The sequence below is a fragment of the Mesorhizobium sp. CA5 genome, assembly GCF_020165105.1.
In the GTDB taxonomy this organism is placed as follows: Bacteria; Pseudomonadota; Alphaproteobacteria; order Rhizobiales; family Rhizobiaceae; genus Mesorhizobium.
The window spans coordinates 383,698-439,967 of the sequence record NZ_JAIUHJ010000001.1 but is presented as its reverse complement, the minus strand read 5'-3'; the positions used below and the strand labels follow the sequence as shown (position 1 = coordinate 439,967).

Below are 56,270 nucleotides of genomic sequence, written 5' to 3'. Positions count from 1 at the left end.
GATGCCCAGCACCACCAGCGCCCGTTCGAGCCTCAAGGAGGCGGCGGCGCGTTCTGCGTGAAGGGTCGCTTGGCTCATCTCAGGCGTCCCTTCCGAACAGGCCGGCGGGCCTGAGCAAAAGCACGATCGCCATGATGACGAAGACGACGAGGTTCGAGGCCTCGGGATAGAAGACCTTGGTCAGGCCCTCGGCGAGGCCGAGCAAGTAGCCGGTGACGATGGCGCCGAGAATCGAGCCCATGCCGCCGACCACGACGACGGCGAAGACGACGATGATCAGGTCCGAGCCCATCAGCGGGCTGACCTGGTAGACCGGAGCGGCGAGAATGCCGGCGAGCCCAGCAAGCGCCGCGCCCAGCCCGTAGGTGAGCGTGAGCAGAAGCGGCACGTTGACGCCGAAGGCCTGGACCAGTTCCGGGTTCTCGGTGGCGGCGCGCAGGTAGGAGCCTAGCCTGGTCTTCTCGATCAGCAGCCAGGTGCCGATGCAGACGATGAGCGAAGCCGCCACCACCCAGCCGCGATAATTGGGCAGGAACATGAAGCCGAGATTGGTGCCGCCGGCGAGCAGCGTCGGCACGGCATAGGGATTGCCGGAGACGCCGTAATAATAACGGAACACGCCTTCGATGACCAAGGCGAGGCCGAAGGTGAAGAGCAGGCCATAGAGCGGGTCGAGGCGGTAGAGCCGCGACAGGGCCATGCGCTCGATCGCCATGCCGAACAGGCCGACGGCAAGCGGCACCAGGACCAGCGCCGGCCAGTAGCCGATGCCCAAATGCACCAGCAGCAGATAGCCGATGAAGGCGCCCAGCATATAGAGCGCGCCATGGGCGAAATTGATGATGCGCAGCAGGCCGAAGATGACGGCGAGCCCGAGGCTGAGCATGGCGTAGAAAGAGCCGTTGATCAGGCCAACGAGGAGTTGGCCGAGGAGTGCCTGGATTGGGATGCCGAAGATCATGGTCATGGCACCATCATACCCCCAGCACCTCGTGCAGCTTGTCGGTATGCGCCGTCAGCTGGCCGACGGCAAAACCCTCCACCACCTTGCCGTGGTCCATCAGGTAGAAGCGGTCGGCGATGCGGGCGGCGAAGCGAAAGTTCTGCTCGACCAGCAAGATGGTCATGCCGCGCTTCTTCAACGTCGCCAGCAACTCGCCGATTCGCTGGACGATGACGGGCGCCAGGCCCTCCGTCGGCTCGTCGAGCAAAAGCATCTCGACGCCGGTCCGCAGGATGCGGGCGATGGCCAGCATCTGCTGCTCGCCGCCGGACAGCTTCGTGCCCTGGCTGTTGCGGCGTTCCTTGAGGTTCGGGAAAAGTTCGAATATCTCCTCGACGCTCATGCCGCCCTTGGCCACGACCGGCGGCAGGATCAGGTTCTCGTCGACGGTAAGAGTGGCGAAGATGCCGCGCTCCTCCGGCACGAAGCCGATGCCCTGATGCGCGACGCGGTGCAACGGCAGGCGGATCAGGTCCTTGCCGTTGAAGGTGACGGAGCCGGTGCGCTTGCGGATCAGGCCCATGATGGCGCGCAGCGTCGTCGTCTTGCCGACGCCGTTGCGGCCAAGCAGCGTCACGGTCTCGCCGCGCATGACGTCGAGGTTGACGCCATGCAGCGCATGGCCCTCGCCATACCAGGCGTGGAGGTCGCGCACGGCAAGCAGCGGCTCACTCATGCTCGGTTCCCATGTAGGCGACGCGGACGCGCTCGTCCTGGCTGACGGCGGCGTAGTCGCCAGCCGCCAGCACCTGGCCGCGCTGCATGACGGTGATCCAGTCGCAGAGATCGGCAACGACGGTCAGATTATGCTCGACCATCAGCACGGCGCGGTCTTTTGCCAGCGCGCGGATGATGCCGGAGATGGTGCCGACATCCTCATGCCCCATGCCGGCCATCGGCTCGTCAAGCAGTAGCACCTTCGGTTCGAGAGCCAGCGTGGTGGCGATCTCCAGCACGCGCTTGCGGCCATAGGAGAGATCGCCGGCGAGACGATGCGCGGCGTCATCGAGGCCGACGATGGCGAGCAGCTCGCGCGCCCTCGGCGTAAGCCGATCCAACGCCGAGACCGGGCGCCAGAACTGGTAGCCCAGCCCGCTTGGGCGCTGCAGCGCGACGCGCACATTGTCGAGCACGGAGAGATGCGGAAAGATCGCCGAGATCTGAAAGGAGCGCACGAGGCCCATGCGCGCCACTTTCGCCGGCGGCGTGCGGGTGATGTCGGTGCCGAGCAATTCGATCCTGCCGCTGGTCGGCTGCAGGAATTTGGTCAAGAGGTTGAAGATGGTGGTCTTGCCGGCGCCGTTCGGGCCGATCAGCGCATGGATCTTGGCGTGATGGACGTCGAGGTCGACATCCTTCACCGCGACGAAGCCGGCGAAGTCGCGCCGCAGGCCGCGGGCGGAAAGCACCACCCGCGGCATCTGGTCCGTGCTGTTCGGGCGGACAGCGGTGGCGGTGTCGAGCGTCACTTGGCGACGAGCGGACAGCCGCTGTCCTCGGCCTTCATGAAGGCCTTGTCGCCCGGAATGGTCGCCAGATAGGTGTAATAGTCCCAGTCCTTCTTCGACTCTTCCGGCTTCTTGACCTGGTAGAGATACATGTCGTGCACCATCGAGCCGTCGGCCTGCACCTTGCCGTTGGCGGTGAAGACGTCGTTGACCGGCATCTCATGCAGCTCCTTGGCAACCGCCTCTGTCCCGTCGGTGCCTGCCTTGTCGATGGCCTTCAGATACTGCGTCACCGCCGAATAGGTGCCGGCCTGGATCATGTTCGGCATGCGGTTGGTGCGCTTGAAGAAGCGCTGGGCGAATTCACGGCTCTTGTCGTCGCGATCCCAGTAGAACCCTTCGGTTAGCACTACGCCTTGCGCCGCCTGCAGGCCCAGCCCGTGCACTTCGGCGAGTGTGAAAAGGAGCGCGGCCAGCCGCTGGCCGCCAGCGACGATGCCGAATTCGGCTGCCTGCTTGATCGAGTTCGAGGTGTCGAGGCCGGCATTGGCGAGCCCGACGATCTTGGCGCCGGAGGACTGCGCCTGCAGCAGGAAGGAGGAATAGTCGGTGGAGCCGAGCGGATAGCGCACCTCGCCCAGCACTTTGCCGCCGCTCGCCTCGACGAGCTTGGCGGTCTGGTCCTTCAGCGAATAGCCGAAGGCATAGTCGACGGTGATGAAATACCAGCTGTCGCCGCCCTGCTTCACCAGCTGGCCGCCGGTGCCGACCGCTTGGGAGTGCGTGTCGTAGGCCCAATGGAAACCATAGGGCGAGCACTGCTTGCCGGTGAGGTCGGTGGAAGCCGCCCCGGTGACGATGTCGATCTTCTTCTTTTCCTTAGAAAGCCCCTGCACGGCCAGCGCCACGGACGAGGTGGTGAGCTCCATGATCGCGTCGACCTGCTCGGTGTCGTACCACTGGCGCGCGATGTTGGAGGCAATGTCAGGCTTGTTCTGATGGTCGGCGCTGACGATCTCGATCGGCGCGCCCTGCACCTTGCCGCCGAAATCATCGACCGCCATCTTGGCGGCCTCGACCGACCACTTGCCGCCGAAATCGGCATAGACGCCCGACTGGTCGTTGAGGATGCCGATCTTGACCTTGCCGTCGGAGATTTCGCCAGCCGCGGCCGGCATTGCGGATGCCGCAAGGAGCGCGGCCGAGACGAGATAGGATGCTTTCACTGGTGGTTCCTCCCATGTGGCAACCACGGGAAACGCGGCTGCCTCGCGATGGTTCAACAGTTCCTTCGGATTTTGGATTGGAGCCTCGATCCCGCTCTGCCGCTCCTCCTGTGGCGGGCCCTCCTGTTGCGAGCTGGGCCGCAGCGTGCCTTGGGTGCACGGGCGCGAGCCTAGCACCACATGTCGCGGGCCGAGAATGCTATTTTCGTAGCATGGCTATCGGCAGACCAGCGCTTACCAAACAGACAGGCGACATGCAGGCTAAGTGCTTGCATTGTCTGGCTTTTCCACTCTCACGCTCACTTTTCGACGCCCGAGTGGAAAATTTATACTTTTCAATGGCTTGTCTTAAGTTTCTATTTTCTGCTCACCACGCCAGCCGCTTGCCGTCGCGAAAAAAGCCGCCGGTCGGACCGTCGTCCGGCAGAGTAGCGGCCCAGACGATGCCGGCCGCCCCTTGCGCGACCGGACGGCCGCCTGGGCCGCCCATGTCGGTCGCGACCCAGCCAGGGCAGATCGCATTGACCAGGACGCCTGCACCGCGCAGCTCAGCCGCCAGGATGCGGGTCAGCGCGTTGAGCGTCGCCTTGCTGGTCGAATAGGCCGGCGCGCCGGCGCCCATCGAAGCGAGCGAGCCGCCTTCCGACGAGACGTTGACCAAACGGCCGTGGCCGGAAGCGCCAAGCAGCGGCGCCAAGGCGGCAGCGACGCGCCAGGCGCCGAAGACATTGGTCTCGAATGCCTCGCGGATCACCGTCCAGTCGGGCCTGAGTGCCTGCGCCGAAGGGTCGTAATGGATGGCGGCGTTGTTGACCAAAACGTCCAGCCGGCCGAACCGGCTCTCGACCTCGGCCGCGGCGCGGTCTGCGGCCTCGGACGCGGCGACATCCAGCTCGATGGCTTCGACGGCGCTGCCAAGTGTCCTTGCCACCGTCTCGCCTTTGGCGAGGTCGCGCACACCGATGAGCACGGTGAAGCCGAGTTCCGCAAGCTGGCGCGCCGTCTCCAGACCGATGCCGCGATTGCCGCCGGTGACGAGCGCCACCTTGCCGGAATGATTTGCCTTACTGGTCATCGCTGCTGATCCTCGGTTATTCGTGCCGTCAGCAAGATCGCATCGATCACGGCGATTGATTAGCGGGAAGAATTTGCAATCATTATGCAATACAGCTCATGAGCCGGGACCCAACCGGATTCGCGCTCGGCAGAGATGTAACCGCGGAAGCGCCGCCCCTTGCCGTCGGCATGTGGGCACTTGCGCATTCCAAGAGCGAAGGCCTCCCCAGACACAATCTAGAAACAAGATTCAACAGTCCGGAAAAACTCGCGAAAAAAGCGGGTGTCATAAGCGGTACCGCAGCAGCCGAACTTACGGCGCGCGACAAAAGTCCAACCCAAGGAACGCCGATTATGAAAAAGACCCTTCTTTCCGCACTCGGCCTGGCCATCGCCCTCGCTTTCGCGGTGCCGGCGCTCGGCACCACCGAAGCCAACGCCGCAGCAACCGCACCCGCTGCGACCACGACGACCGCCACGACCACTGCTCCGGCCTCGGCCACCGAGACGGCGAAGCCTGCCGCCAATGGCCCGCACAAGAAGCTCAGGAAGCACCACCGTCATCATGCTCGCAAGCATCATCACGTGAAGAAGCACCACGCGCGCAAGCACCATGTGATGAAGAAGCATGTTGCGAAGAAGGCCGCATAAGGCCTGACGCGTTGCGGCCTTCATGACCGGATGATCCGAGACCGCTTGCTAAGGGTTCAGGATCATCGCTTCCCGAAAACGCCGCCCTCCCTCCCGGGCGGCGTTTTTGTTTGCGGACTTAGTGGGCAACCCTGGAACCATTTCGGGATCATGCCTTACTTCTTCTGCGGGTGGATCGTCTCGCCGCGCTTCAACATCGCCACCAGATCAGCAATCTTCTTCTTGCGGCCGGCCTCGGTCTTCATGTTGTGGACGCGGAAGGCGAGCGCGAAGCGGTTCTGTGCCGAAAGCTTCTCCAGCACCGCTTTCGCCCTCGGTTCGGCATCGATCGCGGCCTGCAGGTCGGGCGGGATGGTCATCTCCTTCGATCCGCCATAGGCGCGGTCCCAGCGACCGTCGGCCTTGGCGGCCTCGACCTGCTTGAGGCCTTGCTCGGTCATGCGGCCCGCCTCGATGAGGCGCGCGACATTGTCGATGTTGATCTTGCTCCAGATGCTCTTCCTGCCGCGCGGCGTGTAGCGCTGCAGGAAACTCCTCTCGTCGAGCGACTTGCGCACCGCGTCGATCCAGCCGAAGCAAAGCACGACGTCGATCGCCTCCTTTGGCGTGATCGAGGCGAGACCAGAACCGACCTTGTGGATCTTGATCCAGACCTCGCTTTCGCTGGCGTGGTTGTCGGCAAGCCAGGCATAGAAGCTTTCGGCATCCGCGAATTCGCGCACCTTGTTCGGATCCACCTTGATGGGCGCCATCGTCACCTCGTCTTTCGTCGCAACAGTGTGGATGATTCCGATGCTTTTGTAGCGCTGCCCTGGTGCCAGTTTCTGTCAGCAGGCGGTACATGATGCCATCGGAGGCTCCGATACCACCATCGATTTCTTCCGTTTCCGCTTCGCGCGGCGACCTGCCAAGCCATGTCCATGCAAAGGAAAGGCATGGACATGGAGAAGCAAAAAATCCTGATCGCCGGCGGCAGCTCGGGCATGGGGCTGTCGCTCGCCAGGCGATGCCTTGAGGAAGGCGCGCGCGTCATCATCGCCGGGCGCGGCGAAGCGAAGCTGGACGCGGCGCGGGAAGGACTGGGCCAGCCGGACACGCTCGAAACAGCCGTGGTCGATATCAGCCGCGAGGATGAGGTCGCCGCACTGTTTCAGCGCATCGGCAGGCTTGACCACATCGTCAGCACGGCGGCCGATATCGAGGGCGCCTACCGGCTGTTGCCCGAGATCGAGCTTTCAGCCGCGCAAAAGGTGGTGGAGAGCAAGTTCTACGGGCCGCTTTTGCTCGCCAAGCACGGCGCGCCGAAGCTGCCGTCAGCCGGCTCGCTCACCTTCGTCTCGGGCATTGCCGCCCACCGGCCGGCGGCGCGCGGCGCGGTCGTCGCCGCCGTCAACGCCGCATTGGACGGGCTGGTGCGGGCTTTGGCCGTCGAACTGGCGCCGATCCGGGTCAACGCCGTCTCGCCCGGCTGGGTCGACACGCCGATCTGGGAGTTCGTCGCCGGCGACAGAAAGGACGACACGCTTGCGGCGATGGCGAAACGACTGCCGGTGGGTCGGATCGGAAAGCCGGAGGACATCGCCGACGCAATCCGCTTCCTGATCGGCAATGGCTTTACGACGGGAGAGACGCTGCATATCGAGGGCGGGCATCGCCTGGTGTGACCAAGGCGAACCCCTCCCCTATGGCGGTGAGCAGTGCCTTCAGCGCCGGCGGCTGGACGCGCCGGCGCCGCCAGATCATCACCACGTCCGCCGAGCGGACCGGCCCAGGCCAGGCAAGCTCGGACACCTCGCCGCGATCGATCGCGGCGGCGACCGCGATCCGCGGAACGAGACCGAAGCCGGCGCCGGCCGCCACCAGCCCGGCAATGGCGTCGATGCTGCCGGCTTCGGCGGCGAGGTTGGGATTGCCGAGGCCTGCCTCGGCGAATGCCTTGTCGACCAAGGCGCGGTAGACGCAGCCTGCCTCGGTGGCGACGAAATGCTTCTCGGCCAGCGTCGCCAGATCGACATCCGCCCGGTTGTCGCCGGGCGGCGCTATCAGCGCCAGCGGCTCGATCGCCATGACGCGCCTGGCAAGGCGGCGGTCCGTCTCACCAACATCGATCTCTGGGGGCCGCTCGAAGCAGAAAGCGACGTCGATCTCGCCGTCGCCCAGCCTGCGCAGCAACTCGCCGCTTCCGGCTATCTTCAGCTTGATGTCGATGTCCGGATGACCGGCGCGGAAGCCGGCAAGCCAGCCGGCAAGCCTTGCCGAGGCGATGGTCTCCAGCGCGCCGATCGACACTGTGCCGGCCGTCCCGGCCCTCGTGGCATCGATGGCGGCCCGCGCGTCGCCGGCGAGCGCCAGCAGTTCCTCGGCATAAGGTTTCAGCGCCTCGCCGGCCGGCGTCAGGGAGAGCCCCTGTCGCGAGCGGGTGAAGAGGCTGGCGCCAAGCTCGGTCTCCAGCGCCTGGATCTGGTCGCTGACGCTCGACTGGGCGAGATTGACCTCCCGCGCCGCGCGCGTGACGTTGCGGGTACGCGCGACCGCGAGAAAGGTCTTCAGCAACCTGGGATGCACCGGCGCTCCGAGCCTACTGCAGCTGCGGCTTCTTCAGGAAGGAATTGCGATCGGCGGATTTGACGCGCAGCCAGGTCTCGCGGCCGTCGCGCACGACGCGTAGCGGAATTTCCGCACCCGCCGGGTTCTGCCAGAGTTTTCTGTAGAAATCGGCCAGACCGTCGACTTCGCCGTCGCGCACATCGGAGATGATGTCGCCCTGGCGCAGGCCCGCCTGCGCGGCCGGGCCGCCTTCGGCGACGCTCATCACCACCACCATGCCGTTCGACTCGGCCGAGAAGGCGCCGAGCCACGGACGCGGCGCCTTCGCCGCCTGGCCGCGCTTGATCAGATCGTCGAGGATCGGCGTCAGAAGATCGATAGGCACGACCATGTTGATGTCGGCCACCTCGCCGGCGCGGCTCATCTGCAGGCGCAGCGAGCCGACGCCGAGCAGCTTGCCGGCGCGGTCGAACAGCGCGGCGCCGCCCCAGGACGGATGCGCGGGCGCCGTGAAGATCGCCTCGTCGATCAGATACTCCCAATAGCCGGCGAATTCCTGCTTGGTCACGATGTGGGCATCGACCTGCTGGCCGATTCCGTCGGCGAGCGTCACGGCATCGCCGATCTTGGCTTTCCTGGCATTGCCGAGCTGGACAGCCGGCAGGCCGAGCGGCGACAGCGCCTGCACGAGGCCGAAGCCGGTCTCCTGGTCGTAAGCCAGCGCATGCGCGGCCACCACACGGCCATCCTGGTCGGTCAGCCACACTTCCTCGGCCTCGGTGATGAGATAGCCGATGGTGAGCACCAGCCCATTGTCGCGGATCACCACGCCGCTGCCCTCGCGGCGCGTGCCCAGCGCATTGGCGGTGAAGGCGTCGTCCGGAACCGTGGCGCGCACGGCGATTACGGAGCGCGAAATTTTCTCGATGGTCATCGATCCATCCTGCATTGCGGGTCTCTGCCTATAAGTATGGCCGAAGGAGCGCCGTGCAAGGGCGGATTTCCCCTCGCCCAAGCTGGCATAAGCGCTAGTTCAATGAAGATTGAACTTTTTTCTTTGACGCGCGCGGAACCGCACCTAAGTCTATCGGCATCCGTGGCAGATGCCGCCCTTCACGAAACACAAGGCCTTCAACATGAACCAATACGTCCCGCCGAAAGTCTGGACCTGGAACAAGCCAAATGGCGGTGAGTTCGCCTCGATAAACCGGCCGATCGCGGGCCCCACGCATGACAAGAAACTGCCGGTCGGCAAGCACCCGCTGCAGCTCTACTCGCTGGCCACGCCCAATGGCCAGAAAGTGACGATCATGCTGGAGGAGCTTCTGGCGCTCGGCCACAAGGGTGCGGAATACGATGCCTGGCTGATCAAGATCAGTGACGGCGACCAGTTCGGCTCGGGCTTTGTCGAGGTCAATCCTAATTCGAAGATCCCGGCGCTGATGGACCATAGCGAGCCGAAGCCGGTGCGCGTGTTCGAATCCGGCTCGATCCTCACCTACCTCGCCGAGAAGTTCGGCGCATTCCTGCCGACCGAACGCGCGGCGCGCGCGGAAACCTTCTCATGGCTGTTCTGGCAGATGGGCTCGGCGCCTTATCTCGGCGGCGGCTTCGGCCATTTCTATGCCTATGCGCCCGAAAAGATCGAATACGCCATCGACCGCTTCGCCATGGAGACCAAGCGGCAGATGGATGTGCTCGACCGCCGGCTGGCGGAGAGCGAATATCTCGCGGGCCCCGACTACACGATCGCCGACATTGCGGTCTGGCCCTGGTATGGCGGGCTCGCCAAGGGCCGCAGCTACACCAACTCCGCCGAGTTCCTCTCGGTGCACGAATACAAGAATGTGCAGCGCTGGGCCGACGCGATCGACGCGCGGCCTGCGGTGAAGCGCGGCCGCATGGTCAACCGCATGTCCGGCGATCCGGCCTTCCAGCTGCGCGAGCGCCATGACGCGAGCGACTTCGAGACGAAGACGCAGGATAAGCTGCAAGCGGCGGAGTAATGTAATCTCGCTCCTCGTGCGGGAGCTTGGCCGCCCCGTTACCTCCCATATGTGTATGTCACGGTCGCCTGGCCGAGCGCAGAGCTTTTAGCGGCGACCGAGATCATCTCCGGCAAGGGGTTGGCCGGTATGCGCAATGTCTTTTCACCCAGCGCATAGAGCGTGAAGACATAGTGATGGTCGCCGCTGCCGGGCGGCGGGCACGGGCCGAAATAGCCGGCGCGGCCGACTCCGCCTTTGCCCTGCACGGAGCCCTTGGGCATGCGCTTGCCGCCCTGCGCGCCGGCGCCCTCGCGCAGACCCTTGGCGCTCGCCGGGATGTTCCAGGCCAACCAGTGCCAGAAGCCCTTGCCGCCATTGGCATCGGTGTCGAACATGGTCAGCGCGTAGCTTTTCGTTCCGGCAGGCGGATCCTTCCAGGCAAGCGCGATCGAGACGCTCTGCCCGCCGCAGCCGGCTTTGTCGCCGAGATATTTCGCGTCCCATTTGCCGTTCGACACCGACGGGCTAGATATCTCGAAGGCGGCCGCCTGACTGGCGAAGGCGACAAGGGCAAGCAAAGTGAAGCCGAGGCGCAAGGTCATCTGATCCTCCCTGAATGACGCAGCGTAGCCGAAAAGCGGCCCGAAAAAGGGCAAGCTAGCGCGGCCGCCTGCCGGGACAATGAAAAAGCCCCGCCGGTGGAGGCCGTCGGGGCTCTTTCGTTCGGACCGTGGAGGTGGGACCCTACGGCCGGGTCGATCCAGGGGGTTGGATCGGTCGCGACACTAGCCGAGGAATCGGGCGCGCGGACAATCACGCCTGCACACGACCAATCACGCCTGCGCGAGTGGACGGCCGGCTGCTGATCTCTCCTTGAGGATCAGCCCCGCAGCAGCTTTGCCAGTCTCGGCACGCCTTCGTTCACCGCGTGGTCGTCGGCAAGCGTGAATGACATGCGCAGCGTGTTGCGGCCGGTGCCGTCGGCGTAGAAGGCGTTGCCCGGCACGAAGGCGACGCGCGCCTCCTTGATCGAGCGCGCCAGCAGCTCGGTGGCATCCGTACCTTCCGGCAGCGTCAGCCAGACGAACATGCCGCCGTCCGGACGGTTCCAGGAAATGCCGGCGGGCATGTCGGCTTCCAGCGCGGAAAGCAGCGCATCGCGGCGCTTTCGGTAGGCGCCGATCAGCTTTTCCACCTGGGCGTCGAAAATGGCTTCGGCGACGCGGTGCATGACCATCTGGTTGATCGAGGGGCTGTGCAGGTCGGACGCCTGCTTCATCAGCACCAGTTTCTCCACCACATGGCGCGGCGCGCAGACCCAGCCGACGCGCATACCGGGCGACAGGATCTTCGAGAACGACCCGCAATAGAGCGTGCGTGCACGATCGATGCCGCCGGAGCGGGCGCAATCGAGCGCAAGGATCGGCGGTTCGCCCTGGCCGTCATAGCGCAGCGCGCGGTAGGCGGCATCCTCGATGACAGCGATGTCGAGCTCGCCGGCGAGGTCGAGCACCGTCTCGCGCTGCTTGGTATCCAGCGTATTGCCGGTCGGATTCGCGAAATCCGGCACCAGATAGGCGAACTTCACCTTGCCGCCATTCGCCGCCGCTGCAGCGCGATAAGCCTCGGGCGTCATGTTGCCGCCGGCGGGGTCCAGCCGGTCGTAGCGCGGCTCATAGGCGTTGAAGGCCTGCAGCGCGCCGAGATAGGTCGGCCATGTCACCAGCGCAGTGTCGCCGGGGGACAAAAAGAGCTTGCCGAGATAGTCGAGCGCCTGCTGCGAGCCGGAGGTGATGAAGATGTTGCCTTCGTCGCACTGAACGCCAAGCTTGCCCATATAGGCGGCCAGCCATTTGCGCAGCGGCAGGAAACCCTCGCTGACCTGGTACTGCAGCGCGGCGCCCGCCTCCTTGCCGCCCAGCACGGCCTGGTAGGCATCGCCGATGGCTTCGGCCGGAAATAGCGACGGGTCGGGAATGCCGCCGGCGAAGGAGATGATGTCGGGCTGGTCGAGCAGCTTCAACAGCTCGCGGATTTCCGAAGCCTTCATGCGCGAGGAACGCGAGGCCAGAAGGTTCAACAGGGTCAAGACGCACCTCCCGCAGCGTGCTTCTATTTAGGTCAGCTTAGTTGACCTATTATCAGGTCTGGCCTTTCGCGTGAATACACAAACGGCCATGGCTCATCGTCCAGGCAACATTTGGCCCACAGATTTTCGCAAATGCTAATGAAAAGCCATTGCACGCTCGGCAAGGCCAGCGCACGATTATGACCAGAAACTGGAAGTTGATAGAAAATCAATCCGGAACAAATGGGGGAACGCGTATGACGCTCGAGGTCATCGGGGCCGGCTTTGGCCGCACCGGCACGTGGTCGACTTTCGCCGCGCTGAACAGGCTCGGCTTTCCGAGCTACCACATGCAGGAAGTCATCATCAACAAGGCCAACAAGGGCCATCTCGACTTCTGGCGCAAGGTGGCGAACAGCCCGCCCGGCGCGCAGCATGACTGGAACCGGGTCTTCGCCAATTATCGGGCGACCGTCGACAATCCGGGCTGCTGCGTGTGGCGCGAGCTGATGGCCGCCTATCCGGAAGCCAAGGTGCTTCTGACCCTGCATCCGCGCGGAGCCGAGGCCTGGTACGACAGCACCATCGACACGATCTACTTCACCGAGAATGTCTGGCAGTTCAGGGTGCTGGAATGGCTGACGCCGTTCGGCCGCAAGTTCGGCGACATGTCGCGCAAGCTGGTCTGGGGCCGGACGCTGAAGGGCGTGATGAACGACCGCGACAAAGCGGTGGCGCGTTATAACGCCTATGTCGACGAGGTGAAGGCGGCGGTGCCGCCTGAGAAGCTGCTTGTCTTCAAGGTCAGCGACGGCTGGGCGCCGCTCTGCGATTTCCTTGGCGTCGCGATGCCCAACGAACCCTTCCCTAATCTCAATGACCGCGCCAGCATCAAGAAGATCATCAACGAGATGATCGTGGGATCTTATCTGATGCTTGCCGGCGTGGCGGTCCTGATCGCGCTGGCCATCGGCGCCCTGTGGTGGTGGCTGGCGTAGCGGCCACCCGGATCGGCCTGCCAGGGCCGCGGCGCTCCGGCTCCGGCGGCCGCGTGATTAGAACGGCAAACGGATCTCGTCAGGCTCGGTCCTGTCAGGCCAGCCGATGTCCTTCTGAATCTCCGTCGGCAACTCGTTAAGCTCGCGCGCCGTGCGGCGGCGCTTGCTGGCCTGCGCGAAGGCGGCGCGGATTCGGTTAAGACTTTTGAACATGAAAAACCTCCTAAATCAGCGGCGGAAAACTGGTGCCGCCTCTTCCCGGCGTCGCTTTTGCGATGCGTCTGTAACCGGTGGATTGCGCGCGAACGGTGAAATGCTTCACGAAGCCGGAACGGCTTGAAACATATGCATGCAAATTAGTTTGCAGGATCAGCCACGCGGTCTGCATGAAAACCAGGAGCTTGCATGACCTGCATGTCAGACGCTTGGGCTGGTCGCCTTGATGGGTTGATTCACGTCTCCGAGAGGGAGGCGATAGCGCGAGTTGTAGCTCGGCAACAAATTAACGGCTTCTAATTCACCTGGTTTTCGGCCCCACTTTCCCGCCTCGCGCCACTTCCCTGCCCGCGCGATAGACGGTGCGATCCTTTGGCACCGCCACCACCGCTTCCGGGACATGCTCGGCCTTCAGCGCAACGAAATCCGCCTTGGCGCCGACAGCGATGCCGTAGCCTTCGAGTCCCAGCGCCTTGGCGCCGGCGTGGCTGACCACGTCGTAGGCGGCCTCCAGCTCCCAATCTTCGTAGAAGCCGGAGCGGTAGCCGATCATGTTGGCGCGGTTCAGCATGTCGCCATCGCCATAGGGCCACCATGAATCGCGGATGTTGTCGCAACCGGCGAAGACGGTGACGCCCGCCTTGCGCAGCGCCGCCACCGGCGGGAATGGATGATCGCCGGGCGCGTTGGTCATGATGGCGACGCCGGCGCCGGCGATCCGCTCGCCAGCCTTGGCCAACGCATCGGCGGAGATGTCGCCCAGCCCGTAGGCGTGGCTGACGACAACCTTTCCCTGCATGCCCATTGTCGCGGTCCGGGCGGCGATCTCCTCGATCTCGAACAGGCCGAGTGTGCCGCGGTCATGCAGGTGGATGTCGATACCGGCGCCGCGTTTTTCGGCAAGGCCGAACACCACATCGAGATGGCCCTTCACGTCGCGATCGAAGCTTGCCGGGTCTAGCCCGCCGATCAGGTCACAGCCGAGCTTGAGCGCCTCGTCGAGCAACTCCGCGGTGCCTGGCGAGGACAGAATGCCGCTCTGCGGGAAGGCGACGAGCTGGATGTCGATGAGGTCGCGGTATTTCTCCCGCACCGCTAGGATCGTCTCCACATGCTTCAACCCAACCGCGGCGTCGACCATGACATGGCTGCGCATGGCGAGGCTGCCATTGCCGACGCAGAGCTCGAGCTGGTTTCTCGCCCGCTCCGCCATGGGTGCTGCCTGCTCGAGGTTGCGCATCTGGACGGCAACCCGCTCGCGCACGTCGAAGCCGTTGGTGCAGGGAATGTACGGGCGCCAGACATCGCCGTAGAAGGAGGTGTCGAGATGGATGTGGCCCTCGACGAAAGCCGGCAGGACGAGCTGGCCGGCGAGGTCGACGGCACCGGACCTGGCTGCATTGCCGGCCGGAGCGATGGCGCTGAAGCGGCCGTCGGCGACGATGAGGTCACGGAGCGAGCCATCGGCAAGCCTGGCGTTGAGAAAACGAGTCTGATCCACGATGCAATCCGTTGAGAAGGAAGGCGTCAGTCGTCGCCGGTCGAACGGACGAGGTCAATGCGGCAAGGGATAGAAAGTGTTTCGCCTTGCCTTCTCGTTGTGGGGGGCGGCGAGCTCAACCCTCGGCATATACCGTTTTCGCGGAAGTTTCAGCGGGCGGCAGATATGCGATGGTGAAGCCTGCGGTATGAGGCCGCCGTGGTCGACGCGGACGCCCAAGCACATCCCCAACAATGCGCCCCCAACGGCCGCGTCGACCATGACCGGAAACGCCAACGGCGACCGCGCCTTGGGTCGCCTTTTCGACCGGCCGCTTTTACTCAGCCTTGGGTGCCGGCGTATTCGGCGACCAGCGGCTCATATTCCTCGAAGGCAGGCAACGTCGCGTAGCTGTGCACGGCCGCCGTCGCCACCCAGGGCAATTTCTCAGACGTCCAGGTCTCGATGAAGGGCGCAAACCAGGTATGGTCGTCGAGCATGGTCGGGCGCAGATTGACGAACCAGTCGATCCCTTCCGGCCGCGTGAACATCCAGGTCATGCAGTAGCCGCAGAAATAATGTTTCGAGGCGCCATGCAGGCCGCCGACCACCGGTTCGCCCTTCGTCACCTCGAAACCTTCCGAGGGGATCGCCGCGCTCAGCGAATAGGCGCTGGACGACATCGACTGGCAACCCGTGCAATGGCAGGCCATGGTGAGCAGCGGCTTTGCCGAGATTTTCAGGCGCACGCGGCCGCAGCGGCAGCCTCCTTCGGCGGGAAGAGAAAGACTTGGCAAGATGAGCTCCTGGGGTTGGGGTCTCCCTTATCCCCCTGTGGGAGAAGGTGGATCGGCGCGTAGCGACAAGACGGATGAGGGGTGTTCCAGCGGAGTGAGATGCTGGCATTCCCTGGAACACCCCTCATCCGGCCGCTTCGCGGCCACCTTCTCCCACAAGGGGAGAAGGGGAAGGCGCGCTCAGCCTTCGATCAACTCCGCCGTCGTCGCCATCCGCACGCCCTGCCCCGCGAAAGCCTCGTTGTGGCGGGCAATGATGTCGGGCGCGTTTTCCTCCAAAGAATCCAGCGTCGAATGCGCGTCCGAAACCACGGTGACGCCAAATCCCTCGGCAAAGGCGCCCTTCACGGTGGCGGCGACGCAGAAATCAGTCTGGGCGCCGAGGAGCACGACGTCCTTCGCGCCGTGTCCCGCCACCCATTCAACGAGTTCGGGATTCGAGAATGCGTTGCCGACGGTCTTGCCGAAGGTCGGTTCGTCGGCGGCCTGACCGAGCAGCGGCCATACGGGCCAACCGGAAGCGCCCGGCGCCAGCGGATCGCCTTCCGGTCCGTCATGGCGGATGAACGCCACTTTGCGGCCGGAACGCCGTGCCCAGTCGATCAGCCGACGGGCACGCTCGGCGATCGTGTCGGCGTCATGGATCGGCGGATCGAACCGACCGTCGAACATGCCGGTCTGCAGGTCGATGACGATCAGCGGCGCGGCGGCGGAGGGGGCTGTGTCTGGCATGGCGCGAAGATAGCGTGGGTGGGGGGTGGGTCAAGGACGAGGCAGGAGCCAACAAGCAGCAACTCGCGCAAACCATTTACAATTTTGAGTTGCATTCAGGATTAATCACAACTAAGATGATCGAGAGATCGGGGGATGACAATGGATGAACAATACACCGTATTCCTGATCGGAGGAGGCACGGGAGGTGACGAGCAGGCGGTGTTCACGCCGCACGATGCGGGGACCCGATGCAGGCTCACCTGCACCTATCGCAATAAAGTCATCGCTGCTGAAGAAGACGACTATTTCGAAGCCCTATGCCAAATCCGCAATCAGCTCGAAGTGGAAGGACTACTACCCTTTTGTTATGGCGCGAGCGCCAATGTTTTCCCTGAAGGCACCGTGACAGAGATGAGTCGAGGATTGGTGGTCTGCAAAGTGAAAACGGGCGAGCGTCCCAAGAAGAGCGACTTAGTCAATATATTTGACGATGGCTATGACGTGATGCCCGTGTTCGTCTCGATGCAGCAGAAGTTTTGGGATTCGTGGCTCGCCTCCCTGCCCCGATCACAAGACCCGGAGATAGCGAACTCGACGGACGGTGCAACCCACTCCCTCTGGCAGTCTCTAACACTTCGCTTTGCCAAGATGTTGAAATCGCTTTTTCCACTGTCAGGGGGAAGATAAGGCACCTGGCTTCTACGACATCAGCGGCATCGGCCCCTTCAGCGCCTCCGCCAGCGCGTCGCGGAACACCGCGATCGGGCGCGCCAGCCTGCCGGCCGGCGGGCGGTGGAGCAACCAACAGCGGACTTGCGGCTTGAAGCCGGGGCAGTCGACCACCTCGACCGCGTCGCGCCATTGGCTGCCCGACAGCGCGCCGGGCGTGACGACGCCGATGCCGTGGCCGCGCGCCACCAACGACATTCTCAGATCCGCGCCCTGCGCCTCCACGCCGACATGGAAGGGCAGCCGCGCCGCCTCGAAGCGATGGCGGATGAACGCGCGGAAGCCGCAGCCGGTTTCGTTGAGCACCCATGGGTAGCGCGCGAGATCGTTGAGCTCGGCCGGCTTCGGCACGCCGAGGCCTGGCGAAGCCACCAGCAGCACCGCCTGCACGCCGAGATCGTCGCCGACGAGCTCCGGCGGCGGCGCGACGCCCTCGGCCAGACAGACGGCGACCGCGTCGATCTCGCTGTGCAGCACCTGCTCCACCAGGCGCGGCGACAGGCTGGAGGTGATATTCAGCGTCAATTGCGGGAAGGCCGCGCGAAGACTGTCGAGCGGCTCGGACAGCGCGCTGGTCGACAGATAAGGCATGATGCCGAGGCGGAACTCGCCCCTCACCTCGCCGGCCGGCGAGACGCCCGCCTTCAGATCCTCCAGCGAGCGCAGCAGCCGACGGCCATGCTCATAGGCCTCGCGACCCGATGCGGTGGGTTTGAGCGGCTTCGACTGGCGGTCGAGCAAAGGCGTCGCCAGCCGCTCCTCGAGATTCTGCACCCGGCGCGTCACGCCGGGCTGGGTGAGATTGAGCCTGGCAGAGGCGCCGACGATGGAGCCGGTTTCGACGACGGCGACGAAGGCTTCAAGGTCATGGATGTTCATGCGTATCTCACATAATCATTATCAAATAATTTCAATTGTAGCATTATGATCAGCGCGAATAAAGTCCTCGCGAGATATGCAAACAGCGAGGCTACCCATGAACGGAACAGACAACGCCCGGATCGCGACGGCCGAGTTCGCCGATCCGTTGCCGCATGCCGGCGGCGGCACGATCACGCGATCCAGACGCTGCTGTTCGCCGCTTCGGTCGGCATCATCGTCACCAATCTGTTCGCGCCGCAGACGCTGGTCGGGCTGATCGGACCGTCGCTGGGCGCGGCGGCATCGGAAAGCGGCCTGGTGTCGATGGCCACCCTGCTCGGCTATGCGGCCGGACTGTTCTTCCTGGTGCCGCTGTCTGACCTGGTCGAGAACCGTGTGCTGGTGCTGCGCATGCTGTGCGCGGCCGCGCTGGCGGCGGCGGTCGCTTCATTCGCGCCGTCGGCCGCCTCGCTGCTTGCCGTGCTGTTCGTGCTTGGGGCGGCCTGTTCCTGCATTCAGGTGCTGGTGCCGGTCGCGGCCTCGATGGCGCCGCCGGGACAGGACGGGCGCGTTATCGGTGACGTGATGAGCGGGCTGATGATAGGCATCCTGCTCTCGCGTCCGATCGCCAGCCTCGTCGCCGACGCCTTCGGCTGGCGCGCCTTCTACGGCATCAGCGCCGCGGCACTGGCGCTGCTCGCCATCCTGCTCGGCCTCGCTTTGCCAAGGCGCAAGCCACTGGCGCATACGAGCTATGCGGGGCTCATAGCCTCGCTGGTCGGGCTTCTAGCCCAAGAGCCGGTGCTGCGGCGTCGTGCCTTCACCGCGAGCCTGGTGATGGCGGCTTTCAGCGTGTTCTGGACGGCGGTGGCGCTACGCCTGTCCGCCCCCCCTTTCGACCTTGGCCAGAAAGGCATTGCGCTGTTCGCACTTGTCGGCGCCGGCGGCGCGGCTGTGACGCCGATCTTCGGCCGCGCCGGCGACCGCGGCTTTACGCGCACCGCGACGATCCTCTGCCATCTCGTGCTGATTGCGGCGCTCGGCCTCGCCGCATGGGCCGGGGCGACCAAAGCCGGGGCATGGCTGCCGCTGATCCTCATGGGCGTCAGCGCCGTGCTGCTCGATATCGGCGTCACCGGCGACCAGACGCTGGGCCGCCGTGCGGTTAATCTCCTGCAGCCCAAGGCGCGGGGACGCATCAACGGGCTGTTCGTCGGCATCTTCTTTATCGGCGGCGCGATCGGCTCGCTGCTTGCCGGCATCGCCTGGACCTGGGGCGGCTGGAACGCGGTGTGCGCGGTTGGAGCGCTGTTCGGGGTGGTGGCGCTGGTGGTGGATTGGACCGAGTAGCTCGATCTTCTGCTCTCCGCTTGTGGGGGAGGAAGCTATCCAATCCCACCCGTCAGCCTATACGCCCCGCTGACGCGCCCATCCTGCGACCTCACAATGGCCGTGACGATGGAGCCATAGGCGCCGCGCCAGACGCTGTGGAAGCCTTGATGGGTCGTGGCCGGTACGATCACGCGACCGGTGAATCGGTTAGCGCTGCCTTGCATGGAAACCGGCTCGCCGTTGACGTGGACTTTCACCACCGCCGCGTCGCCGGTCTCCAGCGCGATCGCGATCTCATCGGTGTCGCCGGCGCGGGTCGTCTCAGCCGTGAGCACCAGCGTGAGCAGGGGATCGCCAACACGACTTGCCGCGCCCCTGGCCTCGAACACATCATCGGCCAGCGGCGGCGTGCGCGGCGGTGCGGTGCGGCGCTTCGTGGCGCGCTCGTAGTCGCCGGCGATCCTCAACAACGCCACGTCGTCATAAGCCTTGCCGGCGAAGGTGAGGCCGACCGGCATGCCGATATCGGCCATAGTGCCCATCGGCACTGTCACGGTCGGGATGCCGAGATGCCGCCAGACCAGATTGCCGTTGGCGACCCAGGTGCCGTTTCGCCAGGCAAGCCGTGCGGAAGCCTCGTCGACGTCGGCATCGGCCGGGCCGACATCGGCGACCGCCGGCAGCACCACGGCGTCGAGCCGGTTGGCATCGAGCCAGTCTTCGAAGTCGGTGCGGCGCGTTGTTTCCAGGCCTTTCAGGCCCGCCTCGATGGTGGGAATGTCCACGAGCGGCGCCACGCCCCGCTTCGCCCGCTCGACATACTGCGCCAGATCGAAATCGGCATCGCCATAGCGATCGCGCAACGTGCCCGGCGGCTGCGGGAAGATCTTTGCGCCGTCGACCGAAGCGAGATCGGGGATGGCCGGATCGGCATTGGCGCGCAGGAAATCGTCCCAGGACCAGATGGACAGGTCCCAGATCTCGCGTTCGGCGAATTCCGGCGGCACAAGGCCGCGGTCGACCATCGACAGCGCGCCCGGCCGGTCGCGTTCGTAGTTGGAGACGACAGGGAAATCGACCTCGACCACCTCGGCGCCGAGTGATTCAAGGTCGCGCGCCGCCTGCCGCCAGAGCTCAAGTACCGAGGCGCGCGTCTCGATCGGGCGCTCCGCGCCGTCATCCTTGCCGATATACATTTTCGGCACGCCGAGCCGCTTGCCCTTGAGCGCACCCTGCACGGCAAGCGTGGTGTAGCTCGCCGGCCGCAGCGCCGAGGCTTTCGGGATTTGCACCCAGGGCTGCACGCGCCAGAAATCGCCGCGCGTCTCGGCATCGTCGGCGACGATGACGTCGAGCAGCTCCAGCATGTCGGGGATGCTGCGCGTATGCGGCACCACCACATCCATGGTCGGCACCAGCGGCCAGTTGCCGCGCACCGAGATCACGCCGCGCGAAGGCGTGTAAGCGACCAGCGCGTTGTTGGAGGCGGGCGCGCGCCCGGACGACCACGTTTCTTCGCCGAGCCCGAAGGCGGCGAAACTGGCTGCGGTCGCGGTGCCCGAGCCGTTAGAGGAGCCTGAGGCGAAGGCGGCGGTGAGGAAATCCTTGTTATACGGGCTTTCGGCGCGGCCATAGACGCCGCGCTGCATGCCGCCATTGGCCATCGGCGGCATGTTGGTGAGGCCGATCAGCACCGCGCCGGCCGCGCGTAGCCGGGCGATGGTGAAGGCGTCTTCCGTAGCGACGAGATGCTCGAAGGCCGGCGAGCCGGCGGCAACCGTCAGGCCCGTCGCCTTGTAGCTATCCTTGGCGGTGTAGGGGATGCCGTCGAGCGATCCGAGCGTCTTGCCCTCGCGCCGGCGCCGGTCGGACGCTTCGGCCTCCTCGAACATCTTCGGGTTGAGGATGGGCACGGCGTTGAGCGCGATGCCGTGGCGGTCGTAATGGGCGATGCGCCGCAGATACGCAGCGACAAGTTCGACGCTGGTGACGGTGCCGTCTTCCAGCGCGCGGCGCAGATCGGCGATCGAGGCTTCGACGAGGTGGAGCATGATGGCGAGCGAATTCCCTTACAGAAGCTGCGTTCCGTCACACCCCCTCTGCCCTGCCGGGCATCTACCCCGCAAGGGGGAGATTGGATGTCGCGACGGCTTCGCCAATCGGCGACGCTGCAGAGAGGGTGCCGTCGCAGGAACTGCCAATCTTCCTCCTTGCGGGGAGATGCCCGGCAGGCCAGGGGGGCTGTCCAGCCGGCCTGTCAGGTAATCCAAGGGCGCTATTCATTTTTCCGGACGAATGCCCGCCTCTCGCCCTCGTGCTCTACGCTCAACCCACCAATCATTCTGCCAATCCTCATAGCCGAGAAGCGAGCCCTCCATCCGTTCGAGGGCTTCGTTCCAGCCGGTCTTGGCGGAGACTTTCGATGCCAGCAGATATGCGTCTATTCGCCATTCTTCGCCGGGGAGTACGAAGAAGGCGCGCCGCCATCTTTCGAACTTTGGGAAGCGGGCGCGCTCGGCCTCGGTGAAGGGCGTGTCGATTATGCGGCGCACCAACCGACCCGAACGGACGAACGGGTCGAAGCGGGCCAGCATTTCCGTCAACCACTCCACCGGATAGGCGTCTTGGAACACCGCCAGAGGCTTGCGACCTTCAAGCATCAGCGGCAGCTCGAAATTCGTGTGAACGAGATACGGTGTCTCGCGGATTGGATGCCAGGGCTCGATGCGATTGAGCATCGGATCAAGCTCGCGAGGTGGGATGCATATCGCGCCCAGCCTTTGAATATCTCCCGGGTCCAATTCCCATGAGCCTGAGAGTTGTGTGTTGCCGCAACCCAGAACCGCGCCAAGCTTTTTCAGGTCCAAGACCCGGATTCGAGCCTCAGCGATAGCCGAACCGGTCGCAGGATCGATCTGCTGCAGGACAAAATAGTGGATTCGGCAGTGTTGCTCATGCGGCGACGATGGCTGCTCGGAGAGTCCTTGTACAGGTCTCCTTCTGACAGGCGCCGTTCGTGGCGCCCCATCTGCTCTGCCGGGCATTTTTCCCCACTTGGGCGAGATTGGCTGTCGAGGCCGCTTTTCGCCCACCTCTAACGTCACACTCACTCCGGCGCCCCGGCAAACAGCACCGTGCCCTCCCCGCCCGCCGCCGGCCAGTCGCGGATGGCGCGGTCGATGCCGCCGGTCAATAGCGTGCCGTCGGCGGCGAACGCGACCGCGTACATGGGACCTCGAATTCGGCGATCTCGCCGCCGGTGTCCATGTTCCATATCCTGGCGGTGCCATCCAGCGAGACGGAGCCGAGGCGCTTGCCGTCGGCCGACAAGGCCAGCGCATAGACCGTGCCGGAATGCCCCTCGAAGCGGCGGACCTCCTTGAAGGTGTCGAGGTCCCAAAGCTTTATCGTGTAATCGCCGCTGCCAGTCACCGCGTGGTGGCCATCGGCCAGGAAGACCGCGCCATAGGCGCCTCGCTCGTGGCCAAGCCAGCTGCGCAACTGCTTGCCCGAAACGATATCCCACAGCTTCAGCTCACCGTCGATGCTGCCGGTGAGCGCCCTGGTGCCATCGGGCGAGATGGCGACGGAACTCACCGACCAGTCGTGGCCCGGCAGCACATGCAAGACCGCTCCCTTCCCCAGGTCCCAAACGACGACGGAACCGGTGTCGTGACCGCTAACGGCGAGCTTGCCGTCCAGGCTTATCTTCAGTTGCCTGATGCCGCCGTTCGCCCCTGAGGAGAAGACGTGCAGCACCGTGCCGTCGGATAGCTGGCGCAGCACGATTTCGCCGTCGTCGCCGGCGGTGAGCACGGTCTTGCCATCGGGCATGAAAAGCGCGCTGCGCGCCATGCCCTTGTGCTCACCAAGGTCGCGGATCAGCCGCTTGCCCTCGATATCCCAGAGCTTGATCATGCGGTCGGTGCTGGCGCTCATGATCTGGTGGCCGTCGGCCGACACCGCCAGCCAGACGACGGCGTCGCGGTGGCCTTCCAGCGCGGTCGGCTGGGCCGGAGGCGCCGGTGGAGGCGGCGCCACCGTCTGCGGCGGCGTTGCGGGAGCGAGCGCCGTCTGCTGGGTTGGCTGGACCGGCTCTGCCGGCTGGGCAGGCCGCGGCGGCGCGGACTCGGCCGGTGGAGCGGCTGTCGGCGCCGGCTGAACGGGAGCCGCAACCGGCTCGGGCAACGGGGGCTTTGCAGCCTCTTGCTGTGCGGGTGCGGGCGCGGCTTGCTCGACGCTCGCCTCAGGCGTGTTTGGCTTTGCGCTCGCCTCCGGCTCGGGCCTCGGTTTGGGCGATCGAGGCGCCGGATCTGCCGGCGCGGTGGCGACTTCCTTCGCCGGTTCGGCGCCCGGCGCCCGCCAACCGAACTGGTCGGCGACGATGACGATCAGGGCCAACAGCGGCAAAGCGAGCGCTGCGCGGCGCAGCCGCGGATGGCCGGCCGGCGCGATCCCGGCGTCGCGGCCGAACAAAGGAGCGGGCGGATGCTCGGCGGCCGGCAGCAGCCCGGCGAGGAAAAGCAGCCCGGCAAGGACCGACAGCACGCCGGCCGCGCCGAAGACTTCCAGGCGCGCCGTCGCCGGCGGCCTGCCGCCCAGCGCCGCATAGAGCTTGGCGAAACAGGCAATGCCGACGATCAGCATCGCCAGCGCCAGCAGCCTTTCGGTCGATCTCTTCATCGGTCTCCCCCCATCGCCACTCCGCCGCCTTGCAACCGGCAGCAGGCCGGCCCCGGCATCCTAGCCGAGCTTGCGGCCAAGGCTAAGTGCAAGACGTCACACAGCTTCGCCGGGCGATATCCTTCGCATCCGGTTCCGGCCGGCGCGGTCGCCCCACTATTGGGCGGCGGCTCCATCAGTAGAACGCTATCCCCAGGAACAGAACAGCCCGCTGGAGCCGGTGATTGACAGAAATTGCCTATGTGAGATTATCCGCCGGGGATTTCCAGGAGAGCAATCTTATGAAGAAGACTTACGAGAAGCCGGTTTTGATCCGCAAGGGTAAGCTTTCAGCGGTTGTGGCGGGTTCGCTGCCTTCGCCGGTTTGATGAAATCATCGGTGCTTTTGCCGGCACTGATTAACGGGGGAAATTTGGGATGAAAAAGATTTACGAGAAGCCGATTCTCGTCCGCAAGGGCAAGCTTTCGACGGTGGTGGCAAGTCCGTCGCTCGCCATCACCAATGGCGCTACCTGACGATATAATTTCAGTGCAGTAGCAGGAATACGCAAAGGGGAAGCGCTTGCTCGGGCGTTTGCTTGACGGCAGACGTGCGTATGAGATCATGCGGCGGAATTTTCGGGAGAGCGTGGATGAAGAAGACCTATGTGAGGCCGACGCTGGTCAAGAAGGATAGGCTTTCGGCAATCACCGCTAACGGTGCAGCTTCCGTCGTATTCTGAGCCAAAGACGCGTTGCAGACCTTCACGCGGCGCGGGTTAGTCTTGCTTGAGAACTCGCAAGAATTGCAGTGCTTTGGCCGGCATATGTCAAAGCGCCACGATCAGATCGTCGAGCACGGCCTGCCAGTGGTGTCTGGTGGAGATGCGGACACGCGTCACCGCCGGCAGCATGGGCGCGTATTGAACCGGTGCTAGTGCCGACAGCGCGATCTCATCGCTGGCGATCAGCTCCTCCCCCAACCAGCTTTCGACAAGCACGGTCTCGCCTTCCGAGGCCAGCCAGGCCGCGGTCAGCATCACCGAGTGGAAGCCGAAGGGCGCATCGCGGCCGAACTCGGCCGGATGGCCGCTGCTGGTATAGGCGATGTAAGCACCCGAGACATTGCCGTTTACATAGCCCTCACTGTTGGCGGTGTGGTCGCGCGCCATCGCGTTGAGATTGCGCCAGTCGAGCCCGGCATGGCCCGACGGCACTTTGCACAGGCCGCGCGGGGTTATGTCGTCGAAGCCGATGGCCTTGAGCGCAGCGTCGGGCGCGAGCGCGCCGCGCGCCAACAGGCCGAGATCGACTGGGTAAGCCGACAGCTTGAGCCTTCGGTCGAGCCCCGAACCGGCAATAACGATTTCATCGGCATCGGCGCCGAGCGGGAAGCGGAAGGCCGCGTCGGCGGGCAGCGCCCGGCTCTCAAGCAACTGACCCTTGGCCATGACCGACAGCGTGACGACCGTCGCGGCCGGCGTCCTGCCGTTCAATGTCCGCCCCGGCGCGAGCCCGACCGGCTTCGGCAAGGCCTCGCCGGCGAGGCCGACCATGGATCCTGGGGCGTTCGCGATACGCACCGCCTGGTCCTGGTTGGCGCTGCTGGCGCGCCAGCCGGACGGCACCGAGACGGAAAAGCGGTAGCTGCCGGGCCGTTGGATCGCCGCGCTGCGGCGCTTCGACGACATCGGGAAATTGGCGAAACCGGCGGCGTTGCTGCGCGCCGAAGCCAGGAAAATGCCGCGCTCGTCATAGAGCCGCACCACGATGCCCGCCATCGGCCGGTCGGCTTGACCATAGGCGCCGTCACCGTCGACATCCATGTAGACGAAGGACGAGAAGTTGAGCTTGCCGGATGTCGGCGCCCAGTGGGCACGCGGCGCGTAGTCGCCCGCCGGATCGGGATTGCCGCGCGCCCTGCGGCGCTTGCGGCGCCGGCGCAGCGCGATCGCAATGAGAGCGATGGCGCCGGCAAGGACAAGGGCTGAGATAAGCGCGACGAGGGCGGTGTCAGCCATGGCGGAGAGGCGATGGCTGGAGATCGCCGTTCAAGACCGCGTGCATGAAATTGTCCCCCATCCAAGTTTGCAGCAGATTAGCGTTGGGCATCGATGCCGCAAGTCATTGCGATGGACGAGTCAGGATTGAGATGCTGGCGGGACAGCGCCAGCTTTCCCTTCTCACCTTGTGGGAGAAGGTCAGGTTGCCAACTCCACCCAGACCGGCGCGTGGTCGCTTGGATTGTCCCCTCCCCGCACTTCGCGGTCGATGCCCGCCCCTTTCAGTTTTCGAGCGAGCTTCTTCGACAACAGAATGTGGTCGAGCCTCAGGCCGGCGTCGCGCGGCCAGCGGTTCCGGCGATAGTCCCAGAAAGTATAGAGCCTCTCCTCCTTGGGAAAAACCTTTCGCAACGCGTCTGTCCAGCCCTGCGCGATCAGCGCGGCGAAGGCGGCGCGGCTTTCGGGTTGCACCAGCGCGTTGTCGTCATAGGAGCGGGTCTCATAGATGTCGCGCGGCTCGGGCACGATGTTGAAGTCGCCGGCGAGCGCCACCGGCAGGCCGGTGTCGAGGAGCTCACCCACATGCGCGGCAAAGCGGTCGTGCCAGGCGAGCTTGTAGTCGAATTTCGGCCCCGGTCGAGGATTGCCGTTCGGCGCGTAGAGGCAGGCGATGACAACGCCGTCGACCGCCGCCTCGATGTAGCGCGCCTGGCGGTCGGCATCGTCGCCGGGCAGCGCATCGCGTGTCAGCACCGGCTCGGCGCCGCGCGCGAGGATCGCGACGCCATTCCAGGTCGGCTCGCCCTTCCACACAGCGCCATAGCCGGCATTGGCGAGCCGGGTCAGCGGAAACTGCGTGTCGCGCGCCTTCAACTCCTGCAGGCAGACGACGTCGGGCTTTGCCTTGGCGAGCCAAGCCAGCAGGTTGTCCAGCCGGGTGTTGACGTTGTTGATGTTGAAGGTGGCGAGTTTCATTTGCGGGTGCCGCCGCTTCGCGCTTCGTCATCCTCGGGCTTGACCCGAGGATCCATGCCGTGACCGTCGCCGCTGAACGCGGCGGGGCAGAATTCTAAACCGTTGCAACGCCTTAGCGTTACGGCATGGATCCTAGGGTCTGCGCGCGTCGCTTCGCTCCTTGCTTCGCCCTAGGATGACGACCGAGATGGACGTTCTGTCCACGCCCTCACCGTCTCCGCCACGGTCTTCAGATGGTCGCCCGTCGAAAACCCCGAGATCGCCTTGCGCGGCTTCAAATCGTGGTCGCCGTCCTCCAGCCAGATCACCTCTATTGCCGAAGAAAGGCCGTAGGTCGCAACTTCTTCCTTGGTGCCGAACTCGTCGCGGGTGCCTTGAAAAATCAGCGTCGGCGTCTTCAGGTCAAGGAGATGCTTTGTCCGCAACTGCTCCGGCTTGCCCGGTGGATGAAACGGGTAGCCGAGGCAGACAAGCCCGGCAATCTCGCCCTTGGCGAACATCTCGTCGGCGACCATCGAGGCGACGCGACCGCCCATCGACTTGCCACCTATGATCAGCTTTCCGGTCATGCCCTTGGCGCGCAGATCGGCGATCGCCTTCACATATTCCGGGTTGACCGTCTCGGCGCGCGGCGGCGGCTTGCGGTGGCCATACCGGCGCGCGGCCATGTAGTGAAACTCGAAGCGCGCGACCTGGAAGCCGGCCGCGCTGAGCGCCTTGGCGGTGGCGGTCATCGAGGGCGAGTCCATCGACGCGCCGGCGCCATGGGCAAGCAGGATGGTGACGGGAGCGGTGTCGAAGCCGTCGAAGAGGAAGTGGGTCATGGGAGCGCCAATCTCTCCTTCTCCCCTTGTGGGAGAAGGTGGCCGAGCGAAGCTCGGACGGATGAGGGGTGCTCCAGCTTGGCGGATACGCCCTTCAATACTCCTACTTGCGACAAGGTCACCAACGTCTCATTCCTTCCAGCACCCCTCATCCGTCTCGGCGCTGGCGCGCCGATCCACCTTCTCCCACAAGGGGAGAAGGAAAAGGCGCTCACCCCGCCGTCCGCGCCATATGCAGATCCACGAACTGTATGCCCTTCTGCGCAGTGCGCGCCCAATCGGACACCGCATCCAGCTCCAGATATCGCACCCACAGCCGGCGAGCCTCGGCCAGATTGCCCGCATCGAATTCCAGGCGCGCGAGGTTGAACACCGGATCGGCATAGCTCTTGTCGAGCGCAACAGCCTTCTGGAGGTGCCTTCGCGCCGATGCCACCCTGCCCTCGTCGCTCATCAGGCCGGCGAGGTTGAACCAGGCCTCGACGAAACCGGGGTCGAGCTTTATCGCGCGGGCATAATCATGCGCGGCTTCGGTAACCCGGCCGGCGCCGCGCAGGCAATTGGCGCGGTTGAAGGCGGCAATCGCATCCTTGGGATCGATCGCCAGGCAACGCTGGTAGAGCGCGGCCGCATCGTCGTGGCGCCCCTCCTCTTCTGCCATCTCGGCCTCGGCGAATAATTCCTCCAGCGTGTCATCCTCGGGTGAACCGAGGTCGAACAAAAGCTGGCCGTCGAGCTCGCTCCTGCCTTCGTCGAGATAGATCGCATCCGGGCGGCCATGCTGCGAGCCGAGATTGAGCGACTTGGCGGTGAGCGAGGCGACCGGGCCGGAGCGATGCACTGAGCGCGCGATCGCGCCCCAGGTGGCGCCGCTGGCGATCAGCCCGGCATATTTGCGCGCGAGGATCAGGTCTCGGAAGGAATAGGGTTCGCCGTCATGCTCGAAGGCATCGAACAGCGACAGCATGTCAAGATCATCACCCGCCAGCCGCGATTGGTCGATCAGCGACTGCCTGGAGAGCGACGAAGCGTCGGGCGCCTTCATCAGCCCAAGCAGGCGCAGGAAACCGCTCTCGCTGATCAGCGCACGGCCTGCTTCGCGCTCGACCTTCACACGGCGCTCGATCTCGGCATCGCCGGATTTCGCCGCCTTGGCGAGAAGCGTGCGGCCGAACAGGACATGAGTGGTCCGGCGGGTGATGCCGCGCCGCAACTCCGCATGGCGGCGCTCGACCTCGCGGGCGGCGAGGCGCAGCGGAAAGGCGGCCAGCGCGCCGACGACGCCGAAGACAGCGCCGGGAACGATCACTGGCCCTGCATTTCCCGTCACTTCTTGCTCTTGCCGACGGCCTTCAACAGGTTCGCCTTCAGCGGGTTCTCAGGCGCACCCCCCGCGGCCGCTTTCTTGGACGGCTTCGCCGGCGCTTCCTCGGCCTTGCTCTTCGACTTGGCTGGGGGTTTCGCCTGCTGCGACAGGCTCGCCTTCAGCGCATCCATCAGGTTGATAACATTGCCGCGCTCGGGCGCAGCCGCGATGATCGGCTTGTGGCCCTTCAGCTTCTCGCGGATCATCGCCATCAGCGCCACCTCGTAGCGATCCTCGTAGTTCTTCGGATCGAAGTGGGTTTCCTTCTGCTTTATCAACGCCTGGGCCAGCTCGAGCATTTCCGGATCCGGCTTGCCGGCCGGAATGTTGCCGAAATATTCAGCTGTGCCGCGCACTTCGTTGGGATTTCTCAAGGTGCAGACGAACATGCCGTTCTCGCGCGGGCCGATCGTCACCACGCGCTCGCGGCTGGAGAGCACCAGGCGGGCGATCGCCAGCTTGCCGGACTTGCGCATCGCTTCCCTCAGCACCGCGAAGGTTTCCTCCGCCATGGCGCCGTCGGGCGCGAGATAATAGGGCGCGTCCTGGTAGATGACGTCGACCTCGTCCTCGTCGACGAAGGCCTCGATGTTCATCGTGTGGTTGGATTCGATCCGGACCGCATCGAGGTCGGCATCATCGATGATGATGTACTGCTTGTCCTCGTACTCGTAACCGCGCACGAGGTCCGAACGCTCGACAAGGCCAAGCTCGGGATCGACCGGTTTCATGTTGATGCGGTTGTGCGTCTTCTTGTGCAGCTGATTGAACGAAATGCGCTCGCTCGCGCTGGTGGCCGGGTAAAGCCGGACCGGACAGCTGACGAGGCTGAGCTTGAGGTAACCTTTCCAACTTGCCCTGGGCGCCATGATGAACTCCTACGCGGCCATGCACTGACACTATGTTGGAGCATGGTCTTGTCCAACACCGGTTCCGGCCTTTTTAGGACCATGCTCTTTGCAGCGCTTCGTCCGTAGGACGATCAGCGCCGTGGAAATCCTACACCGACCCCTGATGATAGTGCCGAATTCCTAGCGAAACGTTCTGGGGACGGTTGGCGCGGAGAATAATTCAAATTGTAGAAAGCGTCGATGCCCTGACGCCGTTCCTCGCCGCCGCGGAGGCGGGGGAGAGGTGGCTCGGCGAAGCCGAGACGGAGAGGGGGAATGGCGCGGAGCTGAATATCTTTTGGCGCCTCGATCACATACGTTGGCGCTGCCCCCTCTCCGGCCGCTACGCGGCCACCTCTCCCCCACTTTGTGGGGGCGAGGAACTAGCGCTCAAACACAGGCAAATCCCGCGCCGCCTCGTCGATCTCCGCCCAGGGATCACCAGATGTCTCCAACAGCCCCGGCAGCGAGGCGTAATTCAGGTCCTCCGGCGCGTCGATGGTCTCCAGGTCGGTCCAGCTCACCGGCGTCGAGGCCGGCAGATTGGTGCGGGCGCGCAGCGAATAGGGCGCGGCTGAAGTGTGGCCGCGCGCGTTGCGGTGGAAGTCGATGAAGATGCGCTTCTTGCGGTTTTCCTTGCCCATCGTCGTGGTGAAGGTATCGGGCGCGCTTGCCGCCAGCAAAGTCGAAATCGCGCTCGAGGCCTGATGCAGTTTCTTCCAGTTCTGCTTTCGGGTCACCGGCACGGTGATGTGGATGCCCTTGCCACCCGAGGTTTTGGCGAATGGCACCAGTCCCAGGCTCTCCAGCCCGCCCTTTATGTGGACGGCGGCTTCAACCACCTCGCGCCAGGAAATCCCCTCGCCCGGGTCGAGGTCGAAGACGATCTGGTCGGGCTTGTCGAGTTTTGACCGGTGCGTGCCCCAGGTGTGGAATTCCACCACGCCGAATTGCGCCAGCGCCAGATAGCCCTTGGCGTCCTCGACCGAGAGATAGGTTTTTGTCTCGCCTTCCGAATTGATCGACTCGAACACGGCAACCGAAGGCGGCATGCCGGTGAAGGCGTGGCGCTGGAAGAAGCAGTCCTGCGGCTTGCCGGTCGGGCAGCGCACCAGCGACACCGGTCGGCCGATGATATGCGGCAGCATGAAATCGCCGACCAGCGCGTAATACACCGCGATGTCGAGTTTTGTAGGCCCGGTCCTACCGAATAGCCGCCGCTCCGGATTGGTGACCCAGATGGTGGCGAGGTCGGATTCGGCGATCAGCCGTTTGCGCTTGACCGGCACCGGCGTGGTCAGCCCGCCGATATCGCGCAACCCGCGGAAGACGCCGTGCCGGATCGCATTATCGGCGGTGCGGTTCGAATAGCGGACGCGTGCCGACAGCAGCGGCTTCACCCAATGCATCTCGCGCATGATCTCACGCGGCACGCCTTCGGGCGGGGTCGCGCCGGCGGTCAGCCGCTCCAGACGGGCGAGCAGGTCCGTCGCCATGTCTGCGTCGAAACCGGTGCCGACCTTGCCGCGATAGTGCAGTTCACCATTTTCGAACTCAGCCATGCCGAGCGCCGCCAGCCCTTCCGCTTGGTCGGAGACGGTATAGCCGGCGATGACGAAATCATCCGTCTTCTGCGCCTTGGCCTTGGTCCAGTTCTTGGTGCGGCCGCTCTGGTAGATGGCGTCGGCGCGCTTGGAGACGACACCTTCCAGCCCAAGGTCCGAAGCCTGATCGTACAGGCCTTGGCCGTCGCCCTCGACATGATCGCTGTACTGGATGGCGGAATTGGCGGGCTGACCGGCGAGCAGCTCGGCGAGCAGGGCTTTGCGCTTCTGCAGCGGCACCTTGCGCAGATCCCAGCCGTCGAGATGGAGCAGGTCGAAGGCGTAGAAATGCAACTTGGAGCCGGCGCCCTCGGCCAGCGCGTCCTGCAGCAGCGCAAAGCGCGAGATGCCCTTGTCGTCGAGCACCATGATCTCGCCGTCGATGATTGCTTGGCCGATCGGCAGCCGCGAAAAGGCCTGCGGCAGATCGCCATAGCGTTTCGTCCAGTCGATGCCGCCGCGGGTGATCAACCGCACCTCGCCGCCCACGACATGTGCCATGGTACGGTAGCCGTCGAACTTTATCTCATGCAACCAGAGCTCGCCCGTGTCCTCGGCAACGCTCGTGCCGCCCGGCGGCTTAGGCACCTGGCTGGCGAGTTGCGGCTCGATGCGGGCGGGTGGCTCAGCCCTAATTGCGCCGGGCAGCACGCCCGGTTTGAGCGAGCCGGCTTTCGGCGGCAGGCGCTCGCGCTTCCTCGGCGGCGCCGCCAGTTCCTCGATGCGGCGGCCGGTCTTCACGCTTTCTGGGCGCGCCTCGAGAATGTCGAGCTTTGTATCGGAGGCGAGGTCGCGCTCTTTGAAGAGCAGCCAGTTCTTCTTGTTCTCATCCTCGCCCGGCCTCGGCTTCAGCCGGGTCAGCATCCAGCCGCCATTGAGTTTTTGCCCGGCCAGCCGGAACTTGAACGCGCCGGTCCTGAGGCTTTTCTCGACATCCTCCATCGGCGCCCAGGTACCGGTGTCCCAAACGATCATCGGCCCGCCGCCATATTCGCCCTCGGGGATGACGCCCTCGAAATCGATATATTCGATCGGATGGTCCTCGGTCTCGACGGCGAGGCGCTTGTCGGCCGGATTGAGCGAGGGCCCGCGCGGCACCGCCCAGCTTTTGAGCACGCCGCCGACTTCCAGGCGCAGATCGTAATGGTCGGCGGTGGCGTGGTGCTTGTGAACGACAAAGCGGTTGCCGGCACCGGCGGACAGGGTGCCTGCCGGTTCGGGGGTGCGGGAGAATTCGCGCTTCGCGCGGTAGGGTTTGAGATTGGCGGGCATGAACTAAGTTCCGAGGCGCAGACGGGACAATGGCAAACGCCTCGTTCCTTCGCGCCCCCCTCTGTCCTGCCGGACATCTCCCCCTCTAGGGGGGAGATTAGCAGACCGCGCGTTCGCGCTTCCCTTACACCGTCGGCGATTGGCGAAAGCCGGCGTGACAGCCAATCTCCCCCCTTGCGGGGGAGATGTCCGGCAGGACAGAGGGGGGTGCTGTCCCGCCAGCATCTCAGATTTCCCAGCGCGCTGCGAGAGGCGCCACCCTCAATCGTCTACAGCCGGCGTCAGTTCCAGCTCGGCGGGCGAAAGCCCTTGTTGCAACTGGCTCAGCCGGAACTCGTCGACCCAGTAGGCCTCGCCGTCGACCAGCACGCGGGCGCTGTAGGAGCCGCCGGAGAAGCGCTGCGCGGTGACATAGACCTTGTGGCGCTCAAGTGCGGTCTTCACCGCGGCGCGGCGGGACTTTTCTCTGGCAACGGGACTGGCCATGGCCTCACTCGAGCACGCTGCCGCTCCGATAGCGGCTGCCCATAAGGATGGCGGAGAGCGGGATGTGAGTCAATTTGCCGGTGAAGGCGGCCCATTCACCGTCCCGCACGCAGCCGCCGCCAGCGCTGCATCGCCTCCTGCGCGACCTTGAACAGGCGCGGGTTGGCGCGCACGAAAGCCACGCCCCGGCCACGGTATTTGATGGCCTCGCTCGCCGCCATGCCCTTCGGCGTGATGCCGTAGCAAAGTTCGGACAGAACCGACTTCACTGCGCCCATATGTTCCTTGTAGCTCTGGTTGCCGACCGACAGGTCGAAATAGTCGAACCCCTGCCCGCGCCCCCATCTGATCAGCTCGCCCATGATGCAAAGTCCCGGCGAGACATTGGGAACCGCACCCTGGTCGATCGCGACCAGCAGCGCGTGCAGGGTGCCCAGATGGACCGCCAGATATTGGACCGCGACCATCACGTCGCCGGCGCGCAGGCCGAAGATCCGCACCGAACCGTCGGTCAGGCCGCGATGCGCGGCCTTGCGGTAGAAATCGACGACCGGCGGCTGCGCCAGCAGATCGAAGCGGCCGAGCTCGCGAAAACGGCTAAGCCGCATCTCGACCAGCTTGTCGAAGGTGGAATCCACCAGGGCTGGCGTGTCGGCCTCGACCAGGGCCAGGCCGCCATTGCGATCGAGCCGGCGCAGGTCCTTGTTGAGCGCCTTGACGAAGGACGGGCGACAGATGCGCTTGACGACGGTTTCGGCGTCGCCATCCATGGCGATGCCGTAGTGGGAATGTATGGAATCGCGCGCCGGAGAAAGCAGCGCCAGGGGATTGGCGATGCCGCCGATCTGCTTCGGGATACCGACGATATGGATGCGGTCGGCCGGCGGCAGTACGGAAAGCACCGCCGCCCATGCGGCCTCGGCGGATTGCCTGGTCCAGGGCGTCGCGTCGGCAAGCAACGGCGCGGAATAATCGCACACCCCGCAGCTCAGCCACTCGATCACCCAATGCTGGAATGCACGGCGCCGCATCAACGGCACCAGCATTCTCAGCTCGCCCGTGGCGGCCTCCCTCACCTCGACGATGGCGAGATCGGCTTTTGGTGGCACAAGCCCTTCGACGATCCCTTCGGCCCAGGCGAAATGCTGGTGGCCGGTGCACACGCCCTCTGTCTCGAGACGCAGCCAGAGCGGTTTGACCGCTTCGAGGCTGGTGTGCAGCTGCGCCACATAAGCGCCGCCGGCGGCGTGCACTGCAGCCTCATCGCCGGCCAAGCCGGTCGTCATCGCGGCCATCGGCATTGCCTGGCTTGCCACATCATTCTCCTATCGTCTCTGCACTGCCAGCGTGGCCGCGCGGCGCCAGGCGCCGAACACGCTGGGGCGCTGCTCGTTCGGGTGCTTGGAATTCCACATACGGTGAGCAGCGAAATACCATGAGGCCACAAGCACGAAGATCTCGGAGACCGCGGCTCCGGCCAGCGACCATGTCGACGGGGCGACGGCCAACAGAATCCCGATCGCCGCCAGCCCGATAATCGCGCCGGCCATGGTGATGAAGGCGACGATGCGGAAATCGCCAAGGATCTCGAGGACCACGCGCGGCATGATATAGGCCATGATCGGTACGAAGTTGGCGATGGCGAAAAGCCCGATCAACCCGACCGAGGCATGCTGCAGCGCCTGGGATTTAATCATCGGCAGGATGAACAGGATGCCGCAACCATAGGCCAGGCTGCCGAGCCCCATGACGAGCGCCCATATCTTGGCCTGCGTCCACACGCGGTCGAACTCCTTGTTGCGCACCAGCTTTGCGAGTTCCGGCTGGGTCATGTTGGAGAAGGCAAGGCTGGAGATGCGCAGCGGCGCAAACAGCACCAGCACCGCCGCCAGCGGCGCATAGGCCGCGGGTCCGGCGATGCCCGCGACCAGCAGGGCCAGGCATTGCCCCTGGATGTTGGTGGTTGTGGCGCTGAACCCCGACCAGCGAAGCTGCGGCCAGAGCTTTGCATAGCGCCGCAAGGTCGGCGCGCGAAAGGAGATACGCAGCCTGCGGCGCGCCAGTCTCACCAGCACGGCGATGCCGACCACATTGGCCACGGCAAGCGCGTAGAAGGTGACCTGAAGCGCGTCCGCAAAGAACCAGATCGCCGCTCCTGCGAGCACAATGCCCGCGATCGTGAACGCGGCGTCGCTGATGGAGACGACGAGCTGCATGCGGCGCGCGAAGAAGGCGGTGCGCATATGGCTGCGCAGCGACCAGGCCCCGACGAAGCAGGCGGCGCCGATGCCGCTCGGGTCGCCCAGGAGGCGCATCAGCAGCCCGGTGCACAATCCCATCAGCAGCGCCACCACCAGCGCCGCCGATCCGAAGGTCACGTCGTAGGCGTCGACGCCGGCGCTGTTGGCGCTTTTGCTCATCCATACCGTGGCGGGAACGGCGGTGAGCGAACGGATATAGGACAAGCCGACGCCGCCCATCACCATGGCCAACGCGAAGAGCCCGTAACCTTCGGCCGACAAAAGATGCAGCAGCGCGATGTTCAGGGCGAAATGGAAACCGCTCTGCATCGCCTCGCCGCCGATCATCAACATGAGGCGCCGCACCAGATGGGCCGGGAAGGTGAACTTCACGGGCTCGTCTCCGCCTCGCGGGCGACACGCGCCCGCCCCTGCCGCGGCGGCGTCGCCTTCAGCTTGTCGGCCACGATCGCCACGATCGCGGCGGCGGCGATCGGCTCGCTGAAGAGCGCCTCGTAGCGCGCGCGACCGGCGGCGGCGAAGCCGCGCCACAGATCCGGCCGCAGGATGATCTCGCCGAGCTTGCCGGCGAGGGCGGCCGCGTCGCCCGGCGGCACATGCCAGCCGGTCTCGCCGTCGGCCACCACTTCCACCAGCCCGCCGATCGCCGAGACCAGCGGCGGGCGTCCCCAGCCCATCGCCTCGATGGCCACGCGGCCGAGCGATTCCGGGCGACGCGACGGCACCGCGACGATGTCGGCCCAGCGATAATGGTTAGTTGGGTCGGAGACGAAAGGCAGCACCTCGACATGCCCGGTCAGGCCCATGCGCCCAACCAGCTCGGCCAACGCCTGCTCGCGCTCGACGCTTTCGAAGGCGCCACCGACGAGGCGGACCTCGACACGGTCGCGCAACTCGGCGGAGAGCGAGGCGACGGCTTCGAGCAGCACCTCCTGCCCCTTTATGCGGTTGACGCGGCCAAGCAGCAGCACCTTGAGCGGCCGGTTGCCGTCATAAGTCATCGGCAGCGCCGCGACGGGACCGGCAACGCCGTTATAGACGACATGAGTGCGCCGCCCCTTGGCATCGAGGGCCGGCGGATCGCCGAAGGTGGCGCGCGTTGCGCGCGAGTTGAAGATGAGATCCGCCTTGCTCCAGCGCATCAAGGCGACAAGCACCTTGCGCAGGACGCCCTCGGGAATCTCGTGGATGTGCAGCAGCGCCTTGCGTGGCAGGAGACGCGCGGCCAGCGCATAATCGGCGATGATCGAGGTGTTGATATAGGTCAGGTCGCTGCCCCGCATGCGCTGCCAGGCCCGCCAGAGCGCCGCCGGCAACCGCGCCATCTCGACGGTGGCGAGCTTGAGCATCGCCTGGCGCCTGAGCACCCAGAGCGGCTCGAACACGATGCGGCTGGCATGCGGCTTGAGGATATCGACAATCGGTCCCTCGCGCGGCAGCACGACCTCGATCTCGGCGGCCGGAAACGCGGCGCGCAGCGCAGCCACGCTCTCCGCGAAGCTGCGGTCCGAACCATAGAGCTCGTAGCCCTGATGAACGCAGGCTATGCGCATTGCTATCTTTCCACCTTGCACCCCGAGTCCGCTCAGCACCGGACCTTTCAAGCGCGGAAGGAACTTCATGCCAAATCCGCACGCCGCTCTACCCGGCGATGGCCACTGCAGGCCGGGAGCAAGGATCATGCCGGGTCTCGAATGTCCGGCCGCGACCCAGGAACGCCAGCCGTGCCCCATATCGATACAGATACGTCGCGAAAGTTGACCGATGATGAAGCAAGCCATGTAGCTTGAAGAGAAATTTTACACCTTCATGTGAATATTCGCCCTGGGGGTACCCTGGCACGGAAGTTGCTGGGCGTGTCATTGCCGTAACAACAACTATGACCGGACCCTGGGGATTCCTTTATTTTGAAACCGGAACGACCTTCCACCCTGATCGAAAAGCCTTCGATCCTGATCCTGGGGACGCGCGGCATTCCGGCTTCTCACGGCGGCTTCGAGACTTTCGCTGAGCGCCTGGCGCTTTTCCTGGCCGGACGCGGCTGGAAGGTCGGCGTCTACTGCCAGAAGGAGGTCGAACGCGTCGGGCAAAGGGTGACGAGCGAGACCTGGCGCGGCATCGAGCTCATCACCATCGAGGTCGCCTCCAAGGGTCCCCGCGCGACATTGGAATTCGATTGGCAATGCGTGCTCGACGCCGCCAGGCGGCCGGGCGTGTGCCTGGTGCTCGGCTACAATGGCGCGGTGTTCCTGACCTGGCTCAGGCTCATGCGGCGCAAGATCTTCACCAATATGGACGGCATCGAGTGGCGGCGGCCGAAATGGGGGCCGGCGGCGCGCAGTTGGTTCTGGCTCAACGAATGGATCGGCGCCTGGCTCTCGCATCGGCTCATCGCCGACCACCCGGCGATCGCCGACCATCTGGCAACAAGGCGGCCGCGCGGCGCCATCGCCACGATCGCCTATGGCGCGGACCCGGTGACCTCAGCGCCGGAAGAACCCGTTCGCGCGCTCGGGCTCGAACCCGGTAAATACCTGATCTCGATCGCGCGGATCGAACCCGACAACAACATCCTGCCGATCATCGAAGCCTTCCGCAGCCGCGATCGCGGCGACATGAAGCTGGTGGTGCTCGGCAGGCTCAACGACGACATTCCCTACCACCGCGCCGTGCGCGCGGCGGCAGGCAGCACGGTGATCATGCCCGGCGCGATCTACGATCAGGCGACAGTGAAGGCGCTGCGCTATCACGCGCGCGCCTACATGCACGGCCACACGGTGGGCGGCACCAATCCCTCGCTGGTCGAGGCGCTTGCCGCCGGCAACATGGTGATCGCGCATGACAACCGCTACAATCGCTGGGTCGCCGGCGAGGCGGCGATTTACTTCAGTGATACCGACAGCCTGAGCCAGCGGATCGACGAGGCGCTGGCCGACGACGCGCTGGTGGCGCGCTGCAGCAAGGCGGCGCGAACGCGGGCCCGCGAGGCTTTCCGCTGGGAAGACGTGCTCATTGCCTACGAGAAGGAAGCGCTGCGGCAACTCGGCGTCACCACCGCCGCGCCGGCGAAAGCCGACCGCGCCAAGCACGCATGACCGGCTGGTCGCGCCGCCGGCTCCTCGGCGCGGCGCTGGTCGCGGCAATAGCGCCGCTGGCGAGCGCGCTTCCGCCACTGTCATCTCCAGCGCGTGCCGCTGGCGCATGGCCTTTCAGGCGCGGCGTCAATACCTGGCCCTGGTTTGCGCTGACGCGCGAATTTCCTGCCCCCCGCGCCGACTATGACTGGCCGCCTTTCCAGTCGCAGCGGCCGGTGCCGACGCCGGCCGACCTTGCCCGCCTGCGCGCCAGCGGGCTCGACTTCATCCGCCTGCCTGTCGATCCGGGGCCGTTCCTGGCCGCCGACGCGGGCCAGCGCGCCGACCTCATGGCAATGCTGAGCGCGGCGGTCGAGGCAGCGCTCAGCGCCGATCTCGGCGTCATCGTCAATATACAGGCTAACGGCGCCACACATTACTGGAATCCCGATCGCATGTATTCCAGCACCGGCGCGCCGGAATTCGCGCGCTACCGGGTCTTCGTCGGCGAGGTTGCCGGCATGCTGGCGGACATGGCGCCCGGCAGGATAGCGCTGGAGCCGATCAACGAGCCGCCGCAGGATTGCTCCTCCGGGCTGTGGCCCAAGGTGCAGGCGGCTCTGCTGAGCGCGGCTCGGGTCTCGGCGCGCAACCTGCCGCTGCTCGCCACCGGCGGCTGCGGCTCGATGGTGCGGGGCCTCGCCGCGCTCGATCCGGCGCCGCTGGCGGCCTTCGAGCCGATCCTGTTCACGTTCCACTTCTACGAGCCCTACCTGTTCAGCCATCAAGGCGCGCCGTGGATGCGCGAGCCGGTCTACCGGGCGCTGAACAATGTGCCGTGGCCAGCCTCCGCCGGGACGCTGGAAAGAACGCTGGCCTCTGTCAGGACAAGGATGGCGCAGGATTCCGAGAGGTCCAACGAAGCCAAGAAGGCCGCCTATGCCGAGACAGAGAAGGTGTTAAAGGTCTATTTCGATGCGCAGCCCGACCGCCGCTTCATCGACCGCTACCTCAAGCAGGTGAGTGACTGGGCGCAGACCCATCGCATCGCGCGCGAGCGCATCATCATGGGCGAGTTCGGCGCGTTGCGAACCGATGCACGATACACAGCCGCGCCCAACCCGGACCGCGCCCGCTACATCGGCGATGTCCGGCAGAGCGCCGAGGCATTCGGCTTTCCCTGGGCATTCTGGGACCTGTTCGACGGCATGGGCATGATGGACGACACCACGCGCGCGCTCGATCCCGCGATGGTCGAGGCGCTCGGGCTGAGGATGCCGCGCGCTTGACTTGCTGAATCACCAAACCGCGCTAAGGGTTTGGTTTCCATCTGGCGGCGAATGCGTAGCGAGACTCGCCGCGTTCCTTCGCCTGCGTCCTTTGACGCGCAACAGGCCTCGCCGGCCGATAAAGCGCCAGCGCGATGACCACGAATTTGGTCATCAGCGTCGTCTTGGAGGCGATGCTTTCGGAGGTGTTGAGCAGGATGAGCCAACCCAGCATCGGCAGCCAGATGCCCGAATGGCAGCGGCGCGCGACCTCGTGCATGAACAGCGCGAAGCCGAAGAAGATCAAAAGCGTGAAGAACGCTCCCTGGTAGAGCGTCAGGCGCAGGATCGGGTTCTCGATGCCTTGCTCAAGGCCGGTGATGCGGCGCATGCTGTCGAGCAGGTCGACATCGGGCCCGACGATCAGGTCGCGCAACTCCAGATGCCTGAAGAGATCGAACATCTCGACGCGGGCGTTGGCGCTGCCGCTGTCGGAGACGAAACGTTCGAGCAGCGCGTCGAAGAAGCCGTAATAGCCGGCAAGCGCGATGGCCAGCGGCAGCAGCGCGGCGAGCATGATCGCCAGCGCGGCGCCCAAGAGGTTGACGCGTCCGGTGCTGAGCTGCGCCAGGCCCTGGATCAGCAAATAAACTCCGCCGAGCAGGATCGTCAGCACCATGCCCGAGCGGCCGCCGAAGGCGACCAGTGCGCAGAACTGCAGGCCGACAAGCGCCAGCCTGAGCGGCGTCGACAGGGAACGCGAGCCGGACAGCAGCGACAGCACATAGATCGAGGTGACCGTAGCATTGGAGAGCGGGTGCCCTTGCAGCGCGGTGGAGCGCAGATCGTTGACGAACACCGCGCCGTCGAACCTGTAGGGGAACACCAGATGCTTGGTGCCGAACTCGAACAGCGCCAGCAGCGCGTTCGCCGTCATGACCACATGGATGACAAGCTGCAGCCAGGCAAAGGTCTTCTCGTCATCCTCGCTCAGCAGAAGCACGAGCAGCGCCGGGGCGACGAAGGTGTCGATCATGCCGGCCATGCCGGGGCGCTGCCTGAGGATGACGACGAAGAGAAGCACGGTCGAGATCACCGCCATCAGCATCGTGGCCGGCCGCCTGTTCGTGACATGGACCACATAGCCGACCGGATTGCCGAAGATGCAGGAGCGCCAGACGAAGACGAGCACGAAGAGATAGGTGGACGGGTGGATCTTGCTCAGCGGGCTGCCTTGCAGGCCGTCGTAATTATAGCCGGCGAGCCACAGCATGCCGCCGGAGACGGAAAACAGAAGCAGCACCGCGACAGTCAGGCCAAGACGGGTCAGCGTGTCGACTGAGACAATGCGCGTGCCCGCCATGCCATAGCCCGAAGCCGAAACAGGCCGGGCGGTACCAGCCAGGATCGAGGCCATGTCAGGCCGCCTCGTCGACCAGCATGGCGCCGGTCGGCAGCCGCCCCATGACGGAGACCGCTTCCGAGGTCGCGGCGACGTCGCGCATCGGTGTCGCATTCAGCCTGGCGACGAGCAGTATCTCGTCGGCCATGGCGACCAGCGGCAGGACGTTGAGGTCGTCCGCCAGCGCGCCGCCGTCGACGACGACGAGCTCGAAGCTGTGATTGGCCTCGGCCAACATGCGATGGGCGAAATAGAGCGCCTGCGCTTCCTGGAACACCGCGGTCGGCCGCCCCCGGCTGACCAGCGCCACGGAACTGCCCGGTGCATAGCGGCTGACCGCGTCGAGTGGATATTCGCCGCGCAGCACGTCGAGCACGCCGGGCTGCGGGTCCTTCTGGCCCTTGCCGGCATTGATGTCGATGAACAGCACGCGGCGCCCTCTGGCCGCCGCCGCGTTGGCGAGCTGCCATGCCACCCTCGACCGCTCAGCCTTATCCTCGGGCGGCGACGCCACCAGGATGGAGGGTACCAGCGGCCAGTCCGGCGGGCGCCTGGTGGCGGCGGCGATGCGCTGCAGCGCGAGCCCAGCCACGGCGTCGGTCTTCTGGGCGGCAGCGCCGGAGCGGCGGCGCCCCCTGCCCGGCAGAACGCCCAGCACCGGCGCCTCGATGGCCGACTGCATCTGGTTGGCGGACAGCACGGTTGGCGACAAATATTCGGCGATCAGCGCCATGCCGATGCCCAGCGCCAGCCCGCCGAAGATGGCGCCGAAGATAAGCAGCCCCTTCGGCGGCCAGCTCTTCTTCAGCGCCGGCATCGCCTCAGAGATGATGCGGGCATTGGTGCTGTTGACGTTGGTCTGCTCGCGCGTTTCCTGGGCGCGTTGCAGGTAATTGGCGTAGACGGTGCGCACGGCATCGAGATCGCGCTGCAGCTCGCGCAGCCTCACCGAGGCCTGGTCGGTGTCGAGCGACTTGCCTTTCAGGGACGCCACCTTGGCCTCCAGGGCCTTCTGGTTGGCCGACGCGCGCTCGTAATCGGTCTCGGCGGCAGTGATGAGGCGGCCAAGCTCGCGCGAAATCAGCTTGCGCAAGTCGCTCAATTGCTGCTGCGCCGAGATCATCGAAGGGTGGCGCGGCCCGAGCGCGGTGCCGAACTGCGAGATCTGATCGACGAGCGTCGCCTCTTGCGCCCTGAGACTGGCGATGACCGGCGAGCGCATCGCCTCCGACGTTGCATCCGGCGCGCTGCCCTGGCGGCGCAGCTGGTCGACCTGCGCCTTGAGCTGCGCCGTGCGGGTCTGGGCGGCGGTCAGTTGCGTGTTGAGATCGGTCAGTTCCTGGTCGCTCACCAGATTGCCGCCCGCCATTACCATGTTGTGCTCGGCCTTGTAGGTCTCGACGGCGTTGGCAGCCTGCTCGACGCGCTTGCGCTGGTCTTCCAGCCGGGCGCTGATCGCGTCGGAGGCGTCGGCCGCGGCCTTCGAGCGCGCTTCGGCCTGGTCGTCGAGATAGGCCTGCGCGATGGCGTTGGCGAGTTCGGCCGCCAGGTCGGCGCTCTTGGCCGTGATGATGATGTTGAGCACCAGCACCTTGTCGTCGCGCTTCACCGCCAGGCGGCGGCGCAGCGCGTCGAGCGTTTCAGCTGTCCTGTCGCCGTCGCCCGAGCCGAAGAACATGCCCAGCCAGCCGCCGAGCCCGCCCTGCCCGTTGAAGTCCGGGTTCTCGGTCAGGTTGGTCGCCTTGATGGCGCGCAGCAGGACGCCGTTCGATTGCGCCACACTCACCTGGCTTTCGACCTGAGTGATGCCGCCATCGGGCGAGATGCGACTGGGATTGACATCGTTGGCGACGACCTGGAGGTCTTGCGGATCGATGATGATCTGCGCCGTCGAGGAATAAAGCGCCGGTGTCAGGAAGGCGTAGATCAGCGTCGCGATAGTGAGCAACGCGACGGTGGCGAAGATCAGCTTGCGGCGGCGCAGCAGGATGCGGCCGAGATCGCCAAGCTCGACCGTGGCGGGCGCGGGCGCAGGCGCGTGATAGGCCGGCGCCGGCGCGATCGCCTCCGGAGCGTTCTGCTGAGGCACCATGAGCAGGGGTGATTGCAAAGGTCGCTCCGAGAACGCTCCATCGGCCGGCAAACGAGAAATGCGGCGTTGGTCTAGCTATTCCCGGCAACGATTAAAACACTGTTAATTATGTTCATAAATTGAGGCCGCTCTGGCACGAAGTTTGCACCAACGCAGTAGACTCTAAGTGCAGCCTAAATTGGAGACATCGTGCGCATGCGGCGGGAATTTGATCTGGCCAGCCGGGTCGGCGGCACCGGATGTGCCCGGGGCTGGCGATGCGCCTGACCCTGCGCCTCGACGGCGATTGCGTGCGCGCTTTTCATGTGGCGCTGGCCGAGCGGTTGTCGCTGCTGCCCGGCGTGGAGCTTGCGGTCGACGGCCGTCCGGCGGCGGGCGGCGTGCCGCGCGCAGCCGAAGCGCTGTTCCAGCTTGAGACGCTGATCCATCGCCTGCCCGCCAATGGGACGGCCAGGCGTGTGCCGCTTTCGGCACTGGCCGGCCATGCGAGAGCGTCCGCGCCGGCCGACCTCACAATCGATCTCATCGGCGACGTCGAGCCGCAGGGCAGACAGGTCTGGCGGCTCGCCTATGGCGGCGTCTGCGGCGAGGAGGCCCTCCTGGCGCTGATCCTAGCCGGCCGCGCGCCGCTGGCCCGCCTGGAACAGAACGGCGCGACAGTCGCCGAGGGACGGCTCGGCACCGAATATCACGGCATCGCGCTGGCTTCCTTCCAGGACATGCTGGCGCGCAGCGCCAGCCTGATCGTCGCGGCGGTCAACGGCGCCGCCCGCTCATCGCTTCCGGTGTTGCCCGAACCGCCATCCGAGACGGCGCCGCCAGCCATGCCGTCGGCCACGAAGCTCGGTGTGCGTGCGGCCAAGGCGACGGCACGCCGCATCGTCCAGCAGATCTACCATCTGTGCTACAACGCCCCGCATTGGCGGGTCGGCTGGCGCGAGACCGGCGGCAAGGATCTCTACGAGCTGCGCGCCCATCCGCAACCCGGCTGGCGCGATTTGCCGGACGACGGCAGCCGCTTCTACGCCGACCCGTTCCCGGTGCTTTACCGCGGCCAGGTGACGCTGTTCGTCGAGGACTACATCCACCGCACCGGCAAGGCGATCCTGTCGGCAGTGGCGTTTGGCCCGTCCGGCCCAGTCGGCACTCCGAAGCCGGTTCTGGAGCTGCCCTACCATCTCTCCTACCCCTTCGTGTTCGAGCGCGACGGCGAGATGTGGATGGTGCCGGAAAGCTCGGCCAACCGGACCGTCGACCTCTACCGCGCCACCGCCTTCCCGGGCGGCTGGGTCAAGGAAGCGACGCTCCTGTCGGACATCATCGCCAGCGACGCCACGCTCACCGAGCATGGCGGGCGCTGGTGGATGTTCGCTACCGTACGCGACGGCGGCGGCGCCTTCTCGGACCAGCTGCATCTGTGGTCGGCGCCGGATTTCCGCGGGCCGTGGACGCCGCACCCGAAGAACTCCGTTATGATCGACATCGCCTCGGCGCGGCCGGCGGGCCGCATGGTCAGCCGCGGCGGCCAACTCCTTCGCCCGGTGCAGGACTGCCGCAGGAGCTATGGCGCCGCGCTCGGCATAGCGCGCGTCACTCAGCTTGACGAGAGCGGCTTTGGTCAGGTCGTCGAAACGATCCTCAACCCCGGTGCCGGCTGGACCGGCCGCAAGCTGCACACGCTCAACGAGGCGGGCGGGCTGGAATTCATAGATGGTTCGGCAATGGCGCCGCGCTGGAAGCAGATCCAACGGCGTGACGTCATGCCTGCGGGCCGTGGAGACCACAAATGGGCATCATAGAGGACCGCGAAGCACCCGCCGTGCCGGCCGGCCAGGCCGAGGTCGAAGTGGCGATCGTCGGCGCGGGGCTCGCCGGAACCGTGCTGGCGCTGTCGCTCGCCAAGGCGGGCCGCAAGATCGCGCTGATCGATCCGCATCGTATCCACCATGACGAATTCCGGGCCGAGAAAACCCGGGCGGAGCAGATGGGACTGTTCGAGAAACTCGGCCTCGGCCCGGTTTTCAGGTCTCTCGTCACCCCGATGACAGACGTCCATGTCTTCCGCTTCGGCCAGCTGTTCGAGCGCAAGCAAACCTGGGAGTACGCCTTTTCCTACACGCCGTTGGTCAACGGCCTGCGCGCGGCGCTGCCTCCGCAAGTGCCGCTGACGATCGGCAAGGTCGCGGAGGTCTCGACGGGACCGGACCGGCAGCGGCTGGTGCTCACCGACGGCTCCGTGATCGATGCCCGGCTGCTGGTCGTGGCCACCGGCTATAGCGAGGCGGTGCGGCGCGCGATCGGCGTCGAGCGCGTCGAGGAATCGAAGGCGCATTCGCTGACGTTGGGGTTCGATCTCGCGGTCACGCCGCAGGAATTCGGATTGCCGTCCCTCACCTTCTACGGAAGGCGGATCGCCGATCGCATTGCCTTTCTTACCATCTTCCGGATCGGCGAGCGGGTGCGCGCGAACATGTTCGTCTACCGGACCGTCGCCGATCCGTGGGTGCGGTCGTTCCGCGAGGACCCCCAAAAAATGCTCCTGGAGTTGATGCCGGAGATCGCGGCTCGATGCGGCAACTTCGCCGTCGCCAGCGAGGTCGAGGTGAGGCAGGTCGGCCTGACAACGACGCAGGGCCATCGGCGCGACGGTGTCGTCTTCATCGGCGATGCGTTCGCCACGACCTGCCCGGCGCAAGGCGACGGCATCCACCGGGTACTGACCGATGTCTATTGCCTCAGCTCGACGCATATCCCCGCCTGGCTCGAGACGCCCGGCATGGCGGACGACAAGATCTGCGCCTTCTACGACGATCGTGCCAAGATCGCCGCCGACGCCAGGGCCATGCGCGCCAGCATCTATGCAAAGCGGATAACCACCGAGACGGGGCTTGAATGGCGGCTGCGCCGCCTGCGCAACAACACTGCGCGGCGCTTGATGATCTTTGCCCGTCGATTCCGCGAGGCGGGAAAATCGGGTGACGCCGGACCTGGCCCAGAGGGAACTGCTTTCGACCAAACCAGCAAGGCACCGGCCGGCCTGGGAACATGATCGTGAGCGATCTTACCAATCCGTAAGTCGCGGTCCCTGGCAAGCCGGTTTAGATCGTGGCGAGCAGTGTCTCCTGCTCGGCGGGACAGCACGCCCGTCGCTCCAATGGCCCGCCGCCACCTTTATCGGTTCGGCGGCGGGCTATCGAATGGCGACTCTCACAAAGCGGATTATCCTACGAGGACCCGGTGAAGGTCGCGACCGGCAAAGCCAGCATGCGTTCCAGCGTCTACGCCAGGCGTATCGCCATGGAAACAGGGCTCGAATGGCGGCTGGGCGCGCCTGCGCAACAACACCGCGCGCCAGCTTGTGATTCTGGGCCGCAAGATAAGCCGTCGCGAAGAATTGCCGGCGCCGAGCGCGGCGTAAAGCGGAGATCCCAAGCGCGGATAGGCTGGCGGGACAGCCCCCCTCTGCCCTGCCGGGCATCTCCCCCGCAAGGGGGGAGATTGGCTGTACCCATCGCTTCGCCCTATCTTCAGACTCCAACAAGGATGGCGACCATGACCCGCATCCGGGCGATGACGAGAAACGACCTGGCCGATGTGTCGCGGCTGCTCGGCCAATCGTGGCGGCGGACCTATGCGCCGATCATGGGCGACGAGACCGTGGCCAGGCTCTCCGATGAAAGGCACGCGCCGGAAAGGCTCGCGGCTGAGCTCGATGACGAGGACAAGATGTCCTTCGTCGCCGAGCGCGCCGATGGCTCGATTGCCGGCTATGCGATGGCGGCAATGGACGGAAAAGGCGATGTGATGCTGCAGCGGCTCCACATCGAGCCGCAGGCCTTCGGCAGCGGTCTTGCGGTCGACCTTCTGCATGCGGTGCTTGCCGCGCATGCCGGCATCCCCAGCATCGCGCTGGAGGTGATAGAAGGCAACGACCGCGCGATCGCCTTCTACCGCAAGCACGGCTTCGAAGTGGTCGAACGCCGGGAAGCGGCCCACGGCGTCGGCGGTCACGCCTCGCTGATCATGCGCCGGATGCTGCCGATGGCGTAGAGCTTTGTTTTGCCGCAATTCCAGGCGGAAACCGCTCACACTTTTCCTGGAATTGCTCTAGTCTAGATCAGGCGGCGGCCCGCATGCGCAACGCTTGCATGACGCTTTCCTCAAACACCCCAGGCGCCCTGGCCGCTTCGGCCAGCTGAGCCGCATCCCAGCTTCGGCTCAGGCTGCCGTCGGCCATCAGCACCGCGCGATTGCAGAGCGCCGGCACGGCCTCCACCACATGGGTCGAGATGATGGCGGCATGCCGCCCGCTCGCGCAGAGCGCGGTGATCACGCGTTTCACCTCCCAGGCGGCGACCGGATCGAGGCCGTTCAGCGTCTCGTCGAAGATCAGAAGTGGCGGCCCGCCGAGAAGCGCTGCGCCGATGGCGATCTTGGCTCGCGTGCCGAGCGAATATTCGGCGATCGGGCGGTCGATCCAGCGTCCAAGGTCTAGTCGCTCCAGGAGATCGCCGCCCGGCAGGTCGCCGCTTGGCAGGTCGTTTGGCGCGCAGCCACGGATCGAGGCGACGAGCTCGATATATTGACGTCCCGAAAGCGGCGCCGGCAGTTCGTGCGGCTCGATGGCAAGGCCGAAGCCGGCTTTGGCGCGTTCCGGCGCGGCGGCGAGGTCGATGCCGTCGATCACCACGCTGCCTCCGATCAACGGGATCTGGCCGGTGATCGCCCTGATGAGCGTCGACTTGCCCGAGCCATTGGCACCGAGCAGGCCGACTATATCGCCCCGATGGAGCGAAAGACCGATGCCGCGAACGACAATGCGCCCGCGATAGCCGGCGCTGAGCTCTTTAACGGTGAGGACTTCAGCCATTGCGATATCTCTGTCGGGTTCGGTACCACAAGAAAAACACCAGCGCCGCCAGGCCGATCAGAACGGTACGGCCATATTCGAGCGTCTCGTAGCCGGCATAGGCGAGCGCGCCGGCGAAGCTCAGCATTGCGACGAAGGGCGTGTCGAGGAAAAAGGCGCCGAACACCGCGTAGGCGCCGTTCAGCACCAGTAGCCAAAGGCCGCTCGCGACCGGCAACGACCAGGCCGACGGTTCGGCCGCGAGCGCCGCGCCGGCCGGCAGCAGGAAGAAGGCGAGCGACAATTGCAGCGGCAGTCGCACAAGCCGCAGCCATACCCGTGTAAAACCGATGGGCGCTGTGCGCAGCACCGGCGAGCCGAGCGGCTGGCAGCGCAGGCTGAGCATGAAAACAAGAATGCCGCCCGCCAGGCCCGCGACGGCCGCAGGCCCAGCCGTATGGCCGGCCAGGCTGGCCCAGGCGCCAAGGATGGTGGCGAGCCCGAGCAGCAGGCTGGCGGCCGCCAGCTTCCAAGACGGCCGTATATTGCCGGCCGGCAGTTTCCAGGCCCAGCTGGAAAGCCAGCTTGGACGCGCCCGGTCGAGGCGACGCAGCCAGGGCCTTCCGACCGGCGCCGCCTCGCTCGCCGCCACATCGACGAGAAGGCGTGGCCGCCGGAGGCGCCAAAGGCCTGCCGTGCCGAAGCTCAAGGCAAACAGGGCGGCCGCGCCCAAGCCCCAGGCCGGCGCCAACGGCTTTCCGATGACGGCGCAGGCGAAGCCGACCGCCGTTGCGATCATCAGCGTGAGTGGAAGGCCGAGCGCGAAAGCTCCCACCGCCGCCATGCGACGGCGCTCCGCCGAAGCGAGCGGCAGTGCCTTGAGGAAGGGGGCAAAGGCGCGAGAAAGGCAAAGGCGCGACATTGCATTGCCCGCCAGCCATCCCAGCGCGGCGAAAGCGACTGGCAGCCCAAGCATCCACAGAAGCTGGTCGTGCCGCAGCTTCGGACCCGCGGCATGCAGGGCGACGACGATATCCGCGATCGCATAGGCCAGAAGTCCACCGCCGCCGAGCGCAATCCAGGCGAGATCGCGGCGCCGCGTTGCGCGTAGGCCGGCGACCAACTCGCGCCAGAGCAATATTAGGACAAGCCTGTCGTGCCGCATTGGCCGTCACCACAGTGGAATCGCCACCGGCAAGGATGGCGACGATTGCGCCGCCAATAGGGCCAGCGCTGGACGCATTCATGCCCGGCCCTATAATTTAGCCGGATCGAAAATTCGGCGGAGCAAGACGCATGAGCCTCGGCAAACAGAAACTCGGCAGCCAGGGACTCGAAGTCTCTGCCATCGGCCTCGGCTGCATGGGGATGAGCCAGGCCTATGGCCCGGCCGACGAGGCGGAGTCGATCGCGACGATCCACCGGGCGATCGAGCTCGGCTGCACCTTTCTCGACACGGCCGAGGTCTATGGACCCTTCGTCAATGAGGAACTGCTTGGACGCGCGCTGAAAGGCCGGCGCGATCAGGTCACGATCGCGACGAAGTTCGGCTTCCGCATCGCCGACGGCAAGCAGGCCGGGCTCGACAGCCGGCCCGAGCATATACGCGAGGTGGTCGACGCTTCGCTGTCACGACTTGCCACCGACCGCATCGACCTCCTCTACCAGCACCGCGTCGACCCGGCCGTGCCGATGGAGGATGTCGCGGGCGCGGTCGGCGAACTGGTGGCGCAGGGCAAGGTTCGCTTCTTCGGCCTGTCGGAGGCGGGCATTGCCAACATCCGCCGCGCGCATGCCGCGCATCCGGTCTCGGCGCTGCAGAGCGAATATTCGCTGTGGGAGCGAAACCTCGAGCCCGAGATCATCCCGGCGCTGAAGGAGCTCGGCATCGGCCTGGTGCCGTTCGCTCCGCTCGGCCGCGGCTTCCTCGCCGGCGACGTCAGGCGCGCGGAGGAGTATCCCGAAGGTGATTTCCGCCGCGGCGATCCGCGCTACCAGGGCGAGAATTTCGACCTGAATGTCGCGGCGGCCGCCACGGTGCGCGACATCGCCGCGGCGAAGGGCGTCAAGCCCGGCCAGATCGCGATCGCCTGGCTGCTCGCCAAAGGCCCGGATTTCGGCATCGACATCGTGCCGATCCCCGGCACCAAGCGCCGCATCTATCTGGAGGAGAACGTCGCGGCGGCCGACATCGCGCTCGACGCCACCGAGATGCTGGGGCTCGACATGGCACTGACGCCCGACAAGGTGTCGGGGCCGCGCTACAACGAGCGGACGATGTCACTGGTGGACCGGTAGAAGCTGGCTAATCTCCCTCGGGAGGATTGGGCAACAGCCCTACTTTTTCTTACAGTCCGACATCGCCTCCATCGCCTTCCTCGCCTCACCCTCGCTGGCGTATTTCTTCTTGCCGAGATCGACGACAAGCGTGCCGTCGGGCTTCTTCGGCACGATCTCGCACTGCTTCGACACGGCGTCTCTGGCGACCCAGTATTGCTCGGCTGCCATGACCGGCAGGCTCATGATGCCGGTGGCGAGGATTGCGGCGAGGATGGTGCGAACCATTGCGGACCTCCATGGCTCTGGTTGGAACGCAACGCGAAACAGGCGGGCGCCGATTGGGCGACGCACGACACGCTGCCTTTGGAAAACGCCCTGTCCGCCGCTGTGTTCCGGCGGCTCAGGCGTGCGAATGCGGATCGATGCTGTAAGGATGCACAGGATAATCCGGGCCGATCGTCTCGCTGACGCGTCCCATCCAAGCATCGACAGCGGGATAGTCGGCGAGCGAGAAACCGCAGTCCTCGGCGCGGTGGCTGTAGGCGTACACGGCGATGTCGGCGATGGTGAGCGCGTTGCCGACCAGGAATTGTGTGTCGGCCAGGCTGCGCTCCAGCGCGCCCAGCGCGCGCACGCCCGCCTCGCGCTTGCCGGCAACCATCGCCTGGTTACGCTCCAGCCGGTCGGTCAGCGTCCAGTAGCGCAGCGAGCCGATGACCGGCTCGATATGGTACTGCTCGAAGAACAGCCATTGCATCACCTTGGCGCGGGCAAAGCGGTCCGACGGAAGGTAGGGTGTGCCCTCGGCGAGATAGGCGAGGATCGCGTTCGACTCGGCGATCGCCTCGCCATTGTCCAGCCCGAGCACCGGAACTGCGCCTGCCGGGTTGAGCTTCAGGAACGTCTCGGTGCGGCACTCGCCCTCGAAGATCGAGATGATGCGGGTGTCGTAGGCGATGCCAAGCAGCCCGAGCAGGACGCGAACCTTCCAGGCATTTTGCGACGGGAGATAATCGTAGAGCGTGAGCATTGCGGTCCTCCGTTGGTGGGACTGCCTTGGCATGCCGCGGTGAAAGGTGCCACCCGATTCAGGTGTACGCAGAAAAGCGGGACATCGGCGGGACAGCACCCCCTCTGTCCTGCCGGACATCTCCCCCGCAAGCGGGGAGATTGGCGGTTCAGGCACCGGCTCCAAATCTACGTTGGAGATTGGCGATAGTCCGCGCACATCTGATCTCCCCGGGGGAGATGGCCGGCAGGCTAGAGGAGGGTGTGACGGAACTCGGCCCATCAGAGTGGCCGCGTGAACCCTCACCGTCTCGCAATATCCTTCGCCACCGCCTGCGCCTCGATGCCGATTTCGCGCAACAGGCCGGTGACCGGATTGTAGAAGCCGACGAGATAGACGCCGAGCTCCGTCGCGCGGGCGTTCACGCCGCTCTTGTCCGGCCTGAGCTCCGCCGGCAGGAAGCCGTCATAGGCCGGGCGATAGCCGGTGGCGAAAATAGCCGCGTCGAATTTCTTCTCCACCCCGTCGGCGAATTTCACGCCGTCCCCGGTGAAGCTTGCGATGTCCGGTGCGATGCCGATCCGGCCGGCCTTGATCGCCGCCACCGTGCCGACGTCGATCACCGGAATGCGGCCGGCTTCGATCCCCTGCATGATGCCCTGCCGCGGCCGCACGATGCCGTATCTCTCCAGCCTGCCCAGCGCCAGATCGAGGATCTTTGGGAACACCCAGTCGTTCAGCGCCTGCGGCATCGGCCGACTGGCGATCCCCACCATCTGGATCGGCACGCCGAACAGCTGGCGTGGCACGATGTGGACGCCCTTCCGCACCGAGATTGTGGGCCTGGCACCGCTTTCAGCCAGGTCGAGCGCGATCTCCGCGCCCGTATTGCCCATGCCGACGACCAGCACGTCCTTGCCGACATAAGGCGCGGCCTCGGTATAGGCGGCGCTGTGCAGCACCTTGCCCTTGAAGGCTTCGATGCCCGGGAAGTTTGGTGTGATCGGCTCGGCATTGTTGCCGGTGGCCACCACCACTTTGCGGGCATTGAACAGCCCGGCATCGGTCTGGACCAGCAGACGCTCGCCTTCACGGCTGACCGATTTGACGGTGACGCCGAAGCGCGGCCTGAGCCCGAAACGCCCTGCATAGGCACCGAGATAAGCGACCACCTTCTCGCGCGGCACGTAGCGCGGGTGGCTTTTCGGGAACGGCACGAAGGGCAGCGACGAGAAGGATTTCACCGTGTGCAGGTGCAGCCGCCGGTAATGCCGCCGCCAGGCGGGCGCCACCTCATTGGCCCTTTCAAGGATGATGAAGTCCTGCCCCGCCTGTTTGAGGCAGGCAGCAACGGCGAGCCCGGCAGGACCGGCGCCGACGATGACGACATTGGTATCCAAATGGCTTTCCTCCCGCCAAAGCGGCAAAAACTATGACAGGAGGAGTTCGAGGGGCAAGTAGGGAGAAGCACCTACAGGCAGCCGCCCTACTCCATCGCGCCCGGCGCCTCGGGCTCATCCTCGGGCGGTTCGAGGATCTCGATCAGTTTCGCCACACGGACGCCGGGCATGGCGCGGCCTTCATTGACCAGCGCCTCGTCGGCGCCGATCCAGGCGAAGGCCTCGCGCAATTCCTCGAGGCTGGCGCCGGTGAGCGCGATATCGGCGATGACGGCCTCGTCGACCGGTCCAAGCACGGAAATGATCTCGTTGCGGGTCATCTGGTCCTTCCCCATGGGTCGATTGCCCAGGAAAACGATCGACCGGTGAAGCCGGTTCCGAAAATCCGCGGGCCGGCTTCTACCAAACGAGGCCCAATGCTATGGCTCGCCCATGAAGCCCGCCCTCCTCCTCGCCGCCCTGCTTTCGTCCACGCCGGCGCTCGCCGATTGGAAACCTATCGAGAAAATCGAGACTTATGCCGTCTCGGGCGAAAGCGCGGAGCAGCTCTATCTCTCGATCGGCAAGAAAGGCCCGGTGATCGGCAAGGATTCGGCCGGCAACGAACGGCGTGTCATCGCGCACACTTTCTTCAAGCTGACCTGGCAGCGCGACTACCAGCCGCAAGGTGGCGCCTGCGTGCTGAGGACAGCGCGGCCGAAGCTGATCATCACCTATACGCTGCCCAAGCCGGCGCGGAAACTTGGCTCAGCCTTGCAAACGCGCTGGGACGCCTTCGCCGCCGGGCTGATCGCGCATGAGAAGGTGCATGGCGCCGGCATCGTCGACATGGTGGACAAGATCGTCGCCTTCAGCACCGGCCTCACAGCCCAGAACGATCCCGGCTGCAAGAAGGTCCGGGCGGAGCTGACAGCCTATCTCGACCAACTCTCGAAGGCGCAGCGCCAGGGCAGCCGCGATTTCGACAAGATAGAGTTCGGCCGAGACGGCAACATGCTGAAGCTGATCGCGGCGTTTCTGGGCGGAGGCTGACAACGAAGGCAAGAGCGGCAGCGACCGCCCTGCTCCTTGCGCTATGGCGGAAGTAATGCGCGCGTCCTGGATGGATAACGACCAATCCCGTTGGCGATGTAAATCGGCAGGATTCGGCTTTTCTCGGACGCGCTGAAATCTATTACATTAACGATGTCTAATATCCACCGGCGGCGTTTGAAGATCAATCGGCCGCCCTCCGGCGACTGGCTGGATCCACTTCGCTTCAGCGCAGCCTTCGCTCAACTGTCTTCAACGATGGAAGTAAGCAAGGCGTGCCGCCGCTTTACAGGTGGATGTGGTAGCGCTACCGTTTCACAGTCGCGTGACCCCGGGGGAATAGGGGCAAACGTCGCCGACGCCAGTGGTGGGTGCTTGCCGGCACCCGTTTCAGCCACACCTTGATTGGAACGGCTCCCCGCGAGATTCGCAGGGACCATCGGGAGGAGTTCGATGGCGTCTGTCGCGATTGGCGATGTCTACAAATCGTTCGGGGCCACCCAGATCCTGCATGGCGTCAGCGTCGACATAGACGACGGCGAGTTCGTCACGCTGGTGGGGCCCTCAGGCTGCGGAAAATCGACCCTTCTCAGGATGGTTGCAGGCCTGGAAAAAATCTCGCGCGGCCATATCTCGATCGGCAGCCGTATCGTCAACGACGTTGCGCCGAAGGAGCGCGACGTCGCCATGGTCTTCCAGAACTACGCGCTCTATCCGCATATGACGGTTGCCGAGAACATGGCGTTCTCGCTCATGCTCAAGGGCGTCCCGAAGGCTGAAAGCGATGCCGGGGTGAAACGGGCGGCCGAAATCCTCGGGCTGGTGCCGCTTCTGTCGCGCTATCCCCGCCAGCTTTCGGGCGGCCAGCGCCAGCGCGTCGCCATGGGCCGGGCAATCGTGCGCAATCCGCAGGTGTTCCTGTTCGACGAGCCGCTCAGCAATCTCGACGCCAAGCTGAGGGTGCAGATGCGGGCCGAAATCAAGGAGCTGCACCAGCGGCTGAAGACCACGACGGTCTATGTCACCCACGACCAGATCGAGGCTATGACCATGGCGGACAAGATCGTGGTCATGCATGACGGCCTCGTCGAGCAGATCGGACCGCCGCTCGAGCTCTACGACCGGCCAAACAACCTGTTCGTGGCAAGCTTTATCGGCTCGCCCGCCATGAACCTGCTCAAGGGCGCATTCGCCAATGATGGCCCACCGTCATTCAGAGGTGCGGGAGGCATTTCCGTGCCTTTGCCGAAGCCTCTCTCGATTGGCAACGGCGAAGCCATGGTGCTCGGAGTACGACCCGAGCATCTGCGGCTGGCCGACGACGGCATTCCAGTCAAGGTGGCGGTGATCGAGCCGACCGGGTCGGAAGTGCAGATCATCGGCCGCACGGTCGGCGGGGAGGACATCGTCGCCAATTTCCGCGAGCGCCATTCCTTCGCGCCGGGAGAAACCATTCGGCTGTCGGTCGACCCTGGTCCGATCCACCTGTTCCACGGCGAGACCGGCAAGCGAATCGAGACGGCGCGATAAAACCAGGCAACGGCAGAGCAACAGGAGGAAACGAGTATGAAGTTCACCAGACGCGATGTAATCCGCACGACCGCAGCCGCGGCGGCCGGAGCCTTGGGCAGCCGCTTCGTCGGCTCGAGCGCATTCGCCCAGGAAGGCGTGACCTACAAGCCCGAGGAAGGCGCCAAGCTCAGGCTGCTGCGCTGGTCGCCCTTCGTGCAGGGCGACGAGGATCAGTGGCTGAAGAATACCAAGCGGTTCACCGAGGCGACGGGCGTGGAGGTGCGCGTCGACAAGGAAAGCTGGGAAGACATCCGTCCCAAGGCGGCGGTCGCCGCCAATGTCGGCTCCGGCCCCGACCTGATGTTCGTCTGGTTCGACGACCCGCACCAGTATCCCGACAAGCTGCTCGATGTGACGGAACTGGGTGATCATCTCGGCAAGAAGTATGGCGGCTGGTACGACGGCCCGAAACAATATGCCACGCGCGAGGGCAAGTTCATCGGCTTGCCGCTGGCCACCATCGGCAACGCCATCGTCTACCGCGAAAGCTGGGTCAAGGAGGCAGGCTTCTCCGAATTCCCCAAGGACACGGCCAGTTTCCTGGAACTTTGCAAGGCATTGAAGGCGAAAGGCCATCCCGCCGGCTTCACCCATGGCCACGGCGTCGGCGACGGCAACAATTACGCGCATTGGCTGCTGTGGAGCCACGGCGGCCAGATGGTCGACGAAGCCGGCAAGGTGACGATCAACAGTCCGGAGACGCTCAAGGCGATCCAGTATGCGCAGGAGCTCTACAAGACCTTCATCCCCGGCACCGAAAGCTGGCTCGACGTCAACAACAACCGCGCATTCCTGGCCGGGGAAGTGAGCGTGATCGCCAACGGCATCTCAGCCT

Annotated in this window: 56 protein-coding genes (2 of these 56 only partly in view); 18 read left to right on the top strand and 38 right to left on the bottom strand. The window is 65.2% G+C overall.

Annotation, left to right across the window (positions count from 1 at the left end):
* The 6 genes from LB529_RS02360 to LB529_RS02335 form a co-directional block, all read right to left on the bottom strand.
* Positions 1-78 carry the 5' portion of a branched-chain amino acid ABC transporter permease gene (locus tag LB529_RS02360; RefSeq protein WP_224611540.1) on the bottom strand. Its footprint begins 906 nt before the window's first position, so only the first 78 of its 984 coding nucleotides appear in the window; its start codon is at positions 76-78; its stop codon lies off the left edge, out of view.
* 1 nt (position 79) lies between these two features.
* Positions 80-967, bottom strand: coding sequence for a branched-chain amino acid ABC transporter permease (locus LB529_RS02355; protein WP_095768370.1), 888 nt, complete (start codon positions 965-967; stop codon positions 80-82).
* 7 nt (positions 968-974) lie between these two features.
* Positions 975-1,679 (bottom strand): ABC transporter ATP-binding protein, encoded by a 705-nt coding sequence (locus LB529_RS02350; protein ID WP_140840651.1) that lies wholly within the window; start codon positions 1,677-1,679, stop codon positions 975-977.
* Positions 1,672-2,424 carry an ABC transporter ATP-binding protein gene (locus tag LB529_RS02345; protein WP_140841060.1) on the bottom strand — a complete coding sequence of 251 codons (753 nt, stop codon included), beginning with the start codon at positions 2,422-2,424 and terminating at the stop codon, positions 1,672-1,674. The genes LB529_RS02350 and LB529_RS02345 overlap by 8 nt, the downstream gene beginning before the upstream one ends.
* A gap of 44 nt (positions 2,425-2,468) precedes the next feature.
* A complete protein-coding gene (locus LB529_RS02340) occupies positions 2,469-3,677 on the bottom strand; it encodes an ABC transporter substrate-binding protein (RefSeq protein ID WP_140840649.1) in 1,209 nt (402 codons plus the stop codon).
* Positions 3,678-4,044: 367 nt separating this feature from the next.
* Positions 4,045-4,752 carry an SDR family NAD(P)-dependent oxidoreductase gene (locus LB529_RS02335; RefSeq protein ID WP_224611542.1) on the bottom strand — a complete coding sequence of 236 codons (708 nt, stop codon included), beginning with the start codon at positions 4,750-4,752 and terminating at the stop codon, positions 4,045-4,047.
* A gap of 335 nt (positions 4,753-5,087) precedes the next feature.
* Here LB529_RS02335 and LB529_RS02330 point away from each other — a divergent pair, with 335 nt between their 5' ends.
* Entirely contained in the window at positions 5,088-5,384 is a 297-nt protein-coding gene (locus tag LB529_RS02330; RefSeq protein ID WP_224630168.1) for a hypothetical protein, read from the top strand.
* A gap of 155 nt (positions 5,385-5,539) precedes the next feature.
* Here LB529_RS02330 and LB529_RS02325 read toward each other — a convergent pair whose 3' ends face one another.
* Positions 5,540-6,136 (bottom strand): YdeI/OmpD-associated family protein, encoded by a 597-nt coding sequence (locus LB529_RS02325; RefSeq protein WP_224710053.1) that lies wholly within the window; start codon positions 6,134-6,136, stop codon positions 5,540-5,542.
* A gap of 183 nt (positions 6,137-6,319) precedes the next feature.
* Between LB529_RS02325 and LB529_RS02320 the strand changes: the two genes are divergently transcribed.
* A complete protein-coding gene (locus LB529_RS02320) occupies positions 6,320-7,048 on the top strand; it encodes an SDR family oxidoreductase (protein ID WP_224710123.1) in 729 nt (242 codons plus the stop codon).
* Here LB529_RS02320 and LB529_RS02315 read toward each other — a convergent pair.
* Both LB529_RS02315 and LB529_RS02310 read right to left on the bottom strand, forming a co-directional pair.
* Positions 6,999-7,949: a LysR family transcriptional regulator gene (locus tag LB529_RS02315; protein ID WP_224710052.1), complete on the bottom strand. Its 951-nt coding sequence runs from the start codon at positions 7,947-7,949 to the stop codon at positions 6,999-7,001. The two genes, LB529_RS02320 and LB529_RS02315, sit on opposite strands and share 50 nt — an antisense overlap.
* Positions 7,950-7,962: 13 nt before the next feature.
* Positions 7,963-8,865 (bottom strand): S1C family serine protease, encoded by a 903-nt coding sequence (locus LB529_RS02310; RefSeq protein ID WP_140840637.1) that lies wholly within the window; start codon positions 8,863-8,865, stop codon positions 7,963-7,965.
* Positions 8,866-9,067: 202 nt separating this feature from the next.
* On the opposite strand from LB529_RS02310, the gene yghU reads away from it, so the two are divergent.
* The gene (gene yghU / locus LB529_RS02305) at positions 9,068-9,937 is read left to right on the top strand and encodes a glutathione-dependent disulfide-bond oxidoreductase (RefSeq protein ID WP_095768495.1); all 870 of its coding nucleotides are present in this window, start codon (positions 9,068-9,070) and stop codon (positions 9,935-9,937) included.
* 38 nt (positions 9,938-9,975) lie between these two features.
* Here yghU and LB529_RS02300 read toward each other — a convergent pair whose 3' ends face one another.
* Together LB529_RS02300 and LB529_RS02295 are read right to left on the bottom strand one after the other, a co-directional pair.
* On the bottom strand, positions 9,976-10,521 hold the full coding sequence (locus LB529_RS02300) for a YbhB/YbcL family Raf kinase inhibitor-like protein (RefSeq protein ID WP_140840635.1): 546 nt from the start codon (positions 10,519-10,521) through the stop codon (positions 9,976-9,978).
* A 278-nt stretch (positions 10,522-10,799) separates the two neighbouring features.
* On the bottom strand, positions 10,800-11,969 hold the full coding sequence (locus tag LB529_RS02295) for a PLP-dependent aminotransferase family protein (RefSeq protein ID WP_224710122.1): 1,170 nt from the start codon (positions 11,967-11,969) through the stop codon (positions 10,800-10,802).
* A 275-nt stretch (positions 11,970-12,244) separates the two neighbouring features.
* On the opposite strand from LB529_RS02295, the gene LB529_RS02290 reads away from it, so the two are divergent.
* The gene (locus LB529_RS02290) at positions 12,245-12,985 is read left to right on the top strand and encodes a sulfotransferase family protein (RefSeq protein ID WP_224601391.1); all 741 of its coding nucleotides are present in this window, start codon (positions 12,245-12,247) and stop codon (positions 12,983-12,985) included.
* Positions 12,986-13,042: 57 nt separating this feature from the next.
* On the opposite strand, the gene LB529_RS02285 is transcribed toward LB529_RS02290, so the two are convergent.
* From LB529_RS02285 to LB529_RS02270, 4 genes are all read right to left on the bottom strand, one after another.
* Positions 13,043-13,198: a DUF1127 domain-containing protein gene (locus LB529_RS02285; RefSeq protein WP_095768360.1), complete on the bottom strand. Its 156-nt coding sequence runs from the start codon at positions 13,196-13,198 to the stop codon at positions 13,043-13,045.
* Positions 13,199-13,502: 304 nt separating this feature from the next.
* Positions 13,503-14,702 (bottom strand): amidohydrolase family protein, encoded by a 1,200-nt coding sequence (locus LB529_RS02280; protein WP_224710051.1) that lies wholly within the window; start codon positions 14,700-14,702, stop codon positions 13,503-13,505.
* Between the two features lie 320 nt (positions 14,703-15,022).
* Entirely contained in the window at positions 15,023-15,478 is a 456-nt protein-coding gene (locus LB529_RS02275; protein WP_140840625.1) for a GFA family protein, read from the bottom strand.
* Positions 15,479-15,658: 180 nt separating this feature from the next.
* Positions 15,659-16,210: an isochorismatase family protein gene (locus tag LB529_RS02270; RefSeq protein WP_140840623.1), complete on the bottom strand. Its 552-nt coding sequence runs from the start codon at positions 16,208-16,210 to the stop codon at positions 15,659-15,661.
* A 141-nt stretch (positions 16,211-16,351) separates the two neighbouring features.
* Between LB529_RS02270 and LB529_RS02265 the strand changes: the two genes are divergently transcribed.
* Positions 16,352-16,879, top strand: coding sequence for a hypothetical protein (locus LB529_RS02265; RefSeq protein WP_224611551.1), 528 nt, complete (start codon positions 16,352-16,354; stop codon positions 16,877-16,879).
* Between the two features lie 12 nt (positions 16,880-16,891).
* Here LB529_RS02265 and LB529_RS02260 read toward each other — a convergent pair whose 3' ends face one another.
* Positions 16,892-17,800, bottom strand: coding sequence for a LysR family transcriptional regulator (locus tag LB529_RS02260; protein WP_224601387.1), 909 nt, complete (start codon positions 17,798-17,800; stop codon positions 16,892-16,894).
* Positions 17,801-17,845: 45 nt separating this feature from the next.
* On the opposite strand from LB529_RS02260, the gene LB529_RS02255 reads away from it, so the two are divergent.
* Positions 17,846-19,132, top strand: a complete 1,287-nt coding sequence (locus LB529_RS02255; protein WP_224710050.1) for an MFS transporter — start codon at positions 17,846-17,848, stop codon at positions 19,130-19,132.
* A 35-nt stretch (positions 19,133-19,167) separates the two neighbouring features.
* Here the strand turns inward: LB529_RS02255 and LB529_RS02250 are convergent, their stop codons facing one another.
* From LB529_RS02250 to LB529_RS02240, 4 genes are all read right to left on the bottom strand, one after another.
* Entirely contained in the window at positions 19,168-21,165 is a 1,998-nt protein-coding gene (locus LB529_RS02250) for an amidase (protein ID WP_224710049.1), read from the bottom strand.
* Between the two features lie 228 nt (positions 21,166-21,393).
* A complete protein-coding gene (locus LB529_RS02245) occupies positions 21,394-21,981 on the bottom strand; it encodes a hypothetical protein (protein WP_224710048.1) in 588 nt (195 codons plus the stop codon).
* Positions 21,982-22,220: 239 nt separating this feature from the next.
* The gene (locus LB529_RS28945) at positions 22,221-22,343 is read right to left on the bottom strand and encodes a hypothetical protein (protein ID WP_263497056.1); all 123 of its coding nucleotides are present in this window, start codon (positions 22,341-22,343) and stop codon (positions 22,221-22,223) included.
* On the bottom strand, positions 22,304-23,797 hold the full coding sequence (locus LB529_RS02240) for a WD40 repeat domain-containing protein (RefSeq protein ID WP_224710047.1): 1,494 nt from the start codon (positions 23,795-23,797) through the stop codon (positions 22,304-22,306). Before LB529_RS02240 ends, LB529_RS28945 begins: the two co-directional genes overlap by 40 nt.
* Positions 23,798-24,021: 224 nt before the next feature.
* Here LB529_RS02240 and LB529_RS02235 point away from each other — a divergent pair, with 224 nt between their 5' ends.
* The 3 genes from LB529_RS02235 (at position 24,022) to LB529_RS02225 (ending at position 24,519) form a co-directional block, all read left to right on the top strand.
* Complete coding sequence (locus LB529_RS02235) at positions 24,022-24,165, top strand: hypothetical protein (RefSeq protein ID WP_224710046.1); 144 nt, start codon at positions 24,022-24,024, stop codon at positions 24,163-24,165.
* 49 nt (positions 24,166-24,214) lie between these two features.
* Positions 24,215-24,313 (top strand): putative RiPP precursor, encoded by a 99-nt coding sequence (locus LB529_RS02230; protein ID WP_140840615.1) that lies wholly within the window; start codon positions 24,215-24,217, stop codon positions 24,311-24,313.
* Positions 24,314-24,429: 116 nt separating this feature from the next.
* Positions 24,430-24,519, top strand: a complete 90-nt coding sequence (locus tag LB529_RS02225) for a putative RiPP precursor (RefSeq protein ID WP_140840613.1) — start codon at positions 24,430-24,432, stop codon at positions 24,517-24,519.
* Between the two features lie 87 nt (positions 24,520-24,606).
* Here the strand turns inward: LB529_RS02225 and LB529_RS02220 are convergent, their stop codons facing one another.
* The 10 genes from LB529_RS02220 to LB529_RS02175 form a co-directional block, all read right to left on the bottom strand.
* On the bottom strand, positions 24,607-25,797 hold the full coding sequence (locus LB529_RS02220) for a hypothetical protein (protein WP_224710045.1): 1,191 nt from the start codon (positions 25,795-25,797) through the stop codon (positions 24,607-24,609).
* A gap of 180 nt (positions 25,798-25,977) precedes the next feature.
* Positions 25,978-26,754, bottom strand: coding sequence for an exodeoxyribonuclease III (locus LB529_RS02215; protein WP_224601374.1), 777 nt, complete (start codon positions 26,752-26,754; stop codon positions 25,978-25,980).
* 170 nt (positions 26,755-26,924) lie between these two features.
* Positions 26,925-27,578 (bottom strand): alpha/beta fold hydrolase, encoded by a 654-nt coding sequence (locus tag LB529_RS02210; protein WP_224710044.1) that lies wholly within the window; start codon positions 27,576-27,578, stop codon positions 26,925-26,927.
* Positions 27,579-27,789: 211 nt separating this feature from the next.
* Positions 27,790-28,887, bottom strand: coding sequence for a tetratricopeptide repeat protein (locus LB529_RS02205; RefSeq protein ID WP_411962419.1), 1,098 nt, complete (start codon positions 28,885-28,887; stop codon positions 27,790-27,792).
* A 17-nt stretch (positions 28,888-28,904) separates the two neighbouring features.
* Positions 28,905-29,813, bottom strand: a complete 909-nt coding sequence (locus LB529_RS02200) for a Ku protein (RefSeq protein WP_095768347.1) — start codon at positions 29,811-29,813, stop codon at positions 28,905-28,907.
* A gap of 404 nt (positions 29,814-30,217) precedes the next feature.
* Positions 30,218-32,710 (bottom strand): DNA ligase D, encoded by a 2,493-nt coding sequence (gene ligD, locus LB529_RS02195; protein ID WP_224710042.1) that lies wholly within the window; start codon positions 32,708-32,710, stop codon positions 30,218-30,220.
* A gap of 261 nt (positions 32,711-32,971) precedes the next feature.
* Entirely contained in the window at positions 32,972-33,196 is a 225-nt protein-coding gene (locus LB529_RS02190) for a hypothetical protein (RefSeq protein WP_224529417.1), read from the bottom strand.
* Between the two features lie 95 nt (positions 33,197-33,291).
* Complete coding sequence (locus LB529_RS02185) at positions 33,292-34,512, bottom strand: GNAT family N-acetyltransferase (RefSeq protein WP_224710041.1); 1,221 nt, start codon at positions 34,510-34,512, stop codon at positions 33,292-33,294.
* Between the two features lie 9 nt (positions 34,513-34,521).
* Positions 34,522-35,829 carry a hypothetical protein gene (locus LB529_RS02180; RefSeq protein WP_224710040.1) on the bottom strand — a complete coding sequence of 436 codons (1,308 nt, stop codon included), beginning with the start codon at positions 35,827-35,829 and terminating at the stop codon, positions 34,522-34,524.
* Complete coding sequence (locus LB529_RS02175; protein WP_224710039.1) at positions 35,826-37,010, bottom strand: glycosyltransferase family 4 protein; 1,185 nt, start codon at positions 37,008-37,010, stop codon at positions 35,826-35,828. The genes LB529_RS02180 and LB529_RS02175 overlap by 4 nt, the downstream gene beginning before the upstream one ends.
* Positions 37,011-37,364: 354 nt before the next feature.
* Between LB529_RS02175 and LB529_RS02170 the strand changes: the two genes are divergently transcribed.
* Entirely contained in the window at positions 37,365-38,552 is a 1,188-nt protein-coding gene (locus LB529_RS02170; protein ID WP_224710038.1) for a DUF1972 domain-containing protein, read from the top strand.
* Positions 38,549-39,820, top strand: a complete 1,272-nt coding sequence (locus tag LB529_RS02165; RefSeq protein WP_224710037.1) for a glycoside hydrolase family 5 protein — start codon at positions 38,549-38,551, stop codon at positions 39,818-39,820. Before LB529_RS02170 ends, LB529_RS02165 begins: the two co-directional genes overlap by 4 nt.
* Before the next feature lie 22 nt (positions 39,821-39,842).
* Here the strand turns inward: LB529_RS02165 and LB529_RS02160 are convergent, their stop codons facing one another.
* Both LB529_RS02160 and LB529_RS02155 read right to left on the bottom strand, forming a co-directional pair.
* On the bottom strand, positions 39,843-41,216 hold the full coding sequence (locus tag LB529_RS02160) for a VpsF family polysaccharide biosynthesis protein (RefSeq protein ID WP_224710036.1): 1,374 nt from the start codon (positions 41,214-41,216) through the stop codon (positions 39,843-39,845).
* A 1-nt stretch (position 41,217) separates the two neighbouring features.
* Positions 41,218-43,311: a GumC family protein gene (locus LB529_RS02155; RefSeq protein WP_224710035.1), complete on the bottom strand. Its 2,094-nt coding sequence runs from the start codon at positions 43,309-43,311 to the stop codon at positions 41,218-41,220.
* A gap of 239 nt (positions 43,312-43,550) precedes the next feature.
* On the opposite strand from LB529_RS02155, the gene LB529_RS02150 reads away from it, so the two are divergent.
* From LB529_RS02150 to LB529_RS02140, 3 genes are all read left to right on the top strand, one after another.
* Positions 43,551-45,092, top strand: coding sequence for a formyl transferase (locus LB529_RS02150; protein ID WP_224710034.1), 1,542 nt, complete (start codon positions 43,551-43,553; stop codon positions 45,090-45,092).
* Positions 45,080-46,342 (top strand): FAD-dependent oxidoreductase, encoded by a 1,263-nt coding sequence (locus LB529_RS02145; RefSeq protein WP_224710033.1) that lies wholly within the window; start codon positions 45,080-45,082, stop codon positions 46,340-46,342. The genes LB529_RS02150 and LB529_RS02145 overlap by 13 nt, the downstream gene beginning before the upstream one ends.
* Positions 46,343-46,845: 503 nt before the next feature.
* Positions 46,846-47,343 (top strand): GNAT family N-acetyltransferase, encoded by a 498-nt coding sequence (locus LB529_RS02140; RefSeq protein ID WP_095768490.1) that lies wholly within the window; start codon positions 46,846-46,848, stop codon positions 47,341-47,343.
* A gap of 67 nt (positions 47,344-47,410) precedes the next feature.
* On the opposite strand, the gene LB529_RS02135 is transcribed toward LB529_RS02140, so the two are convergent.
* Together LB529_RS02135 and LB529_RS02130 are read right to left on the bottom strand one after the other, a co-directional pair.
* A complete protein-coding gene (locus LB529_RS02135) occupies positions 47,411-48,163 on the bottom strand; it encodes an ABC transporter ATP-binding protein (RefSeq protein WP_224710032.1) in 753 nt (250 codons plus the stop codon).
* Positions 48,156-49,307, bottom strand: coding sequence for a hypothetical protein (locus LB529_RS02130; protein WP_224710031.1), 1,152 nt, complete (start codon positions 49,305-49,307; stop codon positions 48,156-48,158). Before LB529_RS02130 ends, LB529_RS02135 begins: the two co-directional genes overlap by 8 nt.
* 131 nt (positions 49,308-49,438) lie before the next feature.
* On the opposite strand from LB529_RS02130, the gene LB529_RS02125 reads away from it, so the two are divergent.
* Entirely contained in the window at positions 49,439-50,440 is a 1,002-nt protein-coding gene (locus LB529_RS02125; protein ID WP_224710030.1) for an aldo/keto reductase, read from the top strand.
* A gap of 39 nt (positions 50,441-50,479) precedes the next feature.
* Here the strand turns inward: LB529_RS02125 and LB529_RS02120 are convergent, their stop codons facing one another.
* The 4 genes from LB529_RS02120 to LB529_RS02105 all read right to left on the bottom strand — a co-directional run bounded on the left by LB529_RS02120 (position 50,480) and on the right by LB529_RS02105 (position 53,151).
* The gene (locus LB529_RS02120; protein WP_140631530.1) at positions 50,480-50,707 is read right to left on the bottom strand and encodes a hypothetical protein; all 228 of its coding nucleotides are present in this window, start codon (positions 50,705-50,707) and stop codon (positions 50,480-50,482) included.
* 115 nt (positions 50,708-50,822) lie between these two features.
* The gene (locus LB529_RS02115; protein WP_224710029.1) at positions 50,823-51,452 is read right to left on the bottom strand and encodes a glutathione S-transferase family protein; all 630 of its coding nucleotides are present in this window, start codon (positions 51,450-51,452) and stop codon (positions 50,823-50,825) included.
* Between the two features lie 281 nt (positions 51,453-51,733).
* Positions 51,734-52,831: a flavin-containing monooxygenase gene (locus tag LB529_RS02110; RefSeq protein ID WP_224710028.1), complete on the bottom strand. Its 1,098-nt coding sequence runs from the start codon at positions 52,829-52,831 to the stop codon at positions 51,734-51,736.
* Between the two features lie 86 nt (positions 52,832-52,917).
* Positions 52,918-53,151: a hypothetical protein gene (locus tag LB529_RS02105; protein ID WP_224710027.1), complete on the bottom strand. Its 234-nt coding sequence runs from the start codon at positions 53,149-53,151 to the stop codon at positions 52,918-52,920.
* A 112-nt stretch (positions 53,152-53,263) separates the two neighbouring features.
* Here LB529_RS02105 and LB529_RS02100 point away from each other — a divergent pair, with 112 nt between their 5' ends.
* The 3 genes from LB529_RS02100 to LB529_RS02090 all read left to right on the top strand — a co-directional run.
* Complete coding sequence (locus LB529_RS02100) at positions 53,264-53,863, top strand: DUF922 domain-containing Zn-dependent protease (RefSeq protein WP_224710026.1); 600 nt, start codon at positions 53,264-53,266, stop codon at positions 53,861-53,863.
* Positions 53,864-54,316: 453 nt separating this feature from the next.
* On the top strand, positions 54,317-55,393 hold the full coding sequence (locus tag LB529_RS02095; RefSeq protein WP_224529494.1) for an ABC transporter ATP-binding protein: 1,077 nt from the start codon (positions 54,317-54,319) through the stop codon (positions 55,391-55,393).
* A gap of 36 nt (positions 55,394-55,429) precedes the next feature.
* A protein-coding gene (locus LB529_RS02090) for an ABC transporter substrate-binding protein (RefSeq protein WP_095768332.1) crosses the window boundary here: on the top strand, positions 55,430-56,270 show its 5' portion. Its footprint extends 485 nt past the window's final position; 841 of the gene's 1,326 nt are visible here — the first part of the coding sequence; the start codon lies at positions 55,430-55,432; its stop codon lies off the right edge, out of view.

Bases quoted from the DNA above. Each gene is read 5' to 3' on its own strand.
- LB529_RS02335 (WP_224611542.1), bottom strand. From the start codon at position 4,752: ATGACCAGTAAGGCAAATCATTCCGGCAAGGTGGCGCTCGTCACCGGC.
- LB529_RS02165 (WP_224710037.1), top strand. From the start codon at position 38,549: ATGACCGGCTGGTCGCGCCGCCGGCTCCTCGGCGCGGCGCTGGTCGCG.
- LB529_RS02105 (WP_224710027.1), bottom strand. From the start codon at position 53,151: ATGACCCGCAACGAGATCATTTCCGTGCTTGGACCGGTCGACGAGGCC.
- yghU (WP_095768495.1), top strand. From the start codon at position 9,068: ATGAACCAATACGTCCCGCCGAAAGTCTGGACCTGGAACAAGCCAAAT.
- LB529_RS02100 (WP_224710026.1), top strand. From the start codon at position 53,264: ATGAAGCCCGCCCTCCTCCTCGCCGCCCTGCTTTCGTCCACGCCGGCG.
- LB529_RS02325 (WP_224710053.1), bottom strand. From the start codon at position 6,136: ATGGCGCCCATCAAGGTGGATCCGAACAAGGTGCGCGAATTCGCGGAT.
- LB529_RS02220 (WP_224710045.1), bottom strand. From the start codon at position 25,797: ATGGCTGACACCGCCCTCGTCGCGCTTATCTCAGCCCTTGTCCTTGCC.
- LB529_RS02120 (WP_140631530.1), bottom strand. From the start codon at position 50,707: ATGGTTCGCACCATCCTCGCCGCAATCCTCGCCACCGGCATCATGAGC.
- LB529_RS02175 (WP_224710039.1), bottom strand. From the start codon at position 37,010: ATGCGCATAGCCTGCGTTCATCAGGGCTACGAGCTCTATGGTTCGGAC.
- LB529_RS02130 (WP_224710031.1), bottom strand. From the start codon at position 49,307: ATGCGGCACGACAGGCTTGTCCTAATATTGCTCTGGCGCGAGTTGGTC.
- LB529_RS02265 (WP_224611551.1), top strand. From the start codon at position 16,352: ATGGATGAACAATACACCGTATTCCTGATCGGAGGAGGCACGGGAGGT.
- LB529_RS02240 (WP_224710047.1), bottom strand. From the start codon at position 23,797: ATGAAGAGATCGACCGAAAGGCTGCTGGCGCTGGCGATGCTGATCGTC.
- LB529_RS02150 (WP_224710034.1), top strand. From the start codon at position 43,551: ATGCGCCTGACCCTGCGCCTCGACGGCGATTGCGTGCGCGCTTTTCAT.
- LB529_RS02355 (WP_095768370.1), bottom strand. From the start codon at position 967: ATGACCATGATCTTCGGCATCCCAATCCAGGCACTCCTCGGCCAACTC.
- LB529_RS02230 (WP_140840615.1), top strand. From the start codon at position 24,215: ATGAAAAAGATTTACGAGAAGCCGATTCTCGTCCGCAAGGGCAAGCTT.
- LB529_RS02200 (WP_095768347.1), bottom strand. From the start codon at position 29,813: ATGGCGCCCAGGGCAAGTTGGAAAGGTTACCTCAAGCTCAGCCTCGTC.
- LB529_RS02095 (WP_224529494.1), top strand. From the start codon at position 54,317: ATGGCGTCTGTCGCGATTGGCGATGTCTACAAATCGTTCGGGGCCACC.
- LB529_RS02345 (WP_140841060.1), bottom strand. From the start codon at position 2,424: ATGCCGCGGGTGGTGCTTTCCGCCCGCGGCCTGCGGCGCGACTTCGCC.
- LB529_RS02210 (WP_224710044.1), bottom strand. From the start codon at position 27,578: ATGACCCACTTCCTCTTCGACGGCTTCGACACCGCTCCCGTCACCATC.
- LB529_RS02160 (WP_224710036.1), bottom strand. From the start codon at position 41,216: ATGGCCTCGATCCTGGCTGGTACCGCCCGGCCTGTTTCGGCTTCGGGC.
- LB529_RS02255 (WP_224710050.1), top strand. From the start codon at position 17,846: ATGATCAGCGCGAATAAAGTCCTCGCGAGATATGCAAACAGCGAGGCT.
- LB529_RS02295 (WP_224710122.1), bottom strand. From the start codon at position 11,969: ATGAAGGCTTCGGAAATCCGCGAGCTGTTGAAGCTGCTCGACCAGCCC.
- LB529_RS02285 (WP_095768360.1), bottom strand. From the start codon at position 13,198: ATGTTCAAAAGTCTTAACCGAATCCGCGCCGCCTTCGCGCAGGCCAGC.
- LB529_RS02115 (WP_224710029.1), bottom strand. From the start codon at position 51,452: ATGCTCACGCTCTACGATTATCTCCCGTCGCAAAATGCCTGGAAGGTT.
- LB529_RS02260 (WP_224601387.1), bottom strand. From the start codon at position 17,800: ATGAACATCCATGACCTTGAAGCCTTCGTCGCCGTCGTCGAAACCGGC.
- LB529_RS02270 (WP_140840623.1), bottom strand. From the start codon at position 16,210: ATGCCAGACACAGCCCCCTCCGCCGCCGCGCCGCTGATCGTCATCGAC.
- LB529_RS02135 (WP_224710032.1), bottom strand. From the start codon at position 48,163: ATGGCTGAAGTCCTCACCGTTAAAGAGCTCAGCGCCGGCTATCGCGGG.
- LB529_RS02320 (WP_224710123.1), top strand. From the start codon at position 6,320: ATGGACATGGAGAAGCAAAAAATCCTGATCGCCGGCGGCAGCTCGGGC.
- LB529_RS02145 (WP_224710033.1), top strand. From the start codon at position 45,080: ATGGGCATCATAGAGGACCGCGAAGCACCCGCCGTGCCGGCCGGCCAG.
- LB529_RS02300 (WP_140840635.1), bottom strand. From the start codon at position 10,521: ATGACCTTGCGCCTCGGCTTCACTTTGCTTGCCCTTGTCGCCTTCGCC.
- LB529_RS02215 (WP_224601374.1), bottom strand. From the start codon at position 26,754: ATGAAACTCGCCACCTTCAACATCAACAACGTCAACACCCGGCTGGAC.
- LB529_RS02290 (WP_224601391.1), top strand. From the start codon at position 12,245: ATGACGCTCGAGGTCATCGGGGCCGGCTTTGGCCGCACCGGCACGTGG.
- LB529_RS02310 (WP_140840637.1), bottom strand. From the start codon at position 8,865: ATGACCATCGAGAAAATTTCGCGCTCCGTAATCGCCGTGCGCGCCACG.
- LB529_RS02225 (WP_140840613.1), top strand. From the start codon at position 24,430: ATGAAGAAGACCTATGTGAGGCCGACGCTGGTCAAGAAGGATAGGCTT.
- LB529_RS02125 (WP_224710030.1), top strand. From the start codon at position 49,439: ATGAGCCTCGGCAAACAGAAACTCGGCAGCCAGGGACTCGAAGTCTCT.
- LB529_RS02330 (WP_224630168.1), top strand. From the start codon at position 5,088: ATGAAAAAGACCCTTCTTTCCGCACTCGGCCTGGCCATCGCCCTCGCT.
- LB529_RS02350 (WP_140840651.1), bottom strand. From the start codon at position 1,679: ATGAGTGAGCCGCTGCTTGCCGTGCGCGACCTCCACGCCTGGTATGGC.
- LB529_RS02250 (WP_224710049.1), bottom strand. From the start codon at position 21,165: ATGCTCCACCTCGTCGAAGCCTCGATCGCCGATCTGCGCCGCGCGCTG.
- LB529_RS28945 (WP_263497056.1), bottom strand. From the start codon at position 22,343: ATGTACGCGGTCGCGTTCGCCGCCGACGGCACGCTATTGACCGGCGGC.
- LB529_RS02190 (WP_224529417.1), bottom strand. From the start codon at position 33,196: ATGGCCAGTCCCGTTGCCAGAGAAAAGTCCCGCCGCGCCGCGGTGAAG.
- ligD (WP_224710042.1), bottom strand. From the start codon at position 32,710: ATGCCCGCCAATCTCAAACCCTACCGCGCGAAGCGCGAATTCTCCCGC.
- LB529_RS02140 (WP_095768490.1), top strand. From the start codon at position 46,846: ATGACCCGCATCCGGGCGATGACGAGAAACGACCTGGCCGATGTGTCG.